The sequence below is a fragment of the Streptomyces griseicoloratus genome, assembly GCF_014534645.1.
GTDB lineage: Bacteria > Actinomycetota > Actinomycetes > Streptomycetales > Streptomycetaceae > Streptomyces > Streptomyces griseicoloratus.
This window is the reverse complement of record NZ_JACVQF010000094.1, coordinates 1-43,301: the sequence shown is the minus strand read 5'-3', so window position 1 is coordinate 43,301 and position 43,301 is coordinate 1. Positions and strand designations below refer to the sequence as shown.

The 43,301-nt window shown below is 71.8% G+C and carries 38 protein-coding genes and 1 pseudogene; 21 read left to right on the top strand and 18 right to left on the bottom strand.

What is annotated here, in order from left to right; all coding sequences use genetic code 11:
* Window positions 1-176 precede the first annotated feature (176 nt).
* Both H0H10_RS02560 and H0H10_RS02555 read left to right on the top strand, forming a co-directional pair.
* On the top strand, window positions 177-818 hold the full coding sequence (locus H0H10_RS02560; RefSeq protein ID WP_188179131.1) for a GNAT family N-acetyltransferase: 642 nt from the start codon (window positions 177-179) through the stop codon (window positions 816-818).
* A 37-nt stretch (window positions 819-855) separates the two neighbouring features.
* The gene (locus H0H10_RS02555; protein WP_188179130.1) at window positions 856-1,437 is read left to right on the top strand and encodes an RBBP9/YdeN family alpha/beta hydrolase; all 582 of its coding nucleotides are present in this window, start codon (window positions 856-858) and stop codon (window positions 1,435-1,437) included.
* Here H0H10_RS02555 and H0H10_RS02550 read toward each other — a convergent pair.
* From H0H10_RS02550 to H0H10_RS02540, 3 genes are all read right to left on the bottom strand, one after another.
* Window positions 1,421-2,221, bottom strand: coding sequence for a sugar phosphate isomerase/epimerase family protein (locus H0H10_RS02550; protein ID WP_188179129.1), 801 nt, complete (start codon window positions 2,219-2,221; stop codon window positions 1,421-1,423). The two genes, H0H10_RS02555 and H0H10_RS02550, sit on opposite strands and share 17 nt — an antisense overlap.
* A gap of 30 nt (window positions 2,222-2,251) precedes the next feature.
* Window positions 2,252-3,184, bottom strand: a complete 933-nt coding sequence (locus tag H0H10_RS02545; RefSeq protein WP_188179128.1) for a bifunctional helix-turn-helix transcriptional regulator/GNAT family N-acetyltransferase — start codon at window positions 3,182-3,184, stop codon at window positions 2,252-2,254.
* A 534-nt stretch (window positions 3,185-3,718) separates the two neighbouring features.
* A complete protein-coding gene (locus tag H0H10_RS02540; RefSeq protein ID WP_188179127.1) occupies window positions 3,719-4,765 on the bottom strand; it encodes a LacI family DNA-binding transcriptional regulator in 1,047 nt (348 codons plus the stop codon).
* Between the two features lie 324 nt (window positions 4,766-5,089).
* On the opposite strand from H0H10_RS02540, the gene H0H10_RS02535 reads away from it, so the two are divergent.
* From H0H10_RS02535 to H0H10_RS02525, 3 genes are read left to right on the top strand one after another with little or no spacing between them, the layout of a single operon-like run.
* On the top strand, window positions 5,090-6,241 hold the full coding sequence (locus H0H10_RS02535; protein ID WP_188179126.1) for a Gfo/Idh/MocA family protein: 1,152 nt from the start codon (window positions 5,090-5,092) through the stop codon (window positions 6,239-6,241).
* Window positions 6,238-7,389, top strand: a complete 1,152-nt coding sequence (locus H0H10_RS02530; RefSeq protein ID WP_188179125.1) for a dihydrodipicolinate synthase family protein — start codon at window positions 6,238-6,240, stop codon at window positions 7,387-7,389. Before H0H10_RS02535 ends, H0H10_RS02530 begins: the two co-directional genes overlap by 4 nt.
* A gap of 32 nt (window positions 7,390-7,421) precedes the next feature.
* A complete protein-coding gene (locus H0H10_RS02525) occupies window positions 7,422-8,219 on the top strand; it encodes a sugar phosphate isomerase/epimerase family protein (protein ID WP_188179134.1) in 798 nt (265 codons plus the stop codon).
* 39 nt (window positions 8,220-8,258) lie between these two features.
* On the opposite strand, the gene H0H10_RS02520 is transcribed toward H0H10_RS02525, so the two are convergent.
* The 9 genes from H0H10_RS02520 to H0H10_RS02480 form a co-directional block, all read right to left on the bottom strand.
* Window positions 8,259-8,957 carry a contact-dependent growth inhibition system immunity protein gene (locus H0H10_RS02520; protein ID WP_188179124.1) on the bottom strand — a complete coding sequence of 233 codons (699 nt, stop codon included), beginning with the start codon at window positions 8,955-8,957 and terminating at the stop codon, window positions 8,259-8,261.
* A 10-nt stretch (window positions 8,958-8,967) separates the two neighbouring features.
* Window positions 8,968-9,267, bottom strand: a complete 300-nt coding sequence (locus tag H0H10_RS02515) for an RNase A-like domain-containing protein (protein ID WP_188179123.1) — start codon at window positions 9,265-9,267, stop codon at window positions 8,968-8,970.
* A gap of 12 nt (window positions 9,268-9,279) precedes the next feature.
* Window positions 9,280-9,870: a hypothetical protein gene (locus tag H0H10_RS02510; protein WP_188179122.1), complete on the bottom strand. Its 591-nt coding sequence runs from the start codon at window positions 9,868-9,870 to the stop codon at window positions 9,280-9,282.
* Complete coding sequence (locus H0H10_RS02505) at window positions 9,867-10,943, bottom strand: RNase A-like domain-containing protein (protein ID WP_188179121.1); 1,077 nt, start codon at window positions 10,941-10,943, stop codon at window positions 9,867-9,869. Before H0H10_RS02505 ends, H0H10_RS02510 begins: the two co-directional genes overlap by 4 nt.
* Window positions 10,944-11,379: 436 nt before the next feature.
* Window positions 11,380-11,769 (bottom strand): D-ribose pyranase, encoded by a 390-nt coding sequence (gene rbsD, locus H0H10_RS02500; RefSeq protein WP_188179120.1) that lies wholly within the window; start codon window positions 11,767-11,769, stop codon window positions 11,380-11,382.
* A complete protein-coding gene (locus tag H0H10_RS02495; protein WP_188179119.1) occupies window positions 11,766-12,668 on the bottom strand; it encodes a ribokinase in 903 nt (300 codons plus the stop codon). Before H0H10_RS02495 ends, rbsD begins: the two co-directional genes overlap by 4 nt.
* Before the next feature lie 68 nt (window positions 12,669-12,736).
* Entirely contained in the window at window positions 12,737-14,689 is a 1,953-nt protein-coding gene (locus H0H10_RS02490; RefSeq protein WP_188179118.1) for an ABC transporter permease/substrate-binding protein, read from the bottom strand.
* Complete coding sequence (locus H0H10_RS02485; RefSeq protein ID WP_188179117.1) at window positions 14,679-16,202, bottom strand: sugar ABC transporter ATP-binding protein; 1,524 nt, start codon at window positions 16,200-16,202, stop codon at window positions 14,679-14,681. The genes H0H10_RS02490 and H0H10_RS02485 overlap by 11 nt, the downstream gene beginning before the upstream one ends.
* Window positions 16,199-17,275, bottom strand: a complete 1,077-nt coding sequence (locus H0H10_RS02480) for a LacI family DNA-binding transcriptional regulator (RefSeq protein ID WP_188179116.1) — start codon at window positions 17,273-17,275, stop codon at window positions 16,199-16,201. Before H0H10_RS02480 ends, H0H10_RS02485 begins: the two co-directional genes overlap by 4 nt.
* 196 nt (window positions 17,276-17,471) lie before the next feature.
* Between H0H10_RS02480 and H0H10_RS02475 the strand changes: the two genes are divergently transcribed.
* The 3 genes from H0H10_RS02475 (at window position 17,472) to H0H10_RS02465 (ending at window position 20,624) form a co-directional block, all read left to right on the top strand.
* Entirely contained in the window at window positions 17,472-18,659 is a 1,188-nt protein-coding gene (locus tag H0H10_RS02475; RefSeq protein WP_309141714.1) for a sensor histidine kinase, read from the top strand.
* Entirely contained in the window at window positions 18,656-19,354 is a 699-nt protein-coding gene (locus tag H0H10_RS02470; protein ID WP_188179115.1) for a response regulator, read from the top strand. Before H0H10_RS02475 ends, H0H10_RS02470 begins: the two co-directional genes overlap by 4 nt.
* A gap of 94 nt (window positions 19,355-19,448) precedes the next feature.
* Window positions 19,449-20,624, top strand: coding sequence for a serine hydrolase domain-containing protein (locus H0H10_RS02465; protein WP_188179114.1), 1,176 nt, complete (start codon window positions 19,449-19,451; stop codon window positions 20,622-20,624).
* A gap of 17 nt (window positions 20,625-20,641) precedes the next feature.
* On the opposite strand, the gene H0H10_RS02460 is transcribed toward H0H10_RS02465, so the two are convergent.
* Window positions 20,642-21,052: an ATP-binding protein gene (locus tag H0H10_RS02460; protein ID WP_188179113.1), complete on the bottom strand. Its 411-nt coding sequence runs from the start codon at window positions 21,050-21,052 to the stop codon at window positions 20,642-20,644.
* Window positions 21,053-21,275: 223 nt separating this feature from the next.
* On the opposite strand from H0H10_RS02460, the gene H0H10_RS02455 reads away from it, so the two are divergent.
* From H0H10_RS02455 to H0H10_RS02435, 5 genes are all read left to right on the top strand, one after another.
* Window positions 21,276-22,112 (top strand): helix-turn-helix domain-containing protein, encoded by an 837-nt coding sequence (locus tag H0H10_RS02455; RefSeq protein ID WP_188179112.1) that lies wholly within the window; start codon window positions 21,276-21,278, stop codon window positions 22,110-22,112.
* 9 nt (window positions 22,113-22,121) lie between these two features.
* Entirely contained in the window at window positions 22,122-22,310 is a 189-nt protein-coding gene (locus H0H10_RS02450; RefSeq protein WP_188179111.1) for a DUF397 domain-containing protein, read from the top strand.
* A 9-nt stretch (window positions 22,311-22,319) separates the two neighbouring features.
* Entirely contained in the window at window positions 22,320-22,511 is a 192-nt protein-coding gene (locus tag H0H10_RS02445) for a DUF397 domain-containing protein (RefSeq protein ID WP_188179110.1), read from the top strand.
* An 88-nt stretch (window positions 22,512-22,599) separates the two neighbouring features.
* Complete coding sequence (recD2, locus tag H0H10_RS02440) at window positions 22,600-24,852, top strand: SF1B family DNA helicase RecD2 (protein ID WP_188179109.1); 2,253 nt, start codon at window positions 22,600-22,602, stop codon at window positions 24,850-24,852.
* 232 nt (window positions 24,853-25,084) lie between these two features.
* Window positions 25,085-26,374, top strand: coding sequence for a citrate synthase (locus H0H10_RS02435; RefSeq protein WP_188179108.1), 1,290 nt, complete (start codon window positions 25,085-25,087; stop codon window positions 26,372-26,374).
* Window positions 26,375-26,984: 610 nt separating this feature from the next.
* Here the strand turns inward: H0H10_RS02435 and H0H10_RS02430 are convergent.
* From H0H10_RS02430 to H0H10_RS02420, 3 genes are all read right to left on the bottom strand, one after another.
* A complete protein-coding gene (locus H0H10_RS02430) occupies window positions 26,985-29,279 on the bottom strand; it encodes a heavy metal translocating P-type ATPase (RefSeq protein ID WP_188179107.1) in 2,295 nt (764 codons plus the stop codon).
* 94 nt (window positions 29,280-29,373) lie between these two features.
* Window positions 29,374-29,613 (bottom strand): heavy-metal-associated domain-containing protein, encoded by a 240-nt coding sequence (locus H0H10_RS02425; RefSeq protein WP_188179106.1) that lies wholly within the window; start codon window positions 29,611-29,613, stop codon window positions 29,374-29,376.
* A gap of 92 nt (window positions 29,614-29,705) precedes the next feature.
* On the bottom strand, window positions 29,706-30,341 hold the full coding sequence (locus H0H10_RS02420) for a TetR/AcrR family transcriptional regulator (protein ID WP_188179105.1): 636 nt from the start codon (window positions 30,339-30,341) through the stop codon (window positions 29,706-29,708).
* A gap of 166 nt (window positions 30,342-30,507) precedes the next feature.
* Between H0H10_RS02420 and H0H10_RS02415 the strand changes: the two genes are divergently transcribed.
* A complete protein-coding gene (locus tag H0H10_RS02415; RefSeq protein ID WP_188179104.1) occupies window positions 30,508-32,763 on the top strand; it encodes an MMPL family transporter in 2,256 nt (751 codons plus the stop codon).
* Window positions 32,764-32,830: 67 nt separating this feature from the next.
* Complete coding sequence (locus tag H0H10_RS02410; protein ID WP_188179103.1) at window positions 32,831-33,868, top strand: zinc-dependent alcohol dehydrogenase family protein; 1,038 nt, start codon at window positions 32,831-32,833, stop codon at window positions 33,866-33,868.
* A 31-nt stretch (window positions 33,869-33,899) separates the two neighbouring features.
* On the opposite strand, the gene H0H10_RS02405 is transcribed toward H0H10_RS02410, so the two are convergent.
* On the bottom strand, window positions 33,900-34,100 hold the full coding sequence (locus tag H0H10_RS02405) for a helix-turn-helix transcriptional regulator (RefSeq protein WP_188179102.1): 201 nt from the start codon (window positions 34,098-34,100) through the stop codon (window positions 33,900-33,902).
* A 514-nt stretch (window positions 34,101-34,614) separates the two neighbouring features.
* Between H0H10_RS02405 and H0H10_RS39550 the strand changes: the two are divergent.
* A pseudogene (locus H0H10_RS39550) lies at window positions 34,615-34,812 on the top strand (3D-(3,5/4)-trihydroxycyclohexane-1,2-dione acylhydrolase (decyclizing)); the annotation flags it as partial.
* 14 nt (window positions 34,813-34,826) lie between these two features.
* A complete protein-coding gene (gene mmsA / locus H0H10_RS02400) occupies window positions 34,827-36,329 on the top strand; it encodes a CoA-acylating methylmalonate-semialdehyde dehydrogenase (RefSeq protein ID WP_188179101.1) in 1,503 nt (500 codons plus the stop codon).
* A gap of 60 nt (window positions 36,330-36,389) precedes the next feature.
* Here mmsA and H0H10_RS02395 read toward each other — a convergent pair whose 3' ends face one another.
* Window positions 36,390-37,223, bottom strand: a complete 834-nt coding sequence (locus H0H10_RS02395) for an SCO4651 family lipoprotein (RefSeq protein WP_188179100.1) — start codon at window positions 37,221-37,223, stop codon at window positions 36,390-36,392.
* Window positions 37,224-37,568: 345 nt separating this feature from the next.
* On the opposite strand from H0H10_RS02395, the gene H0H10_RS02390 reads away from it, so the two are divergent.
* The 4 genes from H0H10_RS02390 to H0H10_RS39545 all read left to right on the top strand — a co-directional run.
* Window positions 37,569-38,984 (top strand): APC family permease, encoded by a 1,416-nt coding sequence (locus H0H10_RS02390; RefSeq protein WP_188179099.1) that lies wholly within the window; start codon window positions 37,569-37,571, stop codon window positions 38,982-38,984.
* A gap of 141 nt (window positions 38,985-39,125) precedes the next feature.
* Complete coding sequence (locus H0H10_RS02385) at window positions 39,126-41,777, top strand: alpha/beta fold hydrolase (protein ID WP_188179098.1); 2,652 nt, start codon at window positions 39,126-39,128, stop codon at window positions 41,775-41,777.
* Entirely contained in the window at window positions 41,774-42,664 is an 891-nt protein-coding gene (locus H0H10_RS02380; RefSeq protein ID WP_188179097.1) for an ABC transporter permease, read from the top strand. The genes H0H10_RS02385 and H0H10_RS02380 overlap by 4 nt, the downstream gene beginning before the upstream one ends.
* Before the next feature lie 404 nt (window positions 42,665-43,068).
* Window positions 43,069-43,301, top strand: a 233-nt coding sequence (locus tag H0H10_RS39545; RefSeq protein ID WP_223179274.1) for a chaplin family protein, incomplete at its 3' end; no start/stop codon positions are given.

Genomic DNA, 43,301 nt, shown 5'->3' with positions numbered 1-43,301 from the left:
CCGGCTGCGGGTGTGGCTCCGGGTCCGGCCTCGGCTCCGGGTCCGGTCTCGGCCGTGGCTTCGCCCCCGGCTTCGGGGGCGGCCCCGGCTTCGTCTCCGGCCCCCACCTCGGACCCCGCACCGGCCTCCGGAAAAGTCGGTCGACGGGCTCCCGTGCCGGCGGAAGAATTCGGCCGGTGACGTTCACATTGCAGGGACCGCCCCTCGAAGGCACGCTCGTCCGGCTGGAACCCCTCGGCCACCGGCACGCCGCCGACCTGGCCGTGGCCGCGGAGGAGGACCGGGACACCTACGCCTACACATGGGTGCCGAGGGCCGACGAGGTCGGCGCCTACATCGACGCCCAGCTCGCCCGGGCCGCCGCCGGCCGGCTCGCGCCCTACGCCCAGATATCCCTCGCCACCGGCAGGGCGGTCGGTGCCACGTCCTACTGGGAGCCGCGGTCCTGGCTCTCCGAGGACCGGCTCGACGCCGTCGAGGTCGGCTTCACCTGGCTCGCCCGCTCGGCCCAGGGCACCGGCGTGAACACCGAGGCCAAGCTGCTGCTGTTCCGCCACGCCTTCGAGGCGTGGGGCGTGTCCCGGGTCGACCTGAAGACCGACGCCCGCAACAGCCGCTCCCGCGCCGCGATCGAGGCGGCCGGCGCCCGCTTCGAGGGCGTCCTGCGCAACTGGTCCCGCTCCTGGGCGCCGGGCGAGGACGGCCGCCTGCGCGACTCCGCGATCTACTCGGTCACGGCGGCGGAGTGGCCGGCCTGCCGCGACCGGCTGGAGAGCCGGCTGGCCGCGCGCCGGACGCGGAGCGGGAGCCGGGTATGACTGGCGCACGGAACGGATGATCGGACAGCATCGGCCCATGACCGCCTACCTGATCCTCCACGGCTGGCAGAACCACCGCCCCGAGAAGCACTGGCAGCACTGGCTGGCCGACCGCCTCACCGCACGCGGACACCACGTCACCTACCCGCAGCTGCCCGACCCCGACGACCCCGCCATGGACGTGTGGCTCGACGAGGCGACCCGGCACCTGAAGGCCCTGCCCGAGGGCACCGAACGCGTCGTCGTCGCGCACAGCGCCTCCGCCCTGCTGTGGCTGCACGCCGTCGCACGGGGCATCGACGGGCCGGGCTCCGTGGACCGGGTGCTGCTCGTCGCACCGCCGTCCGCCTCGGTGCTCGCCCGGCACCCGGAGGTCACCGCGTTCACCCCGCCGTCGCTCGACGGCCTCGTCCTGCCCGGCCCCACCCGCCTCGTCGCCGGCGACGACGACCCGTACTGCCCGGAAGGGGCCCGCACGGTCTTCGGCGACCCGCTCGGCCTCCCCACCGACATCCTGCCCGGTGCCGCGCACCTGGACCTGGACGCCGGTTACGGCCCTTGGCCCGCGGTGCTCGACTGGTGCCTGGACGCCTCCGTGCCGCTCACGCCGAATCGCTGAGCAGCCGGGCGAGGTGCTCGCGCCCCGGGCCCAGCAGGCCGGGCAGCGGGGCAGCGGCCTCGTACCACCGCTTCTCGTACTCCCAGCACAGCCAGCCGTCCCAGCCGTGGCGGGAGAGGACGTCCACCACCTCGGCGAGTGGCAGGATGCCGGCGCCCAGCGGCAGCGGCGTGGTGTCCTCGGCGGAGGCGATGTCCTTGACCTGGACGTAACCGAGGTACGGGGACAGGGCCGCGTAGCTCTCCGAGGGCTGCTCGCCGCCCAGCCAGGTGTGCATGACGTCCCACAGGGCGCCGACCCGGCCGTGCCCGACCAGGCCGAGGATCCGCGTCGCGTCGGCGCCGGTGCGGTGCGAGTCGTGGGTCTCCAGCAGGATGTTCACGCCGAGGCCGGCGGCGTACTCGGCGGCCGTGCCCAGGCGCCGGGCGGCCGTCGCGTCGGCCTCCTCGGGGCTCTGCGCGGTGCCGCCGCCGGGGAAGACCCGGATGTACGGGGCGCCCAGGTCGCGGGCCAGGTCGAGGAGGCCGCGGATCTCGGCGAGCACGGGCTCGTCGTCGCCCGGCGCGGCCACCCGCGCGTATCCCGCCACGCCCAGGACCTCGACGCCCGCCGCCTTGAACTCGGCCGCGACGGCGGCCCGTTCGTCCGGGGTCAGACCCGGGTGCACCGGTTCCTCGGGATGGGCGCGCAGTTCGACGCCGTGGTAGCCGTGCGCGGTCGCGAGCCGCAGCACGTCGGTCAGGGGCAGGCCGGGGACACCGAGAGTGGAGAACGCCAGCTTCATGGGGAGCGACAGTACCCGCTGCGGCGCCGGTCACTCCCGTGTCGCGGCCAGGTCCAGCCGCCAGTCCTGGCCGACCAGGTCCTTGCCGAAGGAGTGGTGGGGCTTCTCGGCGACGAGGGTGAAGCCGTGGCGCCGGTAGACGCGGCGGGCGGCGGACAGGACGTCGTTGGTCCACAGGACCAGGTGCCGGTAGCCTGCGTCCCGCGCGAAGCCGACGACCGCGGTGACGAGCCGGTCGCCGATGCCGAGCCCGCGGGCCTCCGGGTCCACCAGCAGCAGGCGCAGCCGGGCCGTCGCCGGGGCGTCGTCCCGTACGCACATCACGCATCCCACCGGCCGTCCGTGCAGCTCGGCGATCCACACCCGCTCCGTGCGCGGGTCGTGGTCCTCGGCGTAGTCCGCCACGATCCGGGCGACCAGACCCTCGTACTCGGCGTTCCAGCCGAACTCGGCGGCGTACAGCGCGGCGTTGCGCTGCACGATCCAGCCCAGGTCGCCCGGGACCGGCTCGCGCAGCACCACGTCGTCGCGGTCGGGCCGGCGCCCGTCGGAGAAGATCTCGCGGACGGTCCGCATCGCCTCGGCGAGCCGGGTGCGCTCGGCGGCCGGCACGGTGGACAGCAGCGAGCCGACCGCTTCCGTCGACCGCTCGTCCAGCACGCCGGCGACCTCCCGGCCGCGCGCGGTGAGCGTGACGCGCGTGCGGCGCGGATCGTCGCCCGACGGGGCCCGCTCGACGAGGCCGTCCCGCTCGAACCTGTTCAGGATCCGGCTCAGATACCCCGCGTCCAGCGAGAGCGCCGCCCGCAGGTCGGCGGCGTCGGTGCGGGGGGAGTGGGCGAGCTCGTAGACGACGCGGGACTCGGTGAGGGTGTACGGCGCGTACAGGTGCCGGCTGTAGTCGAGAGCGCCGATGAGATTCGTGTAGAAGCGGTTGAAGGCACGGACGTCCTGCACGGTCATAGCGATCGGCCCCTCGATCGAACCACCTCTGACTGAGTCAGAGATTCCCTGTCTCCGACCCTAAACGGCCACACCCCCACCCGTCCACGCCCACAACAACCCCGCTCCCTGACGACCCCGACCCCACCGTTACGGCCGCCCGGCGACACGGAGGGCGGCCCGCGGCGCGGGGCGTCGGTGGCCACCCGTCGGCATCGGCGAACGGCCCCCGGCCACCCGGCCCGTCGGTGCGGCCCGGCGGCACTGACAGGGCCGCACCCGACGGCGATCCCCGGCCGCCCGGCCTCGTCCCGCGGCCCGCAGGTGCCGAGAGCCGACCGTCCGGCGGCACCGGCGAACGGCCCCTGGCCGTCCGGCCCGTTCCGGCGCGGCCCGCAGACGTCGGACGCCGGCCGGCGTGGCCGCTCGCCGACCCCCGGCGCCGATCCCCGGCGACGACCCCGGCCCTGCCCAGCGCCCCCCGCAGGCGCCGGCGCGTCCGTCAGCGTGGCCGCTCACCGACCCCGGCGACGGTCCCGGCCGCGGGCCCCGGCCTCACCCCCGAGGCGCCCCGGAGGATCCCCGGACCATCAGCTCGCCCCGTACCGTCGCGATTCCGCCCGGCGGTGGTTCCTCGCGGCCCATCGCGATGCGGCCGGCCCGCGCGCCCGCCTCCGCGAGCGGCAGCCGTACCGTCGTCAGCGCGGGTACCGCGTCGATGCTGAACGGCAGGTCGTCGAACCCGGCGACCGACACGTCGCCCGGGATCCGCAGCCCGGAGTCCCGCAGCGCCGCGCACGCCCCCAGCGCGACGGAGTCGTTGGCGGCGACGACGGCCGTCAGCGTCGGGTCCCTGCGCAGGAGTTCGAGCGTGGCCTCGTAGCCGGACTGCCGGTCGTAGCGGCCGTGGACCGTCCAGCGCGGATCCTCCTCGACCCCGTGCGCGGCGAGCGCGGCGCGGTGGCCCTCCAGGCGGTGGCGCGTGGTGGTCCGTTCCTCCGGCCCGGCGATGTAGCCGAGCCGCCGGTGCCCGAGCCCGAGCAGGTGCTCGGTCAGCTCCCGTCCGCCCCCTCGGTTGTCGAACGTCAGCGCGACCGCCCCGGTCTCCGGCGCCGGCGGCCGCCCGCACAGCACCACCCGCGTCCCGGCCTCCGCCAGCTTGCGCAGCTTCGCCGCGACGGCCGCCTTGTGCACCGCGTCCTCCACCGCCCCGCCGGTCAGCACCACGGCCGCCGCACGCTGCCGTTGCAGCAGGGTCAGGTAGGTCAGTTCGCGCTCCGGGGAGCCGCCGGTGTTGCAGACCACGGCGAGTCTCTCCCCGCCCGCCCTGCCACCCGGCCCCCCGATCTCCGACTGGATCGCGCCCGCCATGATCCCGAAGAACGGGTCGGCGATGTCGTTGACCAGGATCCCGACCAGGTCGGACGTGGCGGCGGCGAGCGCGCTCGCGGGCCCGTTGAGCACGTAGTCCAGTTCGTCGACCGCCTTCAGCACCCGCTCGCGGGTGGAGGCGGCCACGGGATAGTTCCCGTTCAGCACGCGCGACACCGTCGCGGGGGAGACCTGGGCGCGGGCCGCCACGTCCGCCAGGGTCACCGTCATGTCCTCGTCCTCCGGTCGCGCATCCGCCGTGCGCCGTCTCGTCGCACGTCCTCGTACGACCCCGTACGTCCCCGTACGACCTCGTACGTCCTCCGTCCACGGACCCGCGCCTGACCGCGGTTCCGTGCCGACCCTACGGCCGTCTCGCGCCGTTGTTCGCCTGCTCGAACAACTCGCCCGCGTCACGGTCTTGTCCGGGCCGCCGTGCACAGGCTAGCTTCGTTATGCATAGAAAGCGCTTGCTGTGTCGCTCACCAGTCACCCCGTGACCGGTGGGTCGTATGCGGCGCGCGGACCGCGTACGACCCGTACGAAGGGAATGACGTGACACGCAAGACGGTGCGTATCGCCATGAACGGTGTGACCGGGCGCATGGGCTACCGCCAGCACCTCGTCCGCTCCATCCTGGCCATCCGCGAACAGGGCGGCCTCGACCTCGGCGGCGGCACCGTGCTGTGGCCGGAGCCGGTCCTGGTCGGCCGCCGGGAGCACGCGCTGAGGGAACTGGCGGAGCGGCACGGCCTGGAGCACGTCTCGACGGACGTGGACGCCGTCCTCGCCGACGAGAGCGTCGAGATCTACTTCGACGCCCAGGTGACCTCGGCCCGCGAGGAGGCGATCAGGAAGGCGATCGCCGCCGGCAAGCACATCTACACCGAGAAGCCGACCGCGACCGGCCTCGACGGCGCCCTGGAGCTGGCCCGCCTCGCGAACGGGGCCGGCATCAAGCACGGCGTCGTCCAGGACAAGCTCTTCCTCCCCGGCCTGCTCAAGCTCAAGCGCCTCATCGACGGCGGCTTCTTCGGCCGCATCCTCTCCGTGCGCGGCGAGTTCGGCTACTGGGTCTTCGAGGGCGACTGGCAGTCCGCCCAGCGCCCCTCGTGGAACTACCGCACCGAGGACGGCGGCGGCATCGTCGTCGACATGTTCCCGCACTGGGAGTACGTGCTCCACGAGCTGTTCGGCCGCGTGAAGTCCGTCCAGGCCCTCACCGCCACCCACATCCCGCAGCGCTGGGACGAGAACGGCAAGCCCTACGACGCCACCGCCGACGACGCGGCGTACGGCATCTTCGAGCTCGAGGGCGGCGCGATCGCCCAGATCAACTCCTCCTGGGCCGTCCGCGTCAACCGCGACGAACTCGTCGAGTTCCAGGTCGACGGCACCGAGGGCTCGGCGGTGGCCGGACTGAGGAACTGCCGCGTCCAGCACCGCTCCGCCACCCCCAAGCCGGTCTGGAACCCGGACATCCCCGCCACCGAGGTCTTCCGCGACCAGTGGCAGGAGGTCCCGGACAACGGCGAGTTCGACAACGGCTTCAAGGCCCAGTGGGAGCTGTTCCTCAAGCACGTCTACGCCGACGCCCCCTACCACTGGGACCTGCTGGCCGGCGCCCGCGGCGTCCAGCTCGCCGAGCTGGGCCTGAAGTCCTCGGCCGAGGGCCGCCGCCTCGACGTGCCGGAGATCGCCCTGTGACCCTCCACCTGCCCGACGCGAACGGAAGCCTGCGGGCCTACGAACCCCGCACCGAACCCCTCGCCCTCACCCCGGGAAGCGCTTTCACCTCCCGTACGGTCTTCTCGGCCGCGCACGTCGTCGCCGACCCGTACGCGGACACCACACCCGACGGCCCCGCCGCCGTCGACTGGGACGCCACCCTCGCCTTCCGCCGCCACCTGTGGTCCCACGGGCTCGGCGTCGCCGAGGCCATGGACACCGCCCAGCGCGGCATGGGCCTGGACTGGGCGGGCGCGGCGGAACTGATCCGCCGGTCCGCCGCCGAGGCGAAGGCCGTCGGCGGCCGCATCGCCTGCGGCGTCGGCACCGACCAGCTCGCCGCCGGCACGCCCGGCGAGGTCAGGGCCGCGTACGAGGAGCAGCTCACCGTCGTCGAGGAGGCGGGCGCCCAGGCCATCCTGATGGCCTCCCGCGCCCTCGCGGCCACGGCACGCGGCCCCGAGGACTACCTGGAGGTCTACGGCCACCTGCTGCGCCAGGCCGCCGAACCGGTGATCCTGCACTGGCTCGGCCCGATGTTCGACCCGGCCCTGGAAGGCTACTGGGGCTCGCCCGACCTCGACACGGCGACGGACACCTTCCTGGAGGTCATCGCCGCCCACCCCGACAAGGTCGACGGCATCAAGGTCTCCCTCCTGGACGCCCAACGGGAGATCGACCTGCGCCGCCGCCTCCCGCAGGGCGTGCGCTGCTACACCGGCGACGACTTCAACTACCCCGAACTGATCGCCGGCGACGACCAGGGCTTCAGCCACGCCCTGCTCGGCATCTTCGACCCGCTCGGCCCGCTGGCGGCCCAGGCGGTGCGCGTCCTGGACACGGGGGACGTCGACGGCTTCCGGTCCCTCCTCGACCCCACCGTGGAACTCTCCCGCCACCTCTTCCAGGCCCCGACCCGCTTCTACAAGACGGGCGTGGTGTTCCTGGCGTGGCTCGCCGGCCACCAGTCCCACTTCACGATGGTCGGCGGCCTGCAGTCGGCCCGCTCCCTGCCGCACTTCGCCCGCGCCTACGAACTCGCCGACGGCCTCGGCCTGTTCCCGGACCCGAAACTGGCGGAGGAACGCATGCGAACCCTGCTGAACCTGTACGGAGTGACCCCGTGAACGAGGCCCTGGAGCGCTTCTCCATCAACCAGATGACGGTCAAGCAGCTGTCGCTGCCGGAACTGGCCGACGCCTGCCGGGAACTGGGCGTCAGGAACGTCGGCCTGTGGCGCGAACCGGTGCAGAGGTACGGCGTGGAGGCCGCCGCCAAGCTGATGCGGGACGCGGGCCTGACCGTCACCACCCTGTGCCGGGGCGGCTTCCTCACCGCGATCGACCCCGTCGAACGGGCCGAGGCCCTGGGCGACAACCACGCCGCGATCGACGAGGCCGCCACGCTCGGCACGGACACGCTGGTGCTGGTCTCCGGCGGGCTCCCCTTCGACAGCAGGGACCTGCACGGGGCCCGGGAGCGCATCGCGGACGCCCTCGCGATCCTCGGCCCCTACGCGGCCGAGCGCGGTGTCCGCCTCGCCATCGAGCCCCTGCACCCGATGTACGCCTCCGACCGCTGCGTGGTCTCCACCCTCACCCAGGCCCTGGACATCGCCGAACGCTTCCCCGCCGAGCAGGTCGGCGTCACGGTCGACACGTACCACATCTGGTGGGACGACCAGGCGCCGCGCCAGATCGCCCGGGCGGGCGCGGCCGGCCGCATCCACACCTTCCAGCTCGCCGACTGGACCACCCCCCTGCCGGAGGGCGTCCTCAACGGCCGCGGCCAGATCGGCGACGGCGCGATCGACATGCGGGAGTGGAAGGGCTACGTGGAGGCCGCCGGCTACACCGGCCCGATCGAGGTCGAACTCTTCAACGAGGCCCTGTGGGCCCGCGACGGACGGGAGGTACTGGCGGAGACGGCGGAGCGGTTCGCGGAGCACGCCGCCTAGCGTGGCGGGGATGCGCCCGGGCCCGGTACGGACCCGGCCTCAGAAAGCTGTGTCTCCCTGGGGTCCGGGCCGGTACTCGCCGCGTGGCGCGCCGAGGCGCTCGGCCACCAGCGTCAGCCACCCGTCGATGCCGTACGGCGCCGGCGGGTCGACCTCCATGCCCAGTTCGGTGACCGCCAGGGCGTGACCGGACTCGTCCAGGCCGAGGGTGAACAGCTCGTGCAGCTCACCGACGAGGCGCGCCACAAGGTGCGGGTCGGTGGAGGACCGGTAGTTCTCCACCGCCTCGTCGTGGCTGGTGAACTCGTCCGGCATCTCCTGTGAGAACCAGCCGCCCAGGAACTGCCCGGTCTCGGGGAACCGAGCGTGCCACTCCCAGTGCGTCGTGGGTACCGACGGGGGCGGCACGTCACCTTCCTCGATGCTGCGTCTGACGTGGTCGGCGAGGCAGCGCAGCCACCGCTGGATCTCATCGCCGGCCAGGCCCACATCCGGGACCGCGTGGAACTCTCCGAGTTTCAGCCGCAACCGGCCCGGTGGATGTTCCGCGTACTCGCGAAGCTGATGCTCGGCGATCGCCAGCGCCCACGGCCGGCTGTGCCAGGTCTGACGGAGGTACGCCGTCAAGGCCTGGCCGGCCCGGTCCGGAGTGTCGTCGGCGGGTTGCCCGGTGTAAGCCCGGAGCACCTGCTCCAGTTCCCCGTAGCGGCGGTCGTGATCGATAGGGCTCAGAGGCATGGCGGGCCCTCTACAGATAGACGGGAAACGTTGCGTGGACGGTGAAACCGTGCGGGTGCGCGGGATCCCGTCTGAGGATGACCCGGGCCGCGCGTACGTCGACGGGATCGCGCCCCGCGAGCATCATGGCCTGCAGCAGAACGCGTCCCACCGGCTCGCTGCGAGTGGGCCACGACGCCTCGATGGTCAGACGTGACCGCGTGGACTGGGCCAGCCAGCGGTGGATGACGTGCTCGTTGGCATTCACGACCTGCTGGGTGGCCCACTGGGCGGTCTCGTGATCGGGGTAGGTGGCGGAGCGGGTGCGCAAGGTGGGGTCCCTTCAGTCTTCCCAGAACGCCCAGAAGACGCCGATTTCCGTATCGGACACGGCGACGAGCCCACAGTCAGTGGTGTAGACGGAAAGACAGTCCCACTCTGCGTCGGGGTTCAGGAGGTCGGCGTCGGGGTTCCTGTGGGCTTCGGCCGCGTTCGTGAAGAAGCGGCTGTGGGCACCGAACCGCGACAAGATCGTCCGTGAGCTCCTGAACAGCGTTTCCTTCCGCTGCTCGAAGTCGGGGATGTTGGCGGCCTGGTACATATCGCCTTGCAGCGCGACCAGGAGCCGGCCGGCTGATTCTCCTCCGATCTCGTGCAGGGAGTTCCCGGTCTCCTCGGGGCTCCAGGGAAAGAACGGAGAATTCGTACCACTGCGGTTCTCGTCGACTTCGGGCGCGTAATTGAGTGAAGCCCAGCGCCGTGGATCGGTGGCCTTGAGAGCCATGACCGTGGTCACATCACGGCGCCAGTCTTCATGGCGCCTGGGCCCCACCTGTGCGAAGGTCCAGCCCCCACCGAACAGATCGAGTACGGCGGATTTCCAGGAATCTGCGTCGACAACGGGTTCTTGCTCCGGCACGGCGCTCCTGTTCATGAGTTGGGAAGGGTGTCGCTGGGCATTGCGGTAAGTACAACATATGGTGGTTGGCCGCCGGGAGCGGGCCGAAGAGTGACCAGCACCTTGTCGGAGTCGTGCGCCTGTGGATCTCCGCGTGCCCAGGAACGGCCCACGGGGTGACTGAATTCGAGGCCGATGTTCCTCGTCTGGTTGGGCTGCGTCGGATTTCTGCTCAGCCACCGGTCTATCTTGCGCTGGTTGTCGGGATCGTCGAGCACGGCCTGGGTGTAGCGCTGTGCCTCGTTCAGGTTGTTGAACGTGGACACGGCGATGGGCCTGGTGACCCCGTCCGGGTACAGTCTTGCCTGGTCCCGGAGCCGCTGCTCCAACTGCTCGTCCGTCTTGCCCACGTGCTTGTCGATGACGTGAGCGCCCGCCAGACCCTCCTGATTGGCCAAGTCCACGGGGTATTTGTGCTTCGACTCGTCGTCTCCCGGGACGGTGTAGAGGGGATTGCCCTTGAAATCCGTCAGCGCACGCGCACCGAACGCTTCCGCCCGGGCTTCCTCCGCCTTGAAGGAGGGGGCACTTTTGTGCGCCTCGTCCAGAGCGCTGGTCAGGTCCTTGAGGCGACGCGTCTGGCGATCGATTCGGTTGTTGTACTCCGTCACCGCATTGTTCATCGCCTGCTCGTCAAGGTTCAGGACGATTCCCGACGACAGGTCGGTGACCAGCCCCTTGCCGAATTTCAGCAGCCCTTTGCCCAGATTCTTGACGTCCTTGAGGTCCACTCCGTCGCTCAAGTCGATCTGAGGCAAAGTGTCGATGACCGCTTTGCGGTAGATCCGGTGGAGATCCTCGCGCACGTCTTCGGCGGCCTTCGCGAAGTGGTAGACGGCATCCACCATCACTTCGCAGGTGTCGAACAGGACTGCGAAGACGGGATGGTTCGCCCCTGGGCTGCCGAAGCTGTCGTTCTTCCAGTTGTAACCGTGCTGCTCCTTGCCCCAGGCCGAAGTGCCCCACAGCGTGCTGCAGAACGTACGCATGGCGCCGTACCACTCACTGTTGGACTGCTGAGTGATGCCCTGGACAAGCGGCGTCAGCATTCCGTCGACGGTCCTGCATGTCGTTGAGGTCGTCTGCGAGCTTGGTCAGGTCATCGTCAGACACACGCAAATCCGGCTTCGTGCCCTGACTGGTTGGTGTGTCTGGCAACCCCATGGCGAATCTTCCCGTCCTGTTCGACAGCAGCAGGCAATGGCCCGGACTCATTGGACAGATGATCCTATGGGGCGGCTGCGAAGCAGAGTTCGAGAAGCCCTTCGGAGGCGAGATGGCGGGCTCCCGGCGCGGGGCGAGGTGGTCGGGACAGCCGGAAAAGAATCTTTTCCCACCCGTGCAACCCTTCCCGCCCCCCGCGGGTCGTACTTGGCATCAGGACACCCGGTGGGGGGATCCGGGGGGATCGCGGGGGTTCTGACGGGAGGGGAAAACCCAAGGGGGCCAGGTCGTGGACCTGGCCCCCCGAAGTTCCGGGTCGCCTCAGAAGAAGACCCCGCACCGCAGCAGCACGTTCGCGTACGGGCGGGCCTCCCCGGTGCGCACCACCAGCCGTGCCCGGGCCGACAGCTCCTTCAGCCGCTCGTGGGGGACCAGTTCCAGCCCGGGGAAGCAGTCGTCGAGGAGCGCCGCGGTCTCCGCGTTGGCCTCCCGGACCTCCGTCGCCGCCGTCGCGCCCTCGATGACCAGCTCGGCCAGCAGGCCGTCCAGGACCTCCGCGAACGACGGCACCCCGGCCCGGAACGCCAGGTCCACCACCCGCGGGCCACCGGGGATCGGCATGCCCGCGTCGCACACCAGCACCCCGTCGCCGTGGCCCAGTTCGGCCAGCGCGCCGGACAGATGGCGGTTCAGTATCCCGGCCCTCTTCACAGCGCCTCGACCTCCGCCGCCGTCGGGTACGACTCCTGCGCCCCCGCCCTCGTGACGGCCGCCGCCCCGACCCGGGCCGCGTACGCCGCCGCCTCGGCGAGCGAGGCGCCCGTGCCCAGCCGCCAGGCCAGCGCCGCCGTGAACGCGTCGCCCGCGCCCGTGGTGTCCACGGCCTCCACCTTCACGGACGGGACCCGGCAGACGCCCTCGGCGGACGCCACCAGCGCCCCCTCGGCGCCCAGCGTCACCACCACCGAGCGCGGCCCCTTGGCCAGCAGGAGCCCCGCCCAGTCCTCGGGCCGCTCGCTGACGCAGGACTCGCCCAGGATCACCTTCGCCTCGTGCTCGTTCACGATCAGCGGGTCGCAGGCCGCCAGCACCTCGCGCGGCAGCGGACGCGGAGGCGACGGGTTCAGCACGAAACGGCTGTCCGGCGCCAGGTTCCGCACCACCTCCACGACCGACTCCAGCGGGATCTCCAACTGCGCCGAGACCACCCGGGAGGCGTGGAAGAGGCTCCCGGCGGCGCGGACGTCCTCCGGTGTCAGACGGCCGTTCGCGCCCGGCGAGACCACGATGCTGTTGTCCCCGGAGGGATCCACCGTGATCAGCGCGACACCGGTCGGCGCCCCGCCCACCAGGACGCCCACGGGATCGACGCCCGCCGCCCGCTGCGAGTCCAGCAGCAGCCGGCCGTAGTCGTCGTCGCCGACCCGGGCCAGCAGAGCCGTCCGGGCCCCGAGCCGGGCGGCGGCCACCGCCTGGTTCGCGCCCTTGCCGCCCGGGTGGACGGCCAGGTCGGAGCCGAGCACCGTCTCGCCGGCACCCGGCCGGCGCTCGACACCGATCACCAGGTCGGCATTGGCCGACCCCACGACCAGGAGGTCGTAGTCGTACATTAATCGCTCCCCGATCCCAATGACAGGAAGCGGGCGGTCGCCGTGACCGCCCGCCCGTGCCCCGTGTGTCAGCCGTCGAAGCCGGCCACGTTGTCCTTCGTGACCACCTTCACCGGCACCTTCACCATCTCCTTCACCTGCTTGCCCTCGGCGGCCCGCAGTGCGTTGTCCACGGCGATCCTGCCCAGTTCCTTCGGCTGCTGCGCGACGGACGCGAACAAAGTGCCCGCTTCGACCGCCTTCAGCCCGTCCGGCGTACCGTCGAAGCCGACGACCTGGACCGACTTGCCGGCCTTGGAACCCAGCGCCTTGATCGCGCCGAGCGCCATCTCGTCGTTCTCCGCGAAGACGCCCTTGATGTCCGGGTGCGCCTGGAGCAGGTTCGTCATCACGTCCAGACCCTTGGTGCGGTCGAAGTCCGCGGGCTGCTTGGCGACCACCTTGATACCGGGGTAGGCCTTCAGACCGGCCGCGAAGCCCGCCCCGCGCTCCCGGCTGGCGGAGGTGCCGGCCTGGCCCTGGAGGATGACGATGGTGCCCTTGCCGCCCAGCTTCTCCGCGAGCGCCTTGGCGCCCAGCTCACCGCCCTCGACGTTGTCGGAGGCGACCAGCGCGGACGTGTCCGCCTTGTTGACGCCGCGGTCCACGGCGACGACGGGGATGTCCGACTTGTTCGCCCCGCGCACCGAGGGACCGGCCGCGTCGGAGTCCACCGGGTTCACGATGATCGAGGACAGGCCCTCACTGGTGAAGTTCTGCAGCTGGTTGGCCTGCTGCGAGGCGTCGTTCTGCGCGTCCGTGACCGTCAGGTCCACGCCCAGCTTCTTCGCCTCCTCCTGCGCTCCGGCCCGGATCTGCACGAAGAACGGGTTGTTGAGCGTCGACAGCGACAGGCCGATCTTCTGGGACTTGCCGTCGGAGGAGCCGCTGTGCAGCAGCGAGGTCGCACCGACGACGGCCACCGCGACGACCGCCGCGATCACGTACGTCAGCGCCTGCCTGCCCTTGCCGCCACCGGAGGCCCCGGCCGCCGGCGTGGTCGCCCCCGCCTTGCGGCGCACCGTGTCCAGCAGCACCGCCAGCGCGATCACGACACCGATGACGACCTGCTGCCAGAACGCGGAGACCGACAGCAGGTTCAGCCCGTTGCGCAGCACCGCCAGGATCAGCGCGCCGATCAGCGTGCCCGACGCCTTGCCGGTGCCGCCCGCCAGCGAGGCGCCGCCGATGACGACCGCGGCGATGGCGTCCAGCTCGTAGCCCTGCGCGGCCTGCGGCTGCGCGGAGGACAGCCGGGAGGCGAGCACGATGCCCGCGGCGGCGGCGAACAGCCCGGAGAAGGCGTAGATGGCGAGCTTCTGCTTCTTCACCTTCAGCCCGGACAGCCGCGCGGCCTCCTCGTTGCCGCCGATGGCGTACATGGAGCGGCCGATGTACGTCCGGCCGAGGACGAACGCCGTGATCAGGCCCATGACGACCATCACGAGCACCGGCACCGGCAGCCAGCCGCCGAGCGTGTCGCCGAGGTGCGAGACCGAGTCAGGGAAGGTGATCGGCGAGCCCTGCGAGATGACCAGGGACAGACCGCGGCCGACCGACAGCATGGCCAGCGTGGCGATGAACGGCGGCAGCTTCCCGTACGAGATGAGGAAACCGTTCACCAGACCGCACGCGATGCCCGTCGCGACCGCCAGGACCACCGCCAGGACGACCGGCATCCCGGCCTCGGTGGCGCTCCACGCCAGCACGGTGGCCGACAGCGCGGCGACCGAGCCGACCGACAGGTCGATGCCCGCCGAGACGATCACGAAGGTGACGCCGAAGGCGAGGATCGCGGTCACGGCGGCCTGGACGCCGACGTTCAGCAGGTTGTCGGCGGTCAGGAAGTCCCCGGACAGCGCCGACATGGCGATGACGAGGACGATCAGCGCGGTCAGCGCGCCGTTCTCCAGCAGCAGGCGGCGCACACCGCCCGTGGCGCCCTGCGCGCCCGGCTTGCTCTTGAGCGTGTCAGTGGCCACGGGGGCCCTCCGTTCCATTGCTGTGGGGGGTGCTGACGGCGAGTGCCATCACGGCGTCCTGGGTGGCCTCCTCGGCGGGGAGTTCGCCGGCGACGCGCCCCTGCGCCATGACCACCACGCGGTCGCTCATGCCGAGCACCTCGGGCAGGTCGCTGGAGATCATCAGGACGGCGGCACCCTGCGCGGTCAGTTCGTTGATGAGCTGGTAGATCTCGACCTTGGCGCCGACGTCGATGCCGCGCGTCGGCTCGTCGAGGATCAGCACCTTGGTGTTGGCCAGCAGCCACTTGCCGATGACGACCTTCTGCTGGTTGCCGCCGGACAGGGTGCGCACGTGCTGGCCGAGGCCCGCCATCCGCACACCGAGCTGCCCGGCGATCCGGGCCGCGGCCTCGTGCTGTCCCTTGAGGTCGACGAGCCCCGCGCGGGAGGCCGACCTGAGGGTGACCAGTCCGAGGTTCTCCTCCACGGAGGCGTCGAGGACCAGCCCCTGGCCCTTGCGGTCCTCGGGGACGAGTCCGATGCCGGCCGCCATGGCGGCGTTCACGTCGTGCCGGCGCAACTGCGTGCCGGCGACCTTCACGGCGCCCTTGTCGTACGGGTCCGCGCCGAACACCGCCCGGACGACCTCCGTCCGCCCGGCGCCGACGAGGCCCGCGATGCCGACGACCTCACCGGCGCGCACCTCGAAGCTCACGTCGTGGAAGACGCCGTCCCGCGTCAGCCCCTCGACCTTGAGCAGTGCCTCGCCGGTCTCGGGCCGTTCGCGCGGGTACTGCTGCTCGATCGACCGCCCGACCATGAGCCGTACGAGCTCGTCCTCGGGCGTGGAGGCGGGCACCTGTCCGACGCTCCTGCCGTCACGGATCACGGTGACCCGGTCGCCCAGGGCGGCGATCTCCTCCAGGTGGTGGGTGATGAAGACGATCCCGACGCCGTCCTCGCGCAGCCGCCGCACGATGGCGAACAGCTTCTCGACCTCCTCGGAGGTGAGCACGGCGGTCGGCTCGTCCATGATGAGCACGCGCGCGTCCAGGCTGAGCGCCTTGGCGATCTCGACCATCTGGAGCCGGGCGATGCCCAGTTCACGCACCCGCGTGCGGGGCGAGACGTTCACGCCGACCCGCTCCAGGAGGACGGCCGCATCGGCGTCCATCTTCTTCCGGTCGATCATCCCCAGGCGGCGCGGCTGCCGCCCCAGGAAGATGTTCTCGGCGACCGTCAGATCGGGGACGAGGTTGAACTCCTGGTAGATGGTGGCGATCCCGAGGCGCTCGGAGTCCTGCGCACCGTTGATGCGCACCTCCTCGCCGCCGGCCAGGATCCGCCCGGCATCGGGCGTGTAGGCGCCGGAGAGCATCTTGATGAGGGTGCTCTTGCCCGCGCCGTTCTCACCGAGCAGCACGTGGACCTCACCCCGGCGCAGGTCGAAGTCGACACCGTCGAGCGCGACCACGCCGGGAAAGGTCTTGCGGATGCCCTCGATGCGCAGCAACTCGTCCGGGTTGCTCACGACGTACTCCTTCGTACGGGGGACGGGGACTGTGCGGGGGACGGGGACCGGGTGGGGGAGGGGGACGGGGGCCGCGTGGGGCCCCGCTCGCCGCACGAGCGGCGGACGACGAGCCGGGCGGGGAGCGTGACGGACTCGCCGGGCCGTCCCTCGATGCGGTCGACCAGGGCGCGCACGGCGGCCCGCCCCAGCTCGCCCGTGGGCTGGGCGATCGCGGTGACCGGCGGATCGGTGTGCACGAACCAGCGGACGTCGTCGAACGCGGCCAGCGCGATGTCCTCGGGCACGCGCAGCCCGCGTGCGCGGACCGCGTCCAGCGCGCCGAGCGCCATCAGGTTGTCGGCGGCGAAGACGACCTCGGGCGGCTCGGGCAGGTCGAGGAAGCCCTCGGTGACCCGGCGCCCGCTGCCGGCCTGGAAGTCGCCCTGGCCGATGTAGGCGCCGGGGAGGTCGAGGCCGTACGCGGCGAGCGCCTCCCGGAAGGCGTCGACGCGCTCCCGGCCGGTGGTGGTGGCGGCCGGGCCGGCGATGATGGCCAGCCGCCGGTGCCCGAGCCCGTACAGATGCGCCACGAGGTCCCGCACGGCCTCACGCCCGTCCGACCGGACCACGGGCACGTCCACGCCCGGGATCCACCGGTCGACGAACACCATGGGCGTCCCGGCCCGCGCGGCCTCCAGCATCCGCGGCGAGCCGCCGTCGGTGGGGGAGACGAGCAGCCCGTCGATACGCCGGTCCAGCAGCGTCGTCACGTGGTGGTCCTGGAGATCGGGCCGCTCGTCGGCGTTGCCGATGATGACGCTGTACCCGAGCGCGCGGGCCTCCTCCTCGACGGAGCGGGCCAGCTCGGTGAAGTACGGGTTCAGCACGTCGCTGATGACCAGGCCGAGGGTGCGGGTGGTGTCGGTGCGCAGCGACCGGGCGACGGCGTTCGGGCGGTAGCCCAGCGCCTCGACGGCGGCCAGCACACGCGTGCGTGCGTCGGCACTGACCGACGGGTGGCCGTTGAGGACGCGCGAGACCGTCGCGACGGACAGCCCCGCCTCGGCGGCGACGTCCTTGATGCTCGCCATCGTCGTTCCACCTCCTCGTGGAATCGATTACACGGAGGATTGGAAACGATTACACGAGTGGATGGCAAGGGGTCCGGGGGTGGCCGAGACGCAATCGTGACCCGGAGCGCCGCGGTGCGGGCAAGCGCGGTGGCGATGCGGCCCCGCGGGCCGGTTACCGTCTGGCGGCAGCAGGTGACGCGACGAGGAGGCTCGGGTGAGGGGCGTGCGTGCGGACGTGAGGGACCGCTGGGAGCGGGCCCGGGCGCTGGCGGCGGACAACCCGCTGCTGACCGACCTCGGGATCGCGCTGCTGGTCCAGGCGGCGATGACGATGCCGTTCGTGGTCCCGCGCTCACCCGGGATGGAACCGGCGACCTGGTCCGCGTACGGACTGACCACGATCACCGTGATCCCCCTGGTCTGGCGCCGGCGCGCTCCGGTCGCCGTCCTGCTCGTGTTCCTGGCCACCACCGGCCTGTACGGACTGGCCGTCGAGGGGCCCGGGCAGCCGCTGCCGTACGCCGGGCTCGTCATCGTCTACACGATCGCCGTGCTCTGCCCGCCGCGCGCCCGGCTGGCCGCCGCGCTCCTGCTGCTGATGGCCGTGCCGGTGGGGGTGTGGCTCAACACCCGTTCCCTGCGCGAACTGACCTTCAGCCTCTTCGTGTTCGCGGCGGCCTACGTCTTCGGGCGGCTGACCCACGCCCGTCAGCGGGCGAACCTGATCGAGGCCGAGCAGGCCGCCGCACGCGAACGGGCCCGGATCGCACGCGAGATGCACGACATCCTCTCCCACGCGGTGAGCCTGATGATCGTGCAGGCGGAGGCCGGCCCGGTGGCGGTGCGTGCCGCGCCGGAGAGGGCGGAGGCCGCCTTCGACGCGATCTCCGCGACGGGCCGGGACGCCATGGCGCAGCTCCGCCGGATGCTGGGCGTGCTGCGGGAGGACGACGAGCCGGCGGCCGCCACGCGCGCGCCGCAGCCCCGCCTCACCGACCTCCCCGAACTGCTGGAGCGGGTACGGGCCGGCGGTCTGGAGGTCGTGTACGGGACGCAGGGCGACGCGCGCCCGCTGCCGGAGGCCACCGAGGCGACCGTCTTCCGGATCGTGCAGGAAGCGCTGACGAACACGGTCAGGCACGCGGCGGCACGTAGCGTGTCCGTACTACTGGTCCACGGGGAGGACGACTTGCACATCGACGTGACGGACGACGGACGGGGTCCGCAGGCCGGTCCGGGCGGCGGCCACGGACTCGTGGGGATCCGCGAGCGGGCGGCGGCGCACGGGGGGACGGCGGTCACGGGACGCGGCCCCGACGGGCGGGGCTTCTCGGTGCGCGTCAGCATCCCCGTGCCGTCGTCCGTGCCGACGTCGACGCCCTCGGTGGAGGTGGCGCGTTGACGATCCGTGTGGTGGTCGCCGACGACCAGGAACTGGTGCGCAGCGGTTTCGCGATGATCCTGGACGTCCAGCCGGACATCGAGGTGGTCGCGGAGGCGGGCGACGGCGCGGAGGCGGTCGACGCGGTGCGCAGGCACGAGCCCGAGGTGGCCCTGCTCGACATCCGGATGCCGCGCATGGACGGCATCGAGGCCTGCCGCGCCATCAGCGCGATGGGCGACTGCCGGACGGTGATGCTGACGACCTTCGACTCCGACGAGTACGTGTACGACGCGCTGCACGCCGGGGCGAGCGGCTTCCTGCTGAAGGACGTCCGCCGCGACGACCTCGTGCACGCGGTACGGGTGGTGGCGCGCGGCGACTCGCTGCTCGCGCCGTCCGTGGCCCGGCGCCTGGTGGAGCAGTACACCCGGCCACCGCGGCCCGATCCCCGCCTGGACGTGCTGACCGGGCGCGAGCGGGAGACGCTGCTGCTGCTCGCGCGGGGCATGTCGAACACCGAGATCGCCGCCGAGCTGGTCATCAGCGACCACACGGTCAAGACCCATGTCGGCAACGTGCTCGCCAAGCTGGGACTCAGGGACCGGATCCAGGCCGTGATCTGCGCGTACGAGACGGGCCTCGTCGCGGCCGGGGATCCCCCGCCCGGGGGACCCTGCCGGCCCGGTCCCTCCCCCGCTCCGGCGAGGTACTGACCCCGCAGGACCGCCTGCGCGGCCGATCCGCGAAGACGCCGTGGTCACAAGGATGGAGGTGTCCTGAACGACGCTTCCCTCAACGGAGTTGACCATGAAGAGAACGACTCGCACGCTCCTGGCCGCCGCACTCGTCCTCGGCGTCGCGGCGGGGCCGGCGGTGCTGCCGGCCGCCGCGGCCGGTCCGTCGCCCGTGGCCTCCGCGCACTCCTCGGACCCTGCCCTGGAGACGGCGATGGAGGCCGCCCTCTCGACCGTCCCGTCGGCGGACACGACGGCGGCGCTGGTGCGGGTCGGGGGTGCCGACGGTGTCTGGCGGGGCAGCGCGGGCGTGCACGACCTGAAGACCGGCCGGCCGGCCGACCCAGACGGCCGCTTCCGCGTCGGGTCGGTGACCAAGGTCTTCACGGCGGCGGTCGCGCTGCAGTTGGCCGGCGAGGGCAGGCTGGACCTGGACCGCAGCGCCCGCTCGTACCTGCCGGAGCTGATCCCGGCGTCGTACGCGGGCGTCACCGTCCGGCAGCTGCTCGACCACACGCACGGCATCCCGGCCGCCGACCTGCCCGGGACCACGGTCGAGGAGCGGTACGCGAACCGCTTCCTGATCCACGACCCCGAGGACCTGGTCCGCTCGGCGACGTCGAAGGACCCCGAGTTCGCACCCGGCAAGCGGCAGCACTACCTCAACATCGGCTACACCATCGCCGGCCTGCTGATCGAACGCGTCACGCACGACTCGTACGAGCACCAGGTCGCCCGCCGGATCCTGGAGCCGCTCGGACTGCGCGACACCTACCTCCCCGGCAAGAACCCGCGCATCGTGGGACCGCACAACCACGGCTACCAGACGATGACGCTGGACGACGGGACGACCGGCCTGCGCGACGTCTCCGTGTGGGGGACGACGGAGGCCTGGGCGGCCGGCGACCTCGTCTCCACCACGGCGGACCTCGAAAGGTTCACGAAGGCCCTGTTCAAGGGCCGGATCGTGCGCGGACCGCTGCTGGAGGAGATGTTCACGGTGCCGAAGGTGACGGCCTTCGGGAGCGAGGAGCCGGCCGCGTACTCCGTCGGCCTCTCGGTGAAGACGCTGGGCGGCCGTGAGGTCTGGGGCAAGACGGGCGGCCGCTGGGGGTACAACGCGGCCATCGGCTCCACCCGCGACGGCTCCCGCACCCTCGTCTACAGCGTCAACTCCACGGACGCGAAGGGGCAGGACATGAACGAGGTGGCCATGAAGCTCATGGTGGCCGCCTTCGGCAGGCCGTAGCCGTTCCCGCACCGCCCTCAGGCGGCACCCAGCTCGCACCACACGTACTTGCCCCGGTTGCCGTGTCTGGCCAGGGGGTGCCACCCCCACACGTCGGCGCAGGCCCGCACCAGCGCGAGCCCCCGCCCCTCCTCCGCATCCTCCCCCCGCTCGAACGGCACCGGCGGCTCCGGCGGTTCGGGGTCCGCGTCCCACGCCCCGATCCGCAGGGTGCCGGGCGGCGACCAGCGCACGCGGAGGGCGGCGGGGCCCTTCGTGTGCCGTACGGCGTTCGTGATCAGCTCGGTCGCCAGCAGCTCGGCGACGTCGACGAGCCGGATCAGTCCGTGCATGGTCAGGATGAGCCGGAGCGTGCGGCGACTGACGGTGACGGCGCGGAGGTCGTTGGGGATGTGGAGGGAGTACTCCCACGGTTCGTTGTCGGGCATGGGTCAACTCCGTGTGGTCAGGAGGGAGTCAATGAGGGAGGGGGATCGGTTTCATTGCCGCAGCCGTCATGGCAGGACGGAGCGGTGCGCTTCCGATGTCCCGGTGTCGCACGGTGTGCGTCGCGTCACTGACGGTAGATCTAAATCTAGGGACGCGGCAAGCCGGTCACGTAATCTGACGCCGAACGAGTCGTATCAACAGGCGTGTGAGGAGGGTCAGTCGATGGTGAAGAGGCGCGAACCAACTGCACGCCAGATGCGACTGGCGACTGAACTGCGCAGACTCCGCGAGGCCGCAGGTCTCAACTCCCGCCAGGCAGCTGCGCTGCTCGGCGTGGCCCCCGCCCAGATCACCCATATCGAGTCCGCGCTTGCGGGCGTGAGCGAGCAGCGACTTCGCCGCCTCGCCTCCCATTACGCCTGCACCGACGAGGAGTTCATCGACGCCCTCGTTGCGATGGCGACTGACCGGACACACGGCTGGTGGGAGGAGTATCGGGGCTTCCTGCCCACGTCGTTCCTGGACCTGTCCGAGCTGGAGCACCACGCCCGGTTCCTCCGCCACGTGGCAATCCTGTACGTACCGGGCCTGCTCCAGACCGAGGACTACTCGCGTGCCGTCTTCTCGTCAAGACTCCCGGAACTTACCGACGAGGAAGTCGAGTTGCGCATCCAGCACCGCAAGGCGCGCCAGGGGTTCACCATTCCCTACGAGGCGGTGATCCACGAGGCGGCACTCCGGATCAGAGTCAGCGATCGTGCCACCTCAAGGGCCCAGCTCGCGCGACTCCTGGAGCTCTCCGAAGCGGACCACATCACCGTGCGTGTCATCCCCCTTGACCTGGACGGTTTCGCCAGGGCCTCCAGCACGATGACCTACGTGGGCGGCCCCCTGCCCAAGCTGGACACCGTGGTCCGCGACGCGCTGCACGGCTCGGCCTTCATTGATTCCGAGGCTCAGCTCAACACGTACCGGACGAGTTTTCATAAGGTGGAGACGGCGTCACTCGACCCCGGACAGTCGCGTGATTTCATCCACAGCCTGGCGAAGGAGCTATAGGGGAACCCCATGGACAACTGGCGGAAGTCGTCCTACTCGGGCCCGGGCGACGGCAACGAGTGCGTGGAGATCGCAAACTCACCCACCCACGTCGCCGTCCGCGACTCCAAGGCCCCTGCCCGGGCCACCCTCACCTTCCCCGTATCGGCCTTCATCCCCTTCCTCGAAGCGCTCAAGCAGTCACCGAAGGAGCTATGAGCCGTTCCCATGGCCATCCCCGACAACTGGCGTAAGTCGTCCTACTCCGGCGGGGGCGACGGCAACAACTGTGTCGAAGTCGCGGTCTCTCCCACCCGCACCGCCGTCCGCGACACGAAGGCCCCGGCCACGGCAACCCTGACCTTCCCGGCCGAAGCCTTCACCCCCTTCCTCGAAGCCCTGAAGAAAAGCCGCCGCTGACCGCCCTTGCCGTACCGGCGGAACTCCGACGTCTTCACCGCCCATGGCCGGGCCGCCCCCTGTCACACCCCACCGGTACCGTCGGACCATGCCCAACCAGTCCGCAGCGGCACCCGGCGAACGGCGTCTCGCCACGCTCGAAGGTGTCCTGGAGCGCATCACGTACGCCAACGAGGAGAACGGGTACACCGTCGCCCGCGTCGACACCGGCAGAGGTGCCGGCGACCTCCTCACGGTCGTCGGTGCGCTGCTCGGTGCGCAGGTCGGGGAGTCCCTGCGGATGGAGGGCCGCTGGGGCTCGCACCCGCAGTACGGCAAGCAGTTCCACGTCGAGAACTACACGACCCTCCTCCCGGCCACCGTCCAGGGCATCCGCCGCTACCTCGGCTCCGGCCTGGTCAAGGGCATCGGCCCGGTCTTCGCCGACCGCATCACGCAGCACTTCGGGCTGGACACCCTGAAGATCATCGAGGAGGAGCCCAAGCGGCTCATCGAGGTCCCCGGGCTCGGCCCCAAGCGGACCAAGAAGATCGCCGACGCCTGGGAGGAGCAGAAGGCGATCAAGGAGGTCATGCTCTTCCTCCAGACCGTCGAGGTGTCGACCTCCATCGCCGTGCGGATCTACAAGAAGTACGGGGACGCCTCGATCTCCGTCGTGAAGAACCAGCCCTACCGGCTGGCGGCCGACGTGTGGGGCATCGGGTTCCTCACCGCCGACAAGATCGCCCAGTCGGTCGGCATCCCGCACGACAGCCCGGACCGCGTGAAGGCCGGCCTGCAGTACGCCCTGTCGCAGGCCACCGACCAGGGCCACTGCTATCTGCCCGAGGAGAAGCTGATCGCCGACGCGGTGAAACTGCTCCAGGTGGACACCGGGCTCGTCATCGAGTGCCTCGGCGAGCTGGCCGCCGAGCCGGAGGAAGGCGAGGACCCCGGAGTCGTACGGGAGAAGGTGCCCGACCCCGAGGGCGGCGACCCGGTCACCGCCGTCTACCTCGTCCCCTTCCACCGCGCCGAGCTGTCCCTCTCCGCCCAGCTCCTGCGCCTGCTGCGCACTCCCGAGGACCGGATGCCCGGCTTCCGGGACGTGGCCTGGGACAAGGCGCTCGGCTGGCTCAAGGGGCGTACGGGCGCCGACCTCGCGCCCGAGCAGGAGGCGGCCGTCAGGCTGGCGCTGACCGAGAAGGTCGCCGTCCTCACCGGCGGCCCCGGCTGCGGCAAGTCCTTCACGGTCCGCTCGATCGTGGAGCTGGCCCGCGCGAAGAAGGCGAAGGTGGTGCTCGCCGCCCCGACCGGCCGCGCCGCCAAGCGGCTGGCCGAGCTGACCGGCGCCGAGGCGTCCACCGTCCACCGGCTGCTGGAGCTCAAGCCGGGCGGCGACGCCGCCTACGACCGGGACCGGCCGCTGGACGCCGACCTGGTGGTGGTCGACGAGGCGTCCATGCTGGACCTGCTCCTCGCCAACAAGCTGGTCAAGGCGGTGCCGCCGGGCGCGCACCTGCTCTTCGTCGGGGACGTCGACCAGCTGCCCAGCGTCGGCGCGGGGGAGGTGCTGCGCGACCTGCTCGCCGACGGCAGCCCCGTCCCGGCCGTCCGCCTCACGCGCGTCTTCCGCCAGGCCCAGCAGTCCGGCGTGGTGACGAACGCGCACCGGATCAACGCGGGGCAGCACCCGGTCACCGACGGCATGAAGGACTTCTTCCTCTTCGTCGAGGACGACACGGAGGAGGCGGGCCGGCTCACGGTCGACGTCGCCGCGCGCCGCATCCCGGCCAGGTTCGGCCTCGACCCGCGCCGGGACGTGCAGGTCCTGGCCCCCATGCACCGCGGACCCGCCGGCGCGGGCACCCTCAACGGCCTTCTCCAGCAGGCCGTCACCCCGGGCCGCCCGGACGTGCCCGAGAAGCGTTTCGGCGGCCGGGTGTTCCGCGTCGGCGACAAGGTCACCCAGATTCGCAACAATTACGAGAAGGGGGAGAACGGTGTCTTCAACGGCACCGTGGGCGTGGTCACCTCGCTCGACCCGGTGGACCAGCGCCTCACCGTACTGACGGACGAGGACGAGGAGGTTCCGTACGAATTCGACGAACTGGACGAACTGGCCCACGCCTACGCGGTGACCATCCACCGCTCCCAGGGCAGCGAGTACCCGGCGGTGGTCATCCCGGTGACCACGGGCGCCTGGATGATGCTCCAGCGGAACCTGCTGTACACGGCGGTCACCCGGGCCAGGAAACTGGTCGTCCTCGTCGGGTCGCGCAAGGCGATCGGACAGGCGGTGCGCACGGTGTCGGCCGGCCGGCGCTGCACGGCGCTCGACTTCCGGCTGGCGGGCTCCTGACTGCTCAAACCTCTCGGCCGGTGTGACAAAAATGATCGATCAAACGAGTCGCAAAGGTCACAGAGCACTTCCCGAAGGGGATGAGAGGGGGCAGTATGAGCAAGTTGGCGGCACTGAGTGCCGCCGATAGGCCCGATGGTCGACCCCGAGTGCACTCTCCTGAGCCAAGTGGGGGATGGTAGAGACAGTCAGGGCACCTCGAAGATGAGGCACTACGTCGGTGAGGGAAGACGTGAGCGACAACTCTGTAGTACTGCGGTACGGCGACGGCGAGTACACCTACCCGGTGATCGACAGCACCGTCGGCGACAAGGGCTTCGACATCGGGAAGCTCCGCGCCCAGACCGGTCTGGTCACGCTGGACAGCGGTTACGGCAACACCGCCGCCTACAAATCCGCCATTACGTATCTGGACGGCGAGGCGGGCATCCTCCGTTACCGCGGCTACCCGATCGAGCAGCTGGCCGAGCGCTCCACCTTCCTGGAGGTCGCCTACCTGCTGATCAACGGCGAGCTGCCGACGGTCGACGAGCTCACCGCGTTCAAGAACGAGATCACGCAGCACACCCTGCTGCACGAGGACGTCAAGAACTTCTACAAGGGCTTCCCGCGCGACGCCCACCCGATGGCCATGCTGTCCTCGGTGGTCTCCGCACTGTCCACGTTCTACCAGGACAGCCACAACCCCTTCGACGAGCAGCAGCGCAACCTCTCCACCATCCGCCTGCTCGCCAAGCTCCCGACGATCGCCGCCTACGCGTACAAGAAGTCGGTCGGCCACCCCTTCGTCTACCCGCGCAACGACCTCGGCTACGTCGAGAACTTCCTGCGCATGACCTTCTCGGTCCCGGCGCAGGAGTTCGAGCTGGACCCGATCGTGGTCTCCGCGCTCGACAAGCTGCTGATCCTGCACGCGGACCACGAGCAGAACTGTTCGACCTCCACGGTCCGCCTGGTCGGCTCCTCGCAGGCGAACATGTTCGCCTCCATCTCCGCCGGCATCAACGCGCTGTGGGGCCCGCTGCACGGCGGCGCCAACCAGTCGGTGCTGGAGATGCTGGAGGGCATCCGCGACGCCGGCGGCGACGTCGACTCCTTCATCCGCAAGGTGAAGAACAAGGAGGACGGCGTCCGCCTGATGGGCTTCGGCCACCGGGTCTACAAGAACTTCGACCCGCGCGCCAAGATCATCAAGGCCGCTGCGCACGACGTGCTCTCCGCCCTCGGCAAGTCCGACGAGCTGCTGGACATCGCTCTGAAGCTGGAGGAGCACGCGCTCGCCGACGACTACTTCGTCTCGCGCAACCTCTACCCGAACGTCGACTTCTACACCGGCCTGATCTACCGGGCCATGGGCTTCCCGACCGAGATGTTCACGGTCCTGTTCGCCCTCGGCCGGCTGCCGGGCTGGATCGCCCAGTGGCACGAGATGATCAAGGAGCCGGGCTCCCGCATCGGCCGCCCGCGCCAGATCTACACGGGCGTGGTCGAGCGTGACTTCGTGCCGGTCGAGGAGCGCTGAGCCTTCCCTCGCCGCTCATCAGGGGCCTCGTACTCGACTCGTCGGGTGCGGGGCCTTTCCCGTACCGCCGCGGCCTCTCCGGGGCGTTCGTGAGGCCGGCGCACAGCAGAAGGCGCCCCGGTGCGCCGGTCCCCCCACGGGCCGACGACCAGGGCGCCTTCCCATGTCCCGGTGCGGATTCCCCCCACGGGATCCGGCCGGGCGTCTGTGAGGACAGCGCCTGAATCGCTGTGTGTGCACGGCGGGCGGAACTCGCCGTGTCGCTGCTTGTCCGCTGCGGCCTGCCGGGACAGCGCACGCCCGGGAGGGCCGCTCAAAGCTTCCCGGTGTACGTGTCCCGGCAACGCATCTCTGAGGAGGTCCCCCAAGACATCCCCAGATGCCAGGTGGCGCCCCCCAAGACGCTGCCTGACATCGCCAACTTAGACCTTCGAGCCCCTTCGATGGTTACGTTCACATCACTGTGATCTGCGTCTCTTGCATATGTCCGTTAGATACGCAAGAGCCCCGATATGGCGAACGAGACCCAAGCGTAAGGAAGATGCGCGAGCCTTGTGAAGAGCTTATGTGAGGCGCGTGCAGGACTCCAGAGGCACTCCCCGCCCCGGCCTCAGCGGAACGCCCGCAGGCGGAGGCTGTTGGTGACCACGAACACCGAGGAGAAGGCCATCGCGGCCCCGGCGATCATCGGGTTCAGCAGGCCCGCGGCGGCCAGCGGCAGTGCGGCCACGTTGTAGCCGAAGGCCCACACGAGATTGCCCTTGATCGTCGCGAGGGTCCTCCGGGACAGCCGGATCGCGTCCCCGGCCACCCGCAGGTCCCCGCGCACCAGCGTCAGGTCGCCCGCCTCGATCGCCGCGTCCGTCCCCGTGCCCATCGCCAGGCCGAGGTCGGCGGCGGCGAGGGCGGCGGCGTCGTTGACGCCGTCACCGACCATGGCGACCGCACGCCCCTCGGCCTGCAGCCGCCGGACCACGTCGACCTTGTCCTGCGGCAGCACCCCGGCGATCACCTCGTCGATGCCGACGGCCCGGGCGACGGACTCCGCGACGGTCCGGTTGTCACCGGTCAGCAGCACGGGCCTGAGGCCCAGCCGGCGCAGCTCGGCCACCGCCTCGGCGCTGGTGTCCCGGACGGCGTCGGCCACGGCGAGGACGCCGCGCGCCTCGCCGTCCCAGGTGACCACGACGGCCGTACGGCCGCTGCGCTCGGCCTCGTCCCTGGCGCGGGCCAACCCGGGCGGCAGCCGGTCGTGGAGGCGTCCCACGGCCACCTCGTGGCCCTCCACGCGTGCGCGTGCACCGCGACCGGGCACGTTCTCGAAGTCCTCGGCGGCCGGCAGCGCACCGGTCCGCTCCTCGGCGGCGGCCGCGATCGCACGGGCCACGGGGTGCTCCGAGGCGTGCTCGACGGCGCCCGCGAGGCGCAGCAGCTCCTTCTCGTCGGTGCCCTCGGCGGCGTACACCTCGTGCAAGGTCGTGCGGCCGGTCGTGACGGTGCCGGTCTTGTCCAGCACCACGGTGTCGACGCGACGGGTGGACTCCAGCACCTCCGGGCCCTTGATGAGGATGCCGAGCTGGGCGCCGCGTCCCGTGCCGACCAGCAGCGCGGTCGGGGTGGCCAGGCCCAGGGCGCACGGGCAGGCGATGATCAGGACGGCGACGGCCGCGGTGAACGCGGCGACGGTGTCACCGGTGGCCCCCAGCCAGCCGCCGAAGGTGGCGGCCGCGATCAGCAGCACGACGGGCACGAAGACCCCGGAGATCCGGTCCGCGAGCCGCTGCACCTCGGCCTTGCCGCTCTGCGCGTCCTCCACCAGCCTCGCCATCCGTGCCAGCTGCGTGTCGGCGCCGACCCGGGTGGCCTCGACGACCAGCCGGCCCCCGGCGTTGACCGTGGCGCCGGTCACGGCGTCCCCCACGCCCACGTCCACCGGCGCCGACTCGCCGGTCAGCAGGGAGGCGTCCACCGCGGAGGAACCTTCGACGACGGTCCCGTCGGTGGCGATCTTCTCGCCGGGCCGTACGACGAACCGGTCGCCGACGGCCAGCCGGGCGACCGGGATCCGCACCTCCCGGCCGTCGCGCAGTACGGCCACGTCCTTGGCGCCCAGCTCCATCAGCGCTCGCAGCGCCGCCCCGGCGCGCCGCTTGGAGCGGGCCTCCAGCCAGCGGCCCAGCAGCAGGAAGGCGGTGACGCCGGCGGCGGTCTCCAGATAGATCGCCGAGGCGCCGTCCGCGCGGGAGACGGTGAGGTCGAAGCCGTGCCGCATGCCCGGCATGCCCGCGTCGCCGAGGAACAGCGCCCACAGGGACCAGCCGAACGCCGCCAGCGTGCCCAGCGAGACCAGCGTGTCCATGGTGGCCGCACCGTGCCGGACGTTCGTCCAGGCGGCGCGGTGGAAGGGCAGGCCGCCCCAGACGACGACGGGCGCGGCCAGGGTGAGCGAGAGCCACTGCCAGTTGTCGAACTGCAGCGCCGGGACCATCCCGAGCAGCACGACGGGCGCGGCCAGGAGGGCGGAGACGACGAGGCGCCGCCAAAGGGCCGACAGCTCGGGGTCGTCCTCCCCGGAGGCCGCCCGGGGCGTCTCCTCGCCGGCGGGCGGCTGCGGCGGCGGGGGCTCCTCGGCGGTGTACCCGGTCCGCACGACGGTGGCGATCAGCTCGGCGACCGGGGTCGTCGCGGGGTGGGTGATCCTGGCCTTCTCCGTGGCGTAGTTCACCGTGGCGGTGACGCCGTCCATGCGGTTGAGCTTCTTCTCGACCCGGGCGGCGCAGGACGCGCAGGTCATGCCGCCGATGATCAGCTCGACCTCGGCCAGGCCGGGCCCGGCGTCCGGGCCGGCGGGGGCGGAGGGGGTTCCCGCGGCGGTGGAAGGGGTTCCTGCGGTGGTGGTGGTCATGCTCCGGGCTCCAGACGACTGACCGGGCCGTGCGTGGCGCGGCCCGGTCGAAAGGGGGGTGCCGGGCGCTCCCGGCGGTGCCTGGGCGCGCCGCTCAGGCCTTGCCGACGAGCTCGAAGCCCGCCTCGTCCACGGCGGCGCGCACGGCCTCGTCGTCGAGCGGGGCCTCGGAGACGACGGTGACCTCGCCGGTGGAGGCGATCGCCTTCACCGAGCCGACGCCGGGGATCTCGGAGATCTCGCCGGAGACGGCGCCCTCGCAGTGCCCGCAGCTCATCCCGCTCACCTTGTAGACGGTGGTGACGGAACCCGGGGTGTCGGTCTGGGTGCTCATGTCGTTACTCCTCGTCCTGGTGTGCAGGTCTGGGGTACCCGTGACCCTGGCGGGATCACGGCGACCCCGGGCCACACATCTCCACCATACCCCTAGGGGGTAAGAGTTCGGTGCGCCAGGGGTGCGAGGTAGCGCAGAAGTACGTCCTTCAGCTCCCGGACGTACGCCTCGCGCTCCGCGCCCTCGTGGGCCAGGACCAGCTCCAGACCGGCCTTGTAGATGCCGAGGCAGACGTGTGCGATCCGGTTGACGTCGGCGGCGGGCGTGTCGGGCAGGAACCCGGAGAGCAGCGTCTCGATGCGGGAGACCAGGGTGGCGTGCAGGGCGTCGTGCGCCTCGGCGATCCGGCCGGGGGTGTCGGGGCCGTGCATCAGGGCGAAGAACACCGGGCGCCGGCAGTTGAAGTCGACGAAGCGGTCGACGGCCGTCTCGACGGCCTCCTCCAGCGGGGTCGCGGGGTCGACGGTGGCGAGGGCCTCGCCGTACGTCTCCCGCATCTCGTGCATCAGCCGGTCGCCCAGCTCTATCGCGATCGCTTCCTTGTTCGGGAAGAACTGGTACAGCGTGCCGGGGGAGACGCCCGCCTCGCGGGCGATGGCGTTGGTGCTGGCGGCCGTGTAGCCGGTCGTGCAGAAGACGGAGGCCGCCGCCTCCAGCAGCTGGGCGATCCGTCGCTCGCCGCGGGCCTGGCGGCGGCGCGGCTGTTCCTTCTCCTGGTGGTCGGACACCTGTTTCGTCCCCAGCTCCCCGAACGCGATTGACAAACACGAGCGGCCGCTCGCATTCTGGAGAAACGCGAGCGATCTCTCGTGTTTGCCAGTCTATGGCAATGGCGGACCCATGCCGCCTGTCCGGACACCGGCGCACGGGTCACGGTGAAGGGGACACCGCACGATGACCGAAGTCAACAGGCCGCAGCGGCGCGCCGGCGCCGCGCCTCCCGCGCACCTCGGGCGCTGGACCCGCCTCGTCACCGCCCGGCCGCGGCTGTCGCTGCTGGCGGCCCTCCTCCTCACCGCACTCGCCGTGCTGGCCGGCGGCGGCGTCGCCGACCGGCTGGGCAGCGGCGGCTGGGAGGACCCGGCCGCCGACTCCACCTACGCGACCAGGGCGCTGGAGCGCGAGTTCCCGGACTCCCAGCCCAACCTCCTGCTCCTCCTCGACGCGGGGCGCGCCTCGGTCGACGACCCCGCCGTCGCCGCCGAGGCCGAGCGGCTCACCGCCCGCCTGGCCGGCGAGCGGGGCGTCACCGGCGTCGGCTCCTACTGGCGGTCCGGCGCCCCCGCCCTGCGCGCCGAGGACGGCCACGAGGCGCTGATCGCCGCCCGCGTCACGGGCGACGAGAAGACGATGGGGGAGACCCTGGACCGCATCGCCCCCTCCTACCGGGGCACGCACGGCCCCGTCGAGGTGAGCGTCGGCGGGCCCGTGGCGGTCCGGCACGAGATGCAGACGATCATCCAGGAGGACCTGCTGCGGGCCGAGCTGATCGCCCTGCCGGTCACACTCGTGCTGCTGGTCATGGTCTTCGGCAGCGCGGTCGCGGCGCTGCTGCCGCTCGGCATCGGCATCGTCGCGATCCTCGGCACCAACGCCGTGCTGCGCGGACTGACGGAGTTCACCGACGTCTCCGTCTTCGCGATGAACCTCACCACGGCACTCGGGCTCGGTCTCGCCGTCGACTACGCGCTGTTCATCGTCCGCCGCTTCCGGGAGGAACTGTCGGCGGGGGCCGAGCCGCCCGCAGCGGTCGGCACCACCCTGCGCACGGCCGGCCGCACGGTGCTCTTCTCCGCCCTCACGGTCGCGGTGTCCCTGGCGGCGATGCTCCTGTTCCCGCAGTACTTCCTGCGGTCCTTCGCCTACGCCGGGATCGCGGTGGTGCTGCTGGCGGCCGCCGCCGCCCTGATCCTGCTCCCGGCCGCCCTGGTCCTGCTCGGCCACCGGGTCGACGCACTGGACCTGCGGCGCCTGTTCCGGCGCCGTGGGCCGGCCGCCCCCGCGCAGGCGGCGGCCTCGCCGGCCGGGGAGGGCACGGGCTGGGCCCGCACCGCCACGCTCGTCATGCGCCGCGCCCCCTTCTTCGCCCTGGCCACCACCGCCGTCCTCGTCCTGCTCGGCCTGCCCTTCCTCGGCGTGAAGTTCGGCACCGCGGACGACCGCCAGCTGCCGAGCACCGCCGAGTCCCACGTGGTGCAGCAGCACATCCGGGAGGGCTTCCCGGGCAGCCCCGGCGGCGGCCTCGAAGTCCTCGCCGAAGGACGCGCCACCCAGGAGCAGTACGGCGCCTACCGGGACCGGATCGCCGCCCTGCCCGACGTGCAGCGCGTCGACGGCCCCCTGGTGAAGGGCGACACCGCCTACTTCACGGTGCTGCCCGAGGGCGAGGCCGTGGACGAGCCCGCCCAGCGCCTGGTGGGCGAACTGCGCGGTGTGGAGGCTCCGTTCGACACCAAGGTGACCGGTGTGGCGGCCGTCCTGGTCGACTCCAAGGACGCCATCGCCGAGCGCCTGCCCCTGGCCGCCGCCTTCATCGCGATCGTCACCCTGCTCCTGGTCTTCCTCCTCACCGGCAGCGTGCTGATACCCCTCCAGGCCGTGGTGCTCAACGCCCTCAGCCTGACCGCGATGTTCGGCGCCGTGGTCTGGGTCTTCCAGGACGGCCATCTCTCCGGCCTGCTCGGCTTCACCAGCCCGGGCTCCATAGAGACCACGCTTCCGGTCCTGATGTTCTGCGTGGCCTTCGGCCTCTCCATGGACTACGGCGTCTTCCTGCTCTCCCGCATCAAGGAGGAGTACGACCACACCCGCGACCACGGCCAGGCGGTGCGGCACGGACTGCAGCGCACGGGCGGGCTGATCACGGCCGCGGCGGTCATCCTCGCGGTGGTGATGGTCGCCATCGGCACCTCCCGCGTGACCAACACCAAGATGCTCGGCCTGGGCATCGCCCTCGCCGTCCTCATGGACGCGATGATCGTCCGCAGTCTCCTGGTCCCCGCGGTGATGCGGCTGACCGGGCGAGCCACCTGGTGGGCGCCGGGCCCGCTGCGGAGCCTGCACCGGCGGTTCGGTCTCAGCGAGGGCGAGCCGGCCGCGCCGGCCCCCGTGGAGGAGGGCGCTCGCGACACGGTCGGGGCACACCGTTAGCGTTCCCCCGGGAAGTCGCGGCACGTGTCCGGTGCTCCGGAAGGGGACGGGCCGGTGAGGAGGGCGTATGCGGGCGGTCGTGTTCGAGCGGTTCGGGGAACCGGCCGAGGTGCGGGAGGTGGCCGACCCGGAGCCGGCGCCGCACGGGGTCGTGGTCCGCGTCGCGGCCACCGGGCTGTGCCGCAGCGACTGGCACGGATGGCAGGGCCACGACCCGGACATCACGCTGCCGCACGTCCCCGGTCATGAACTCGCCGGTGTCGTCGAGGCGGTGGGCGACCTGGTGACCGGCTGGCGTCCCGGCGACCGGGTGACCGTGCCCTTCGTCTGCGCCTGCGGGAGCTGCGGGGCCTGTGCGGCGGGCGACCAGCAGGTGTGCGAGCGTCAGACCCAGCCCGGCTTCACCCACTGGGGCTCCTTCGCCCAGTACGTGGCGCTCGACCACGCCGACGTCAACCTCGTCGCCGTGCCCGGGGACATGTCCTTCGCGACGGCCGCCTCCCTCGGCTGCCGCTTCGCCACGGCCTTCCGGGCGGTGGTGCAGCAGGGCCGGGTCGCCGCGGGCGAGTGGGTCGCGGTGCACGGCTGCGGTGGGGTGGGCCTGTCGGCGGTGATGATCGCCGCGGCCTCGGGCGCCCGGGTCGTCGCCGTCGACGTCTCGCCCCGGGCCCTGGAACTGGCCCGGGAGTTCGGGGCGGCCCAGTGCGTGGACGCGGGCCGCACCGAGGACACGGCGGCGGCCGTCCGCGACATCACCGCGGGAGGGGCGCACCTCTCCCTCGACGCACTCGGCTCCCCCGCCACGTGTGCCGCCTCCGTGAACGGCCTGCGCCGCCGGGGCCGCCACGTGCAGGTCGGCCTGCTGCCCTCGCCGACCGGCACCACACCGGTCCCCATGGCCCGCGCCGTCGCCCTGGAGCTCGAACTGCTCGGCAGCCACGGCATGGCCGCGCACACCTACCCGCCGATGCTGGAGCTGGTCCGTACCGGAGTGCTGCGCCCCGACCTGCTGGCCACCGCCACCATCCCGCTGGACGCGGCCCCGGCCGCCCTGGCGGCGATGGGGACGGCACCCGGTGCGGGCGTGACGATCATCGAGCCGTGACCGACGATCAGGCGTGGGCGGGGCGGCGGGGTCAGTCCTCCCGGCGGGACCGGTTGCCCGGCCGTGACGCCACCCAGGTGCGGACCGTGTCCGCGTACCAGTAGGGCTTGCCACGCTCCACATGGTCCGGCGGGGGCAGCAGACCGTGCTTGCGGTACGACCGCACGGTGTCGGGCTGCACCCGGATGTGGGCCGCGATGTCCTTGTAGGACCAGAGCCTTCGGTCGGTCATGAGTCGCACCTCCCCGCACGCACCGCGGCGGCGACCGGGGACGGACGCCGGGGGGAGCCGGGTGCTGCGCTGGCGATCGGCAAGCCTGTGCAGGGTGAACGACGCGGAGCGGGGCGCGGTCGGGGCCCGTACCCGGATGTGACGGAAGACCCGAGGAAACGTGACGTGCGTGACACGCTCGGGGTGTTTGTGACACCGATGTCGCAAAGGCGGCGCGGGCACGCGGCCACCTGGCTCTTTCTGGTCCGTATGTCCGGACAAAACGTTGACATGCTTCTCCCATGGGGCTAGAAACCGGAGAGGACCCAAGGACGGGTACGAAGGGAACGCGATGGCGTACGACCTGACCGCCGCGGCCTCGCCGGCCCGGTCCGTTCCCGGCACCCGGGCCCAGAACGCCTCCGGCGCGGGAGGCCGCTTCGCCCTGGCAGGAGCGAAGTGCGAGCGCCGACTCCCCGCCCGCTACGGCCCCGCGCCGGAGGTCCGGACCCGCCCACCGCACCGTCACGGCGCGGCCCGCGCCGTGACTCGGGCCGCGAGCACTCCCACATGTGTCTACGCGGAGACCGAAACGGCAGACACTGTGTCGGGCGCGCCCGCGGCCCGTGCCTGGTGGGATGGTCCTGTGGCCAGGGCCGCGACCCGAGCGTCGGCGGTCGAGGCCCGTGAGCTGTACGAACGGCACGTCTGGAACCGACGCCGCCATCTGTGAAGGAGTTCTCGGTCATGACGAAGATCGTCAATCACTGGATCGGCGGCAAGACCGTCAAAGGCGCCTCGGGCACGTACGGGCCGGTGACCGACCCGGCGACCGGCGAGGTCACGACCAAGGTCGCCTTCGCCTCGGTGGAGGAGGTGGACGCCGCGGTCGCCGCCGCCAAGGAGGCGTACGCGACCTGGGGACAGTCCTCCCTGGCCCAGCGCACCTCGATCCTGTTCAGGTTCCGGGCGCTGCTGGACGCGCACCGTGACGAGATCGCCGAGCTGATCACCGCCGAGCACGGCAAGGTGCACTCCGACGCCCTCGGCGAGGTCGCGCGCGGCCTGGAGATCGTCGACCTGGCCTGCGGCATCAACGTGCAGCTCAAGGGCGAGCTGTCCACCCAGGTCGCCACCCGCGTGGATGTGGCCGCGATCCGGCAGCCGCTGGGCGTCGTCGCCGGCATCACGCCGTTCAACTTCCCCGCGATGGTGCCGATGTGGATGTTCCCCATCGCCATCGCGTGCGGCAACACCTTCGTGCTCAAGCCGAGCGAGAAGGACCCGTCGGCGTCCCTGAGGATCGCCGAGCTGCTCGCCGAGGCGGGCCTGCCCGACGGCGTCTTCAACGTCGTCCACGGCGACAAGGTGGCCGTGGACCGGCTGCTGGAGCACCCCGACGTCAAGGCGGTGTCTTTCGTCGGCTCCACCCCCATCGCCCGCTACATCCACACCACCGCCTCCGCCAACGGCAAGCGCGTCCAGGCCCTCGGCGGCGCCAAGAACCACATGCTGGTGCTGCCGGACGCCGACCTCGACGCGGCGGCGGACGCGGCCGTGTCGGCGGCCTACGGCTCCGCGGGCGAGCGCTGCATGGCGATCTCCGCGGTCGTCGCGGTCGGCGCCATCGGCGACGAACTGGTGGAGAAGATCCGCGAGCGCGCCGAGAAGATCAAGATCGGTCCCGGCAACGACCCGACGTCGGAGATGGGCCCGCTGATCACCAAGGCGCACCGTGACAAGGTCGCCTCGTACGTGACCGGCGCGGCGGCGGAGGGCGCCGAGGTCGTCCTCGACGGCACCGGCCACACCGTCGACGGCTACGAGAACGGCCACTGGATCGGCATCTCGCTGCTCGACCGGGTGCCGACCACGGCGAAGGCCTACCAGGACGAGATCTTCGGCCCGGTGCTGTGCGTGCTGCGCGCCGAGACGTACGAGGAGGGCGTGGCCCTCATCAACGCCTCGCCCTTCGGCAACGGCACCGCGATCTTCACCCGGGACGGCGGCGCGGCCCGCCGCTTCCAGCTGGAGATCGAGGCCGGCATGGTCGGCGTGAACGTGCCGATCCCGGTCCCCGTCGGCTACCACTCCTTCGGCGGCTGGAAGGACTCGCTCTTCGGCGACCACCACATCTACGGCAACGACGGCACGCACTTCTACACCCGCGGCAAGGTCGTCACCACGCGCTGGCCGGACCCGTCCGAGGCCCCGGCGGGCGTGGACCTGGGCTTCCCGCGCAACCACTGAGACACACGGCGGCGGCCCCGTCCCACCGAGGTGGGACGGGGCCGCCGCCGTGCGGTGTTGTCAGCCCTGCTGGCCGCCGACCGCCTTCACTTCCTCGGTGAGGTCGCCGGTCTGCGCGGCGGGCGGTGCGACGATCTCCTTCGTCGCGCCGAACCTGTCGAAGTCCATGGTCACCGTCATGGCGCCGAACTCCTGCTTCAGGCGCACCGGCAGGTCCTTCGGCCCCACCCAGATGTCCATGGTGACCGAGTCGGCGCCCGCCGAGCCCAGCATGCTGTCCGCGCTGTCGAGGGCGTCCTTGAACCTGCCCATGTCCTTCTCGTCGAGGACGGCCCGGTAGTGCGTCGCCGGCTTGCCGTTGACGGTCTCCTTGCCGAGGTCCTCGACGTCGCTCGCGTACTTGAGGCCCTTCAGGGAGTCCGCGGGGCTGGCGCCGCCGCCCCCGCTGAAGGCGGCGGCACCCGACTCGCCGAACACCGCCGACCCGTCGATCTTCATCCACTCCTTGCCCGCGAGCGGGCCGGAGGGCTGCGGGTCGATGTCGTAGTAGTAGGCACCGTCGACGAACAGCGTGCGGACCGTCGGGGAGTCCGTCAGCTCCTGCAGCTGCGCGGCTTTCGTGTCCATCTCGACGTCGAGGGCGTAGCCGTCGCCCCAGGAGTAGGTGCCGTCCATGGCGATGGGCTCGCCCGTGCCCAGGTCGGTCATCGTCCTGACCTCGGCGGACCCCACTTCCTCGGTGCGGTCGGTCGCGCGCGCCAGTGCCGCCATGATCGTGTCGGCCTTGTCCACGGCTTCGGCGGCCGTCCTGGCGCCCTCCGAGCCGCACGCGGACGTGACGGCCATCGCCGCCGCCGTGAACCCCACCCAGGCCGCGGTGTACCTCAGCTTCATGAGTCCCCACCCGTTGCTGTGTTCGCTGTGATTCAACTGTGCGAGGGACTCTACCGGGACCCACCGACAGCGTCCGGGCGCCGGACGGCCGCAGGTTTTTTCGCGGACCGCCTGCGGTTCCCGCACGCCTCAAAGGTCCGTCACCGTACGGGCCGTGACGCCGAATTCGAGCGTTGAGGTCCTTTAGGTCAACGAATTCCGTAGGTAAACAGCCATTGACGTGCCGGTTTTCGTCGGGGTTCCATCTTGCGCCGGGAGCGGACCAGAACGACGTACGACCAAGCCGCCGGAGGCGATAGCGCTCCCGCCCGAACCATCACCGCACGAGTCGATCGGAACCGCTCCATGACCGACACGCTCCGCCCTGCCGAGACCGACGCACCGGCGACGCCCGGCAGCACGACGGACGACAGCAGTCCCCAGAAACTCAAGCGTTCCATCGGAGTCGTCGGCGGCACCCTGCTGACCCTCTCGTGCGTGACCCCCGCCTCCACGCTGTTCGTGGTGGTCCCCGACCTGTTCGGGTCGCTGGGCACCGCCACCGCCCTGACGATCGCCATCGGCTCCCTCCTCTGCATCGCCGTGGCGTTCTGCTACTCCGAGCTGGGCACCCTCATCCCCAGCGCGGGCGGCGAGTACGCCATGGTGTCGACCATGGCCGGGCGGCTGGCGGGCTGGCTGGTCTTCGTGCTCTCCCTGCTGGTCGTCATGATCGTCCCGCCGGTGATCGCGATGGGCACGGCCGACTACCTCGCCCCGATCGTGCACCTCGACCCGTCGATGACGGGCGCCGGCGTCATGCTCCTCGCCACCCTCGCCGGCCTGCTCGACCTGCGCGCCAACGCCTGGATCACCGGCGTCTTCCTGGTCCTGGAGGTCATCGCCGCGGCCGTGGTCGCGGTGCTGGGCTTCGCCCACGGCGAGCGCGGCCCGGGCAGCCTGGTCTCGATGGAGGTGGCCGGCACGGGCGGCGGCACGGACACCGTGACGGCCATGCTGGTCGTCTCCGGGCTCGCCATCGCCCTCTTCGTCACCCAGGGCTTCTCCACCGCCGTCTACCTCTCCGAGGAACTGGAGAACCCGCGCCGCAACGTCGCCCGCACGGTCCTGCTCACCCTCGGCATCTCCGCCGTGATCATCCTGGTCCCGGTCGTCGCCATCACCCTCGGCGCCTCCGACCTCGCGGAGCTGACCGGCGGCGACATCGGCGCCATGGTCACCGCCTGGTCCAACTCCGCCGTCGGCACCTTCGTCAGCCTCTGCGTGGCCCTCGCGATCGTCAACGCCGGCATCGTCATGGTCATCCAGAACTCCCGCGTGCTGTTCGCCTCCGCCCGCGACAAGGCGTGGCCCGAGCCGGTGAACAACCTCTTCTCCAAGCTCGGCCGGTTCGGCTCCCCCTGGGTCTCCACGCTCGCCGTCGGCGTGCCCGGCGCCGTGCTGTGCTTCGTGAACCTGGACACCCTCTACGGCGTCACGGGCGTCTCCGTCACCGGCATGTACCTCCTCGTCGCCGTCGCCGCCCTCCTCGCCCGCCGCGGCGCCCACCGCGACACGCCCGCCTGGCGGATGCCGCTGTGGCCCGTGATGCCCGTCCTGCTGATCGCGGTCCTCGCCTACGTCCTCTCCCAGCAGGAGACCGAGTACCTGCTGTGGACCGGCGGCATCACCGCCGTCGCCACCCTGTACTGGGCCCTGTACCTGCGCCCGCGCCGCGACACCCGCTGGCTGGTGTCGATCCCCGAGGACGCCCGGGTCTGACGGCCCCGGCCGGCCGCCGCGAACCGGCGCCGCGTACCACGGCCGCGGTACGCGGCGGCCCGCCCGTACGCCCGTGGGAGGTGCGGGGGTTCAGCCCCCGGGCTGCCCCGGTCACCGGCGGCGGCCCGTACCGTTGGGCGCATGGATCTTCGACTGCCCCGAGTGCGCGGGCTGCTGCGGGGGCCGCGCCGGCTGCTCGCCGCCGCGGCCGCCGTCGTGGTGCTCGCCGGCGCCGGCACGTGGACGGCCGTCGCCGACGACGACGCGCCGGCGGTGCACCGCACCGACCGGGTCATGACCGTGGACGACGGGGTCCGCCTGGACACCTCGTACTTCACGGCGGGCCCCGCCGGCCGCCGCCCGGCCGTCCTGCTGGCGCACGGCTTCGGCGGCAGCAAGGCCGACGTCCGGGAGCAGGCGGAGAGCCTGGCCGGGGACGGGTACGCGGTGCTCACCTGGTCGGCGCGCGGCTTCGGCCGGTCCACCGGGAAGATCGGGCTGAACGACCCGGACGGCGAGGTCGCCGACGTCTCCCGCCTGCTCGACTGGCTGGCCGCCCAGCCCCAGGTCCGGCTGGACGGCAAGGGCGACCCGCGCGTGGGCGTGGCCGGCGCCTCCTACGGCGGCGCGGTCGCCCTGCTGTCCGCCGGGTACGACGACCGGGTGGACGCCATCGCCCCGGCGATCACCTACTGGAACCTCGCGGACGCCCTGTTCCCGAACGGCGTGTTCAAGAAGCTGTGGGCCGGCATCTTCGTCAACTCCGGCGGCGGCTGCCGGGAGTTCGAGGACCGGCTGTGCCGGATGTACGACCGGGTCGCCGAGTCCGGGCGGCCGGACCCCGAGGCGCGCTCGCTGCTGGAGGCCCGCTCGCCGTCCGCCGTCGGCGACCGCATCAAGGTGCCCACCCTGCTGGTGCAGGGCCAGACCGACTCCCTCTTCCCGCTCGGCCAGGCCGACGCGGCGGCGAAGGCGATCCGCGCCAACGGCGCCCCCGTCGACGTCGACTGGATCGCGGGCGGACACGACGGCGGCGACATGGAGACCGACCGCGTCCACAGCCGCGTACGGCAGTGGTTCGACCGCCACCTCAAGGACGACAAGGGCGCCGGCACCGGCCCGGCCTTCCGGGTCACCCGCACCGGAGGTGTCGACTCCACCGACGGCGAGGCACAGTTGAGGGGTGCGAGCGCGGACCGGTACCCGGGCCTGGACAACGGACGGCGGACCATCGCCCTGGACGGCCGCGAACAGCGCTTCGACAACCCCGCCGGCGCCAGTCCGCCCGCCGTCTCCGCCCTGCCCGGACTCGGCGGCTCCGGAGGACTCGCCCAGCTGTCCTCGCTGGGCGTCGGGGTCTCGCTGGACTTCCCCGGCCAGCACGCCCGGTTCGAGTCCGCCCCCCTGCGCGACGACCTGCGCATCACCGGATCGCCCACGGTGACCGTCCACGTCCGGTCCACCCGCGACGACGCCGTGCTGTTCGCCAAGGTGTACGACGTCGGCCCCGGCGGCACCGGCCAGGTGCTGCCCGCCCAGCTGGTCGCCCCCGTCCGCGTCGAGGACGCGAAGGCCGGCAAGGACGTCACGATCACTCTCCCGGCGATCGACCACGAGGTCGAGAAGGGCCACCGGCTCCGCCTCGTCCTCGCCTCCACCGACCTCGGTTACGCCTCCCCGGCGGCCCCGGCGACCTACACCGTCTCCCTCGAAGGCGGCCTCCGGGTGCCCACGGCACCCGGCGTGACGACCGCCGCCGCCCCGCTGCCCGCGTGGGTGTGGTGGCTGCCCGTCGCGGGCGCCGCGACCGCGCTGGCGCTGCTGCTCACCGGCCGCCGCCGCACCGCCACCCCCGCCCCGGACCCGGCGCTCGCCGACGTGCCCCTGGAGATCACCGGCCTCGGCAAGCGGTACGCCGGGTCGGCGGACCGGTACGCGGTGCGCGAGCTGTCGTTCCGGGTGGAAAAGGGCCAGGTCCTCGGCCTGCTCGGGCCCAACGGCGCCGGCAAGACGACCACCCTGCGCATGCTGATGGGCCTGATCAGGCCGGACGCCGGCGAGATCCGCGTCTTCGGCCACGCCGTGCGGCCGGGCGCCCCGGTGCTCTCGCGGGTCGGCGCCTTCGTCGAGGGCGCGGGCTTCCTGCCGCACCTGTCCGGCCGGGAGAACCTGGAGCTGTACTGGCGGGCGACCGGCCGCCCGCCCGAGGACGCCCACCTGGACGAGGCCCTGGAGATCGCCGGCCTCGGCGACGCGCTGGCCCGCGCGGTCCGCACCTACTCGCAGGGCATGCGCCAGCGACTCGCCCTCGCCCAGGCCATGCTGGGCCTGCCCGACCTGCTCATCCTGGACGAACCGACCAACGGCCTCGACCCGCCGCAGATCCGAGAGATGCGCGAGGTGATGATCCGGTACGCCGCCGGCGGCCGCACCGTCATCGTCTCCAGCCACCTCCTGTCCGAGGTCGAGCAGTCCTGCACCCACCTGGTGGTCATGGACCGCGGCCGGCTCGTCCAGGCGGGCCCGGTCGGCGAGATCGTCGGCTCCGGCGACACCCTCCTCGTCGGCACCGCCACGCCCGTGGAGGAACCCGTCGCCGAGAAGGTCGCCGCCCTGCCGGGCGTCGCCTCGGCCGTCCGCACCGACGACGGTCTCCTGGTCCGGCTCGACGCCGGTGGCACCGCGTCCCGCCTGGTCGCGGAGCTGGTGCGGCTGGAGGTGCCGGTGTCCTCGGTGGGCCCGCACCGCCGCCTGGAGGACGCCTTCCTCACCCTGATCGGAGGTTCCGCATGAGCACGCTCACCGAGCGCCCTGGGCAGGCCCGCGGCACCCGGCCCGCCGAGGCCGCCCCCGGCTACCGGCCGGGCCACACCCTGCCGCTCAGGGTGGAGCTGGTCCGTCAGCTCAAGCGGCGCCGGACGCTGGTGATGGGCGCGATCCTCGCCGTGCTGCCGTTCGTCCTGCTCGTCGCCTTCGCCATCGGCGGCGAGCCGGACGGCCCCGCCGACCGGATCACGCTGATGGACACGGCCACCGCCTCCGGCGCCAACTTCGCCGCCGTCAGCCTGTTCGTGTCGGCCGGTTTCCTGCTCGTCATCCCCGTCGCCCTGTTCTGCGGGGACACCGTCGCCTCGGAGGCCGGCTGGTCCTCCCTGCGCTATCTGCTCGCCGCTCCGGTGCCGCGCGCCCGGCTGCTCGCCTCCAAGCTCGTCGTCGGCCTCGGCCTGAGCCTCGCCGCGATGGTGCTGCTGCCGCTGGTGGCCCTCGCCGTCGGCACGGTGGCCTACGGCTGGGGACCGCTGGCCATCCCCACCGGCGGCTCACTCGCCCCCGGGACGGCGGCAGGACGCCTGGTCGTGGTCGTGGCGTACATCTTCGTCTCCCAACTGGTCACCGCCGCACTGGCCTTCTGGCTGTCCACGAAGACCGACGCCCCGCTCGGCGCGGTCGGCGGCGCGGTCGGCCTGACCATCGTCGGCAACGTCCTGGACGCGGTCACCGCCCTCGGCGGATGGCGCGACTTCCTGCCGGCGCACTGGCAGTTCGCCTGGGCGGACGCCGTGCAGCCGCGCCCCGAGTGGTCGGGCATGATCCAGGGCACCGCGATTTCCGTGACGTACGCGCTCGTGCTGTTCGCGCTGGCCTTCCGGGGTTTTTCCCGTAAGGACGTGGTGTCCTAGCGGCCCTGCGCCCGCTCCTGCCTTTCCGGTCCTTTCCTCTTGCCACATCGGGCCAACCGGGTGAACCTGCGCAACCGATTCCCGAGCGTCGGGTTGATGAAGCAGTAGGGCATGCGACGCCTCGAGAAAGGAACGCGCAGTGCTCAAGAAGGCAATGGCCGCCGAAGCGGCCGCAGCCCCTGTCGGTGGTATGCCGGTGGCGGCCGCTTTCACGGCGCTCGCACCGTCGCCTGCTCCGTCCGCGGCACACGGGATTTTCCGTCAGGAAATCCCGCCGGTGAACCGAGGGCCGAACACGTAGCGATGCTGGGCGGACGGGCGACTCACGTTCTGCGGTGCTCCGACGGGCGACAGCCCGGGGCAGGGAGCCATTGCCGGCGGACGCCCGTGCCGGCTTCCCGGCTATGCCATGGCCGGCCTTGGACATCGATCTCCGTGCCAGGGCCGGCTTTCCGAGTTCTTCAAGCAGGAAGATAACCACATTGCGACAGACCCTGAGCAGGGGAGTGTTCGCGGCGGCAGCCGCCACGGGCATTCTGTCCCTGTCCGGCGCCCCCGCACTCGCTGACTCGATCGCGGTGGGCACCACCGAGGACTCCTCCGGCGTGGTGGCCGGGAACAACATTCAGGTGCCGGT

What these genes read in the sequence shown, in the direction of transcription:
- H0H10_RS02550 (WP_188179129.1), bottom strand. Translation starts at nt 2,221, where the DNA reads ATGAAGCTGGCGTTCTCCACTCTCGGTGTCCCCGGCCTGCCCCTGACC.
- H0H10_RS02395 (WP_188179100.1), bottom strand. Translation starts at nt 37,223, where the DNA reads ATGAAGCTGAGGTACACCGCGGCCTGGGTGGGGTTCACGGCGGCGGCG.
- H0H10_RS02390 (WP_188179099.1), top strand. Translation starts at nt 37,569, where the DNA reads ATGACCGACACGCTCCGCCCTGCCGAGACCGACGCACCGGCGACGCCC.
- H0H10_RS02525 (WP_188179134.1), top strand. Translation starts at nt 7,422, where the DNA reads ATGACGGTCAAGCAGCTGTCGCTGCCGGAACTGGCCGACGCCTGCCGG.
- H0H10_RS02480 (WP_188179116.1), bottom strand. Translation starts at nt 17,275, where the DNA reads ATGGCGAGCATCAAGGACGTCGCCGCCGAGGCGGGGCTGTCCGTCGCG.
- mmsA (WP_188179101.1), top strand. Translation starts at nt 34,827, where the DNA reads ATGACGAAGATCGTCAATCACTGGATCGGCGGCAAGACCGTCAAAGGC.
- H0H10_RS02460 (WP_188179113.1), bottom strand. Translation starts at nt 21,052, where the DNA reads ATGCCCGACAACGAACCGTGGGAGTACTCCCTCCACATCCCCAACGAC.
- H0H10_RS02555 (WP_188179130.1), top strand. Translation starts at nt 856, where the DNA reads ATGACCGCCTACCTGATCCTCCACGGCTGGCAGAACCACCGCCCCGAG.
- recD2 (WP_188179109.1), top strand. Translation starts at nt 22,600, where the DNA reads ATGCCCAACCAGTCCGCAGCGGCACCCGGCGAACGGCGTCTCGCCACG.
- H0H10_RS02520 (WP_188179124.1), bottom strand. Translation starts at nt 8,957, where the DNA reads ATGCCTCTGAGCCCTATCGATCACGACCGCCGCTACGGGGAACTGGAG.
- H0H10_RS02405 (WP_188179102.1), bottom strand. Translation starts at nt 34,100, where the DNA reads ATGACCGACCGAAGGCTCTGGTCCTACAAGGACATCGCGGCCCACATC.
- H0H10_RS02430 (WP_188179107.1), bottom strand. Translation starts at nt 29,279, where the DNA reads ATGACCACCACCACCGCAGGAACCCCTTCCACCGCCGCGGGAACCCCC.
- H0H10_RS02510 (WP_188179122.1), bottom strand. Translation starts at nt 9,870, where the DNA reads ATGAACAGGAGCGCCGTGCCGGAGCAAGAACCCGTTGTCGACGCAGAT.
- H0H10_RS02385 (WP_188179098.1), top strand. Translation starts at nt 39,126, where the DNA reads ATGGATCTTCGACTGCCCCGAGTGCGCGGGCTGCTGCGGGGGCCGCGC.
- H0H10_RS02410 (WP_188179103.1), top strand. Translation starts at nt 32,831, where the DNA reads ATGCGGGCGGTCGTGTTCGAGCGGTTCGGGGAACCGGCCGAGGTGCGG.
- H0H10_RS02465 (WP_188179114.1), top strand. Translation starts at nt 19,449, where the DNA reads ATGAAGAGAACGACTCGCACGCTCCTGGCCGCCGCACTCGTCCTCGGC.
- H0H10_RS02445 (WP_188179110.1), top strand. Translation starts at nt 22,320, where the DNA reads ATGGCCATCCCCGACAACTGGCGTAAGTCGTCCTACTCCGGCGGGGGC.
- H0H10_RS02380 (WP_188179097.1), top strand. Translation starts at nt 41,774, where the DNA reads ATGAGCACGCTCACCGAGCGCCCTGGGCAGGCCCGCGGCACCCGGCCC.
- H0H10_RS02540 (WP_188179127.1), bottom strand. Translation starts at nt 4,765, where the DNA reads ATGACGGTGACCCTGGCGGACGTGGCGGCCCGCGCCCAGGTCTCCCCC.
- H0H10_RS02425 (WP_188179106.1), bottom strand. Translation starts at nt 29,613, where the DNA reads ATGAGCACCCAGACCGACACCCCGGGTTCCGTCACCACCGTCTACAAG.
- H0H10_RS02495 (WP_188179119.1), bottom strand. Translation starts at nt 12,668, where the DNA reads ATGTACGACTACGACCTCCTGGTCGTGGGGTCGGCCAATGCCGACCTG.
- H0H10_RS02545 (WP_188179128.1), bottom strand. Translation starts at nt 3,184, where the DNA reads ATGACCGTGCAGGACGTCCGTGCCTTCAACCGCTTCTACACGAATCTC.
- H0H10_RS02450 (WP_188179111.1), top strand. Translation starts at nt 22,122, where the DNA reads ATGGACAACTGGCGGAAGTCGTCCTACTCGGGCCCGGGCGACGGCAAC.
- H0H10_RS02455 (WP_188179112.1), top strand. Translation starts at nt 21,276, where the DNA reads ATGGTGAAGAGGCGCGAACCAACTGCACGCCAGATGCGACTGGCGACT.
- H0H10_RS02505 (WP_188179121.1), bottom strand. Translation starts at nt 10,943, where the DNA reads ATGCTGACGCCGCTTGTCCAGGGCATCACTCAGCAGTCCAACAGTGAG.
- H0H10_RS02415 (WP_188179104.1), top strand. Translation starts at nt 30,508, where the DNA reads ATGACCGAAGTCAACAGGCCGCAGCGGCGCGCCGGCGCCGCGCCTCCC.